Source organism: Streptomyces sp. WG7 (genome assembly GCF_049975785.1).
Lineage (GTDB): Bacteria > Actinomycetota > Actinomycetes > Streptomycetales > Streptomycetaceae > Streptomyces.
In genome coordinates, this window is the sequence record NZ_JBNGGE010000062.1 from 1 (window position 1) to 40,998 (window position 40,998).

The following is a 40,998-nucleotide window of genomic DNA, read 5'->3' on the forward strand; positions in this document are numbered from 1 at the left end:
GGGGGGTAAGGCGCCGGGGGGGGGGGGGGGGGTTTGGGGGTGGGGGGGGGGGGGTGGGTGGGGGGGGGGGGGGGGGGGGGCGTGGGGGCCCCCCCCGCCACCGGTGTTTCGCTGCGGCCTTCCGCGGGTGATTCCGCGAGAGGCCGCCGGCCCGTCCCCCTGTCCGGGGTCACGCGCGGTTCATTTTCCGCTGTCCTCGGCGAGGGTGTGCGCGACGAGCGCGTTGGCGTGGCCGTGGCCCAGGCCGTGCTCGGCCTTGAGCCAGGAGACGAGCTCCATGTGCTTGGTCAGGGGCGAGGACCGGATGAGGTCCTGCCAGTGCGCGATCGGGTGGCCGTACTTCTTCTCGATGGAAGGGAAGTAGCCGGCAGGGCCCTTCACCGGTTCCGTCATGCCGGTGGTCCTCTCTGTCGGTGCCGAGTGATTCCGGGATGTCACCTTCACCGGTACGGACCGGCGAAGAGGCGCGGTGCCGCTACGCCGACCGCTCCGTGGCCCTCAGCCGGACGGTGACCGCGGTGAGCCAGAGGAGGCCGAGACCGGCTCCGGCGGTGAACGCCAGGACGGTGGCGGAGGAGGCCGCGAAGCCGGCGAGGACTCCCACGGGTACCAGGCGACAGGCGACAGCCCACCCGCGGCGGCGCTGGGCGGCGAACGTGCGGGCCAGTACGAGGAAGGCGGCGCACAGCGCCAGGTAGCCCACCATGCCGCTGAGCATGTGCACGGCGCCGTGCCAGCTCAGGGAGGGGGCGCGGGCTTCGGGGGCGTCGGCGGGGAAGCCGGCGCCCGGGTCGGCGGCGAAGGCCCCGGCGAGCAGGAAGGAAGCGCCGAAAGCACCGATCAGCCGTGGCGCCCAGGTGCCGCCGGGCTGACCGTGCAGCGCTCGGCGTATGCCCACCGCGCCGGTGATGACCGCGGCGCCCGTGAGGACGAAGGCGGTGACCTGGATCCAGCCGAGGTCTCCGAGGCTGAGCTGGCTGAGGGCGTGACGGGTGAAGTCGAAGCCCTCGCGGGTGAGGCCCTGCGCCAGGCCCGCGCCCAGGAAGAGCGGGCCTGCCCCGATGGCACCGGCCGGCAGATCGTGCCGCCGGCCGGGCCGGGGCGGACACGGTGATCGGGGTGGTGATCGTCTGGGTCATGGGGTGTCTTCCTCGGTCGGAGAGGCCAAAGCCAGAACTGGACGGTGTGGTACCCGCCGGGACTGGACGGTACAGTACTCATAGAAGAACTGGACTGTCCAGTACTGAGTGTGGGAGGCGGCATGGAAGTGAACGAGCAGGGCCGGTCGGCACGCAAACGCCAGGCGATCATGGAGGCCGCGACCGAGGCGTTCATGGCCAAGGGCTACTCGGGCACGAGCATGGACGACATCGCCAAGATGGCCGCGGTGTCGAAGCAGACCGTCTACAAGCACTTCTCCGACAAGGAGAAGCTTTTCGCCGACATCGTCCTCGCCACCACCGACCGGATCGACGGCATGGTCGACCTGGTGGCCGACATCCCGGCCGACGCCGATGCCCTGGAAGCGAACCTGACCCGCCTCGCCCGCCAGTTCCTGGCCGCCCTCACCCGGCCCCAGGTCCTTCAGCTGAGGCGCCTGGTCATCGCCAACGCCGACGCCTTCCCCGACCTCGGCGCCAGGTGGTACGAGCAGGGCTTCGAACGGGTTCTGGCCACGCTGGCGGCCACCTTCCAGCGCCTGACCGGCCAGGGGCTGCTCCGGTGCGACGAACCGCTCCTGGCCGCCAACCACTTCTCCGGCCTGCTGCTGTGGATCCCCGTGAACAAGGCGATGTTCCACGGCAGCCTCCAGCACACCGAGGCCGATCTCGACCACTGCGCCACCGCCGGCGTCCGCGCGTTCCTCGCCGCCTACCGCTGACGGACGCCCCGACGGCGGACCGCTCGGGCACGTCTGTGGTCAACGTCCTGTGGGCGCTGCTCCGGGAGGGCCGCAGGGCGGTGTCCGTATCCGAAGGGAGATTTCCGGGAGGGCGTGCTCCGGCGGACGCCGCCGGCGGTGCAGTCCGCGCACCCCGGGGACCGGCTTCGAACGGGGAAACGCATGAAGATCCGCGACGCGACAACGGCCGGCCAGTCCGGGGCGCGACCGGACGGGGGACTCAGGCCACGGCCCGCGCTCCCGCGGCGACACGCGGAGCGCCGGGCCGAGAGCACCGGGCCGAGGCCTGAAAGCTGTCCGGGTGCCGTGCGTCGTGGACGAACACGGCGGGGAACACGGTCAGTACGCCGTCTTGGCCATGCGCTGCTGCTCGCGCGCGGAGAGCCGGCTTCCGGACTCGCGGCGGGTCATCCGCTGGAGCAGCCGCGGAGCCAGTACGAGCCCGGCGACGGCCCACAGCGCGAGCACGCCCCCGATGGTCAGGTGCTGCCACGCGCCGGACACCTCGAGTGCCTGGGCGCTGTCGGGCAGCAGGGTGGAACGAAGTCCCTGAGCGATCCAGCGCAGCGGGAAGACGGACACCAGGTTCTGCAGCCACTCGGGCAGTTCGCGCAGCGGGAAGAACGTGCCGGAAGTGATCATCAGGCCCATCATGGGCAGCATGTAGATGCCGAGCGCCTCCCGGGCGGCGGGCAGCAGCGACCCGATGGCCGCCCCGATCGGTACGACGGCCAGGATGCCGAGGGTGACGACCCACAGGAGCGTGAGCCAGCGCTGGGGCGTGTCGGGGAGTCCGGCCCCCAGGAGTGCCCAACCGCCCACCAGCAACAGCGCGATGGACACCGCGATGTTCACGAGGACGAAGAGGGTCTTCCCGGTCAGGTAGACGGTCATCGCGCCCGGTACGCCGCGCAGGCGCAGCAGTGTGCCGTCCTCGCGGTCCCCGAAGAGGAACTGCGGGACGGTCAGCAGGCCGAACATGAAGATGGTGGAGGCCATGCCGCCGGCCAGGGAGAGCTGCGCGGTGGCGTCGTCGCCGTCCCGCGACTGCCAGTAGGAGACGGCGAGGAACAGCAGCGGAGTCGAGAGGTACGAGTAGATGTCCTTGCGGCTGCGCAGTACCTGACGCAGTTCGATGGCGCCGCGGGACAGACCGAGTCGGTAGAGGTTCACGCGGCGGACTCCTCGTGGCGAGCGGCGGACGGTTCGGCGGTGTCCGACCCGTGTTCTCCCGTGGCGCCCTCCGCCGACGCCCCGTCCTCCGCGATCATGCGCAGGTAGGTGTCCTCCAGCGTGGGGCGGCGTACCTCCAGGTCGGGGATCGGCCCCTGGAACTGCTGGTGCAGTTCCCAGACGACCTTCGACGGGTCCGCGGTGAGCCGCCGCTGGGGCAGGCCCTCCGAGTCCGTCCAGAGGACTTCGGAGCGGGTCCTGGCGGCGGCGGAGAGTTCGGCGAGGGTGCCGCAGGCGGTGATGCGGCCGTGCTGCAGGATGCCGATGCGGTCGGCCAGCTGCTGGGCCTCGCTCATGTCGTGGGTGGTGAGCAGCATCGTCGTACCGAGGTTGTCGCGCAGTCCCCGAATGAGGTCGTGGAAGTCGCGGCGTGCTTCGGGGTCGAAACCGGTGGTCGGTTCGTCGAGGAAGAGCAGTTCCGGCCGGCCGACGATGCCCAGGGCGACGTCGAGGCGTCGCCGCTGGCCGCCGGAGAGGGTGCTCACCTGCTGGGTGGTCTGTGCCGTGAGGCCCACCAGCCGGATCAGTTCGGCCGGTTCGAAGGCGCGCGGGTAGAAACGGGCGAAGTGGCCCAGCAGGTCGCCGACCCGCCAGCGGCCGTGGTCGCGGCTGGCCTGGAGGACGATGCCCAGGCGGCCCCGCCACGCGGCGTCCTCGTGCCCGGGGTCGTGCCCCAGGACCTCGGCGTCGCCGCCGGAGCGGGCGCGGTAGCCCTCGAGTATCTCGATCGTGGTGCTCTTTCCCGCGCCGTTGGGGCCGAGCAGGGCGAACAGCTCGCCCCTGCTCACCTCCAGATCGAGCCCGCTCAGCACATCGCGGGTGCCGTAGCGCATCCGCAGCCCGCTGACGCGGATCGCCGGCTGCGGTGCGGAGGCGTGGCCGGCCTCCGGCGCCGTCTCCTGCAAAGTCATCAACTTCCCCCAGGAATTGAAGCGTCGTGGACTGCGCGCCGCAGCCCGGACGTCGTGAACACGGTCGAACGTCGTGACAACGGTCGAACGTCGTGACACGGCCCGGATGACGCGTACCCCGGATGGCGCTTCCAGCCCGAGGGTGGATAACGCCCTGCCGTGTCGGCCTGTTCTTTCCCCGAAAACTAACACTTGCCAGTGTGGAAAGTAAATGCAAGTATTGCAATCAGATGTCGATCCCGATGCCCTGGAGGCCCCGATGCACGACACCCCCGCTCACGGCGCCGTCGGCGGAGGCCTGGCCAACCGGTGGCTGCTGACCCGGGAGCGTGTGGGGGGCCAGCGGTCGTGAAGGGCGAGGAAAGAGCGCAGCCCGCACTGCAACCCGCACTGGACGAGCGCATCCACCACCCCACCCGGCTGACGGTCATGGCGTTTCTCTCCGGGTGTGCCGAGGCCGAGTTCCGTGCCGTGCGGGAGGGATGTCATGTCTCGGACTCGGTGCTGAGCAAGGTGGTCAGCGCTCTGGAGGCCGCCCAGTACATCGAGGTGCGCAAGGGATACGTGGGCAAGCGCCCGCGCACCTGGCTGCGGCTGAGTCCGGAAGGCCGCCGGGCCCTTCTCGCCCACCTCGAGGCGCTGCGCGACCTGGCCTCCCGGGCGGCGGCCCTGGGTGCGGTGGCCGACGAAGACCCCACGGCCGAAACGTAGCTCCAGCGCGGCTGCCGGTCGAAGTACGCCATCGGCAGCCAGGGTCGGTGTGCCGGCGGCCCGGACCGAGGGACGTTGACAGCCCGGCGGGCGGGTGCGTGTAATGAGGGCGGTGCCGCGTGGCGCCGGTCAAAGAGCAGTGGGCCGGCCGGCGATCGGGCGAGCGCCCTTCATGCAAGGGGTACGTGATGAGTTCCTGCTCCGCGCCCTGACGTGACGTAGCGCGTTCGCACGTCGTCGTCCTTCTCTCTCTTCCCACCTTCCGGCACCGTGCCGCGCGCGCACGCGCGCGGCACGCGGCGGTCTGCCGTCATGGAGACACAGATACGTATGCCCACGTCCTTCAATCAGTCCGTCATCGACGAGTTCCGCGCCAACGCCGGGAAGGTCGGCGGCCCCTTCGAGGGCGGTGACCTGCTCCTGCTGACGACCACCGGCGCCCGTTCGGGAGCCTCGCGCACCACCCCGCTCGGGTACGTCCGCCACGGGGACACCCTCCTGGTCGTCGCGTCCAACCTCGGCGCCCCCCGGCACCCCGGCTGGTACCACAACCTGCTCGCCCGCCCCGTGGTCCGGGTGGAGGTCGGTGACCGGTCCTTCGAGGCCCTCGCCGTGCCCGCCGAGGGGGACCGGCGCGACGAACTGTTCGCGCACGTCGTACGGGCGGCGCCCGGGTACGGCGACTACCAGGCGGGGACCGAACGGCTGCTGCCGGTCGTGGTGCTGGAACGGGCCGAGCCCGACGGGTGGGAGGCGCCCCGCGAGATCCGGACGCTCGCCGACAAGCTCATGGAGGTGCACACCTGGCTGCGGAGCCAGCTGCGTCAGGTGCGGGCGGAGGTCGAGGCCCACTTCGCGGCGCGGGCCGCGCGGCAGGGGCCCGGTGCGCCACCGGTCCTCCCGGGGCTCGGGCTGCAGATACGGCAGCGCTGTCTCGCGTTCTGCCAGGCGCTGGAGTTCCACCACGCCAGTGAGGACGGGCACTTGTTCCCGGGGATCGCCCGCCATCACCCCCACCTGGCCGACGTCTTCGGCCGGCTCGGTGACGAGCACCGCACGGTCGCCCGTATCCAGGGTGAGCTGGCGGCGCTGCTGGCCGGCATCACCATCGCCGATCCGCAGCGGTTCCGTGCCGAGCTGGAGGCGATGTCGGCGGAGCTGAACGCGCACCTCGACCACGAGGAGGAGGCGCTGATTCCGCTGCTGGCCGACGTGCCGTGGCCGCCGGCCGGGCCCCCGACCGCGCCCTAGTGGTGCCAGGCCTTGCCGCCCGTGTTGTGGATGAAGCGCTGGAGCACCTTCATGGTGGTCAGGTACTCCTCGTCGGAGACGCCGGCGTGGCGCTCCGTCCACAACTCGCCCTGGAGGGCCGCCGCCTTCTCGTAGAACGCCCTGCCTTCGGGGGTGAGGGTCAGGTGCTTGTCGGAGGTCCGGGCGATCGCGATCCAGCCCTGCGCGATGGCCGCGTCGATCTCCGACTCCATCTCCTCCGGGCCCGTGTCGAGGTAGTTCCGCAGGACGCGGGACACCTCGTCGCGGGTCTTCGGGGCGTCCGCGCGGGCGACCTGGTTGAGGACCCACCACTGGGGCTGGGTCGTGCCGATCTCCGCGAGGGCCGCCCGGGTGCGGGTGACGACGGCCTTGTAGGCCGCCCAGCTCCAGTAGCCGATGGGCTGCTGGATCAGCTCTGCGTCGGTGTGCGAGTACTGCACGGTCACTCCCTCGGTCGGTGGCGGTGGGAGCGACCGTAGAACCTCTATCGGACTTGAGGTCAAGCGAGGGGCGGAGGGGGACAAAGGGTGAATTTCCGCTGCCCGCGTCTACTCGCCGTTCGGGTCGGTATGTATGAGCGCGTCCCCGTCGGCGCCCCGGTCGACGGGTGAGGCTTCGCGACCGGGAAGTGGATTCATGAACCATGCCGAGCCCGTGTTCCGGCGGTCGGTGATCGACGACGATCCCCAGGACGGGTACTTCCTGCGGGCCGTCGACGTGGACGGCGACGGGCGTCCCGATCTCGTCGCCTCCGGCCTCACCCGCGGACAGGTCGTCTGGTACCAGAACCCGTCCTGGACCAAGCGGACCATCGTCTCCCTCGGCGACCGCAAACCGGTCGCCCTGGACGCGGCGGACCTCACCGGCGACGGCCTGCCGGACCTCGTCCTCTGCCACGACTACGGCAACTGCATGTTCGACTGCGGGCCGCGGGACGGCGTGATCTCCTGGCTGCGGAACCCCGGCCCGGACGGCTGGGACGCGCCCTGGACCCGGCGGCACGTCGCCGACCTGGTGGCCTGCCACCGGGTGCGGCTGGGGCGGTTCACGACGGACAGCCGCATCCAGCTGGTCGCCCTTCCGGTCGTCGGGCCGCAGGGCGGGGCGGAAGGGGTCGGTTCCGCCGTCCGCCTCATGCTCTACGACGTGCCGGACGATCCGGCGGCGCACGCCGGCGAGTGGCGGGGGCAGCCGCTCGACACCACCGACTTCACGATCGTGCACGGCGTGGTCGCCGCTCGCTTCCCCGGTACTCCCCACCCGGAACGGGAGTCGTTCCTGCTGGCCACGGGGGAGGGGATCAGCTGGCTGGGCGCCGGTACCGGTCCCGGCCCGGGCGGCGGCTGGCAGGTCAGGAAGATCGGCGACGGCGTGCCGCCGCAGGCGTCCGTGGAGAACCCCGAGCACCGGTTCAGCGGGAGCGGGAACCTCGGTGTCGCCCGGATCGGCGGACGGCCCTGCGCCGTGATCCTCGCCGTCGAGCCGTTCCACGGCAACACCCTCAGCGTCTACGTCAGACCGCCCGGCACGGTCGCGCCCTTCGACACGCCCTGGGAGCGCCGGCAGCTGCGGGTCCTCGACCCGCCGGACGCGACGCACGACGCCGTCGGCCACCACGTGGTCGTGGCGGACTTCGACGGCGACGGGGACGACGAGTTCCTGGTCGGCCTGCGCGGGCCCGCCCCGGCACAGGGCGTCTTCTACTTCAAGTTCGACGCGTCGGGGAACGTGCTCGTCGAGAAGCAGGTGAGCACGGACTCCACGGCACGCATCGCCGTGGCCGACTTCGACGGCGACGGACGGCTGGACTTCGCCACCACCGCCTACGACACGGTGGGCTACTACGAGATCCCGGACCCCAAGGTGTGCCTGTTCACCAACGCCTTCGGGGTGCCCGGGCCGGTCATGGCCCCGCCCGGCGGAGACGGCTGACCGAAGCCCCCCGGCTCCGCCCCCGCCGCATCGGAAACACCCGCTGCCTCGCTCCGGGCAGCCCTCACCAGCAGGAGAACGCAGTGGCACAGAACACCGTCCGGGTCGACGCCCTCGTCGTCGGCTCCGGGCCCGTCGGATGCGCCTTCGCCCGCGAGCTCGTGGCGGCCGGCCGGCACGTCTACATGATCGACGCCGGGGCCCAGCTGTCGGACCGGCCCGGGGAGCACCTCAAGAACGCCTACCTCTACCAGCGCAACCTCAACCTGTTCTCGCCCGTGATCCGCGGCCATCTGAGCCTGCTGTCGATCCCGTCGAGCGACAAGGCCGAGGTGACCCTGGACCCGGCCGCCTTCCGGATCGACCTCAAGAAGTACGACGGCTTCGTACTGAACAACCAGAACCCCGACCAGGACCCGGCCGTCAACCTCGGCGCCGCCGCCGCGACCTACGGCGTGGGCGGCATGGCGACCCACTGGACCTGCGCCACACCCCGGCACCATCCCGTCATCGAGCGTTCGGACCTGCTGACCGGCGACGAGTGGGACTCCCTCTACCGGGACGGCGAACAGCTCCTGCACACCCGTACCGACGCCTACGCCGGCTCGGTACGGCAACGGCTGGTGCGCGGGGCGCTGGCCAAGGAGTACGGGGAGCTCCAGGAGCCCTACCAGGTGCAGAACCTGCCCCTCGCCGTGGAACGCCGCGAGGACAACCCCGAGTTCGTCCACTGGAGCGGCGCGGACACCGTCCTCGGCCCGCTGGCCGACGGCGGCCACGACCGGTTCGAACTGCACCCCGAGCACCTCTGCACCCGCCTGGTGCGCAGCGCCGACGGCAGCCGCGTGGAGTACGCCGAGATCCGCGACCTGCGGCGCTGGCGGACCCTGCGGGTGGAGGCGGAGACCTTCGTGGTGGCGGGCAACGCCTACCTCACCCCGCAGCTGCTGTACGCGTCGCGGATCCGCCCGGAGGCGCTCGGCCGCTACCTGAGCGAACAGCCGATCTCCTTCTGCCAGATCGTGCTGAGCCAGGAACTGGTCGACTCGGTCGCCACCGACCCGCGCTTCGACGACGTCGTGCGCGAGCACCGCGCGTCCGCCCCGCACGACCCCGTGCCCATCCCGCGGAGCGACCCGGAACCCCAGGTGTGGATCCCGGTGTCGGAGGGACGGCCGTGGCACTGCCAGATCCACCGCGACGCCTTCCACTACGGCGACATCGCGCCGAACGTCGACGGCCGGCTCATCGTGGACCTGCGCTGGTTCGGGATCGCCGAGCCCCGGTTCGACAACCGGATCGAGTTCTCGGACCGGCACCAGGACGCGCACGGCATGCCGCAGCCCACCTTCGTCTTCAGCCTCAGCGAGCAGGACCGGGTCAACCAGCACGCGATGATGCGGGACATGCTGCGCGCGGCGAGCACCCTCGGCGGCTTCCTGCCGGGCTCCGAACCGCAGTTCGTCGAGCCCGGCCTCGGACTGCACGTCACCGGCACGACCCGGATGGGCGACGACCCCGAGACCAGCGTCGTGGACACCGACTCCAGGGTGTGGGGCGTCGACAACCTCTACCTGGGCGGCAACAACGTCATCCCGCGCGGCACGGCGAGCAACCCCACGCTGACCAGCGTCGCGCTGGCGCTGAAGGCGGCCCGGCACATCACCGGCCGGACCGGAGGCCGGTCCGCCGGAGGCCGGACCGCGTCCGGCGGGGTCGCGTCCGGTGGGGCCGTGTCCGGTGGGGCCGTGTCCGGTGGGGCCGCGTCCGGTGGGGCCGTGCCGGGCCGGGGCGCCTGATGTTCGCGCCCGGCGCCGTCTCCCTCGGTATCACCCCCACCTGCTGGACCAACGACGACTTCCCCACCATCGGGGCGGACATCCCCTTCGAGCAGTGCGTCAGCGAGATCGCGCTGGCCGGCTTCGAGGGCTGCAGCGTCGGCCACAAGTTCCCCGCCGACCCGCGGGCCCTGTCGCGGGCGCTGGACCTGCGCGGCCTGCGGGTGTCCGAACCCTGGGCGAGCACCTACTTCACCGTCCGCGACATGCGGGAACGCACCCTCGCCGGCTTCCGCGACCAGCTGGACTTCATCCAGGCGGTCGGCGGCGACCGGGTCGTCGTGGCGGAACTCGGCCACGCCGTGCACCAGCAGGCGGTCGCCCTGGCCGCGAACAAGCCGGTCTTCGACGACGCGGCCTGGGACGCGCTGCTGACCGGCCTCGACGAACTGGGACGGATGGCGGCCGACCGCGGCATGCTCCTGTGCTACCACCACCACATGGGCACCGGCGTGCAGTCCCGGGCCGAGGTGGACCGCCTGCTCGCGGGCACCGACCCGGACCTGGTGCACCTGCTGCTGGACACCGGCCACCTCACCCTGGCCGGCGACGACCCGCTCGACCTGGCCCGCGGCCACGCCCGGCGGATCGCCCACGTGCACCTCAAGGACGTACGCGCCGACGTCCTGGAGTACTTCCGGCGCGAGGACCCCAGTTTCCACGACGCCGTACTCGCCGGGATCTTCACCGTGCCCGGTGACGGGACGATCGACTTCGGGCCCGTTCTCCGCGCCCTCGCGGACGCCGGGTACCGGGGGTGGCTCGTCGTCGAGGCCGAACAGGACCCGGCGAAGGCGCACCCGCTGACGTACGCCAAGAAGGCGCGCGAGCACCTGCGCGCCCTCATCGGACGGTGAGCACGCCCGCCACGACCTCCGCGACCGAGGGAGCAGCACTGCCATGAGTTACCGACCGATCGAGGACTACGGCGTGATCGGCGACCTGCGCACCGTGGCCCTGGTGGCCCTCGACGGCTCCCTGGACTTCCTGTGCCTGCCCGACATCGACTCGCCCACGGTGTTCGGCGCGCTGCTCGACGACGCCCGAGGCGGCAGTTTCCGGATCGGCCCGGCCGTCGAGGGCGCCCGCCTCAAGCAGCTCTACCTGCCCGACACCAACATCCTGCTGACCCGGTTCCTGTCCGAGGACGGGGTCGGGGAGGTCGTCGACTTCATGCCGGTCGGCTCGATCCGCCACACGCACGCGGTCGTCCGCCGGGTGAAGGGGGTGCGGGGCACCTTCCGGTTCCGGCTGTGCTGCGCGCCCCGCTTCGACTACGCCAGGCTGCCGCACCGGATCGAGCAGCACCCCGGCGAGGTGTTCTTCGTACCGGAGGGCGGGGCGGAGGGCGGGACGGGAGCCGAGGGCGCGGTGGCCCTGCGCCTGCAGAGCCCGGTGGAACTGCGGGTGGTGGGCGACGACGTGGTCGCCGAGTTCGAGCTGGGGCCGGACGAGACGATGGACTTCGTCCTCGAAGCCGTCCCGCCGGGCGAGCACAGCCCGGCGTCCGGCCCCCGGTGGGCCGAACGGGCGCTCCGGCACACCCACGCCTTCTGGCACGAGTGGCTGAGCAGTTCGACGTACCGGGGCCGCTGGCAGGAGGAGGTGTCCCGCTCGGCGCTGGCGATGAAGCTGCTCACCTCCGTCCGCCACGGTTCGATCGCCGCGGCGGCCACCTTCGGCCTGCCGGAGCTGGTCGGCGGCGAACGCAACTGGGACTACCGCTACACCTGGATCAGGGACGGCTCGTTCACCGCCGCCGCGTTCATCCAGCTCGGCTTCCACGACGAGGCCCGCGCGTTCGTACGGTGGGTGGAGCAGCGCTACCGGGAGAGCACCGAACCGGGGCGGCTGCAGATCATGTACGGCATCGACGGCCGCCACGAACTGACCGAGGAGATCCTGCCGGACCTGAGCGGCTACGAGGGATCGAGCCCGGTCCGTGTCGGCAACGGCGCCTACGACCAGCTCCAGCTCGACATCTACGGCGAACTGCTGCACCTCGTGGACCTGTACGACGAGCACGTGGAAGCGGTCTCCCACGAACTCTGGTCCCGGGTGAGCGACTCGGTGAACTGGGTGACCGACAACTGGCGGCTCGCCGACGAGGGGATCTGGGAGACCCGCGGCGGACGCCAGGAGTTCCTGTACGCCCGGCTGATGTGCTGGGTCGCCCTGGACCGCGGGCTGCGCATCGCCCTGCGGCGCTCCCTGCCCGCGCCCCGCGAACGGTGGTCCGCGGTCCGCGACGAGATCCACGCCGAGATCCACAAGGCGTTCTGGGACGAGGGGCAGGGGGCGTTCGTCCAGCACCGGGGCGCCACCACCCTCGACGCGGCGAGCCTGCTCATGCCGCTCATGGGGTTCATCTCCCCGGTCGACCCCCGGTGGCTGAGCACCCTGCGCGCGATCGAGGACTCCCTGGTGGAGGACTCCCTCGTCTACCGGTACCGCAGCGGGGACGGCTCCTCGGACGGGCTGAGCGGCACCGAGGGCACGTTCTCCATGTGCTCGTACTGGTTCATCCAGTGCCTGACCGAGGCCGGCGAGGTGGACCGCGCGCAGCTGTTCTTCGAGAAGATGCACAGCTACGCCAACCATCTGGGCCTGTACGCCGAGGAGATGGACGGCACCGGACGCAACCTCGGCAACTTCCCCCAGGCGTTCACCCACCTCGGGCTGGTCAGTGCCGCGCTCTGCCTCAACCGGGCGCTGGCGACGCGGGCAGCTCCCGCAGCAGGTCCAGGGTCGCCTCGGTGAAGGTGCCGGAGGAGACGGAGAGCGCCCCGGTCAGCGGGAACTCCAGGAGGACGACCAGGAACAGGTTGACGCCGACGACCAGCGCCACACCGGTGATCATCGAGTAGTGCAGCCAGGGCGACTCCAGCCCGAACAGCAGGCTGAACAGCAGGATCACCGTGCTGGTCAGGCAGACCGCGATCCACATGGGCGTACTCAGGTGCGCCGTGCCGGCCCGGCGGTGCCGGTCGGCGTTGAGCGCCGAGACCGCCACCAGTTCGTCCGTCGCCACCTCCACGTACGCCCGCTGCGGCTCGTTGACGGGGCGCAGCTTCCCCACCGTGTCGAAGAGGTGCCGCATCGCCCGCCGCTCGGCGGGGCTCTGCCTGGTCAGGCCGACGTCCTTCGGCCACCACGCGACGACCGCGCGGTTGTAGGCCACTACCGCTTCGATGACCTCGCGCCGGTCGCCGGGTCCCATGACGGCGCTGCCCCGGCCGACCGCGGCGGCGAGGTACGCCTCCTCGGCGGCGTACTGCCTGACCTCGGCGAAGTTCTCCCACTGGTCGTCGACGGAGAACCCGATCGTGACGGCGTAGACCACTCCGATGACCGCCACCAGGAAGCCCGCGACGTCGTTGTTGGCCTTGGCCCGGGGCGGCGGCACGAGTCTGCGCATCAGCGCCTGCAGCAGGACGGCGACCACCGGGACGCCGCCGAGGATGAGAAGCGCGGCCGCCCACAGCGGCAGTTCGACGATGAGGAAGTGGTACACGGTCACCTCGGCTCTGTTCACCGCGCTCAACGAGCACTCCGGTTCCCGCGCAACGGCCGGGGGCGGGCCGACTCGGCGTCGGCAAAGGCACGGGTGGCGCGGGCGTAGCGTAGGTGGTATGACGACGTACGGATCCTTCCCCGGCACCCGGCCCCGTCGGCTGCGGACCACCCCCGTGATGCGTCGGATGGTCGCCGAGACCCGGCTCCACCCCGCCGACCTCATCCTCCCCGCGTTCGTGCGCGAGGGCGTGCGCGAGCCGGTGCCGATCACGGCGATGCCCGGGGTCGTGCAGCACACCCGGGACACGCTGAAGAAGGCCGCCGCGGAGGCGGTCGAGGCCGGTGTCTCCGGGATCATGCTGTTCGGCGTGCCGGAGGAGGAGAAGAAGGACGCGCTCGGGACGGCCGGTACCGACCCGGACGGGATCCTCCAGGTCGCCCTGCGCGACGTGCGGGCCGAGGTCGGGGACGACCTGCTCGTCATGTCCGACCTGTGCCTCGACGAGTTCACGGACCACGGGCACTGCGGTGTGCTCGACGCCGAGGGGCGTGTGGACAACGACGCCACCCTCGAGCGGTACGCCGAGATGGCGCAGGTGCAGGCCGACGCGGGCGCCCATGTGGTCGGCCCCAGCGGGATGATGGACGGGCAGATCGGCGTCATCCGCGACGCCCTGGACCAGATCGGGCGGGAGGACGTCGCCGTCCTCGCCTACACGGCCAAGTACGCCTCCGCCTTCTACGGGCCCTTCCGGGAGGCCGTCGGGTCCTCGCTGAAGGGGGACCGGAAGACCTACCAGCAGGACGCCGCCAACGTGCGGGAGTCCATGCGGGAGCTGGCCCTGGACCTGGCGGAGGGTGCCGACATGGTGATGGTCAAGCCGGCCGGTCCCTACCTCGACATCCTGGCCAAGGTCGCCGAGGCCGTGGACGTGCCCGTCGCCGCCTACCAGATCTCCGGCGAGTACTCGATGATCGAGGCCGCCGCCGAGAAGGGCTGGATCGACCGGGACCGGGCCATCCTGGAGACGCTCACCGGCATCAAGCGGGCCGGTGCGCGCAACATCCTGACCTACTGGGCGACCGAGGTCGCTCGCACGCTGCGCTGAACGACCTGTGCCGGCCCGCCAGGCAGTGGGCACGTGTCCGAGGCCCTCTTCAGTAGTCGAGCGCGTGGTTCACGCTGGACTGCCAGTAGGTGACCTTCAGGCTGCCGTCGATGTACACGCTGCCGGAGGGCAGCTTGACGGTGGCGATGGAACCGTCCTCGAAGGGGATGGTGAGGCCGCTCACGTCGGTCCCCTTCTCGGCGGTGGAGTCGGCGGACGACAGCTGCACACCGGCGTAACCGGACTCGCCGGGCGCCAGCGTCGTCAGCGCCTGCGGCTTGCTGGACGCGATGACCGGCGGCACCGACTGGGCCCCCTCGAACCGCACCGCCGGGTACGGCGCCAGCGCGCAGGTCTTCGAGCCGGTGTTGGTGGCGGTCAGCAGCATGTGGTTGAGCGGGCGGGGCGCGTTCGCCGCGGTGATCCGCACGTCGGACGCGGAGCACCGTCCGACAGCGTCCGAGTCGGACCCCTTGCCGGCGCTCGCACCAGAACCGGAACCGGAACCGGAACCAGAACCGGATCCGCCGCCGCTGCTGGAGCCGGACGCCTTGTCGTTGCCGGACGAACCGGCGGAACCCGCGGAACCGGCGGATCCGTTCGAGCCCGTGGACCCCTCCTTGCCGGCGTCGCCCTTCGCGTCACCCGAACCGGCCTGGTCGGGCGCCGGCTGCGTGCTCCCGGCCGCGGGGGTGGAAGTGGAGGCGGCCGGGGCGCTCGCGTCGGATCCGTCGCTCTCGCAGGCCGTGAGGGAGAGTGCGGCCAGCGCGACCGTGGTGGCGGCGAACAGGCGGGTACGGGTGATGCGTGCGGACATGACGGGCTCCTTCGAGTGGAGTTGAGGTGAGCCGCTCGACCGTTGACCGGGAGGGGCTGCTTGGATGACCACAGCTTGGGCCCGGGGCCGTCCCGGTCGCCAGTGATGCCTGGAGATGCGGGATACTGGGACGCCGGGAACGGCTCTGACCTGCGGGAACGGTGTCCCTCTGGGATGCCGTACGGGGATACGGAAAGAGGGAGAGACGGGTGGCGGGGGACGACTTCGCAGCACTGCTGCGAGAACTGAAAGAGCGGTCCGGGCTCAGCTACGGGGCCCTGGGCAAGCGGCTGCACATGAGTGCGTCGACCCTCCACCGGTACGTCAGCGGGGAGGTCGTGCCCACCGAGTTCGCCCCGGTCGAACGCCTCGCGCGCGTATGCCGGGCGGCCCCGGAGGAGCTGCTCGAACTCCACCGCCGCTGGATCCGCGCGGACGCCCTGCGCGGCGTGAAGAAGGACGAGAGCGGGGAGAAGAGGCAGGCCGAGGAGACGGAGAAGGGGGAGGAGACGGAGGAGCGGGAGGAGACGGAGGAGCGGGAGAAGACCACCGGCTCCGTCGCGGAGGAGGCCGACGTCTCCTCTATGGCGCACGCCACCGTCCCCGACGCGGCGCAGGGCACACCGCCCTCACCGCCCGCACCGCCCGTACCGCCCGAGACCCCCACGTCGGACGGACGGTCCACGCCCCACGATCCGCCGCCCGCGCTCGACCGGCCCGACCCGCCCCGCCGCCGGATCCCGCGCGCCGCGCTCTACGCCGCGACCGGCGTCGTCGCCGTCAGCGCCGCCGTCGCGCTCGTGGCGAACCTCGTCTCCGGCACGGACGACGACGTCCGTCGCCAACCGGCCGGGGCCGTGGCGCGGTCGTCCTCGGTGGTCTCCGGGAGCGCCTCCGGGACGGCCTCTCCGAGCGGCAGCGCATCCTCGTCCCCGTCCCTCTCCCCGTCGCCGTCCGGGTCCCCCTCCGGGGCCCGCTCCGGGGCTCCGTCCGTCGCTCCGTCGCGTGCGGGCACCGCCTCGCCCAGCCGCGGGGCAGCCGCCGCCGGCCCCGCGCTGGCCGTGCTGACCAACCCGTACCACTGGAGCGTCCCCTGCGAACACTCCTTCCTGGTCGACCGCAGCCCGAAGAACGTGCTGCAGCCGCCCACTCAGCGGGAGGCCGTCGGCTGGGCCACCACGTACGGTGCGGTCTCCGCGAACGAGCAGACGGCCGTCCTCACCGTGCAGGGCACCGGCGCGGAGACGGTGGTCCTCCAGGACCTGCACGTCCGGGTGGTGAGCAGCAAGCCGCCGCTGGACTGGAAGCAGTACACGATGGGCGTCGGCTGCGGCGGCGGGGTGGACCCCAAGGCCTTCGACGTCTCGCTCGACCTGGGCACCCCCGAGGCGGTGCCGATCGGGGGACAGAAGGACTTCCCGTACACCGTCACCGCGGACGACCTCGAGGTGTTCCGGGTCCACGCGCACACCAGCAGCCACGACGTCAGCTGGTACCTGGAGCTGGAGTGGTCCAGCGGCGACCGGCACGGCATCATGCGGGTCGACGACCACGGCAAGCCGTTCCGCACCAGCGCCTCCCGGGACAACTCCTACTACGGCTACCCCCTCGGCGGAGACGCCTGGGAGTTCTTCGAGGGCGACTGAGGCGGTGGGCGGGGCGCGGACGGGGTGCGGGCGGGCACCGGTGCGTCGTCAATTCCGGGCGGGGGCTAGGTTGTTGGCCGACACTCCGGTTCGCCCTCTCGCAGGAGACGCCCATGCCCGGTGAAGCCCTCAGCCAGGACCCCGCGGAGCTGAGAAGGAGGATCGACAGCAGCAAGGCGCACCCGGCCCGCGTCTACGACGTCTTCCTCGGCGGCAAGGACCACTACCCCGCGGACCGCGACGCGGCCGCCGCCGGGCTCGCCGCCAACCCGCGCGGCTACCTCGACGTACGGCACAACCGGGACTTCCTGCGCCGGGCGGTCACCACGCTGGTCGAGGAGCACGGCATCCGCCAGTTCCTCGACATCGGCACCGGCCTGCCGACCGCCGAGAACGTCCACCAGATAGCCCAGCGCACCGCCCCCGAGTCGCGGGTGGTCTACGTCGACAACGACCCGGTCGTCCTCGCCCACGCCCGGGCCCTGCTGACCAGTGGTCCCGAGGGACGTACGGACTACATCGACGCCGATCTGAAGAACCCGGCGCAGATCCTCGAACAGGCGTCGCGGACCCTCGACCTCAGCCGGCCCGTCGCGCTCTGCCTCGTCGCCATCCTGCACTTCGTCGAGGACGAGGATGCGTACCCGATCGTCCGCGGGCTGATGGACGCGCTGCCCGCCGGCAGCCGGCTCGTCCTCAGCCACCTCACCGAGGACCTCAACCCGGAGAACATCCGCGCGGTCCAGCGGACGTACACCGAGCGGGGCTTCACCTTCGTGCTGCGCTCCCGCGAGGACGTCGAGCGCTTCTTCACGGAGACCGGGCTGGAGGTCGCCGAGCCGGGTGTCGTCCCGGTGCACCACTGGCGTCCGGACCACGCGGCCCCGGTGCCCGAGCAGCCCGAGGCGTCCTACCTGGCCGGCCTCGACGACATCGAGAAGGTCCGGTACAAGGACATCAACGACGTCACGGACGCCGACATCAACGTGTACGGCGGGCTGGGCGTCAAGGCCTGACGGCCCGCCATCCGCGCGGTGTCCGGATCGCGGAAAGTCTCTTGTAGACGGCACGTACTTCCCTAGGGTGCGGGCATGACCGTGACTGAGAACGTGGCCGCCCCGCCTGCCTCACCCACCCCGCCGGCCCCATCCGCCCCGTCGGCCCCGCTGCCGCCGCTCGCCGCGCGGGCCCGGTCGATCGGCGGGTCGCCCGTACGGGACATCCTCGCCGTCACCGCCCGCCCCGAGGTGATCAACTTCGCGGGCGGGCTGCCGGCCCCGGAGCTGTTCGACGCGGAGGGCATCGCCGCCGCGTACCGGGACGTCCTCGCCGAGGTGCCCGCGCGGGCGCTCCAGTACTCCACCACCGAGGGCGAGCCCACCCTGCGGGCCGCGCTCGCCGCCCGCACCTCGGCGCGCGGACTGGAGACCGGCCCGGACGACCTCCTCGTCACCACCGGCTCGCAGCAGGCCCTGTCGCTCCTCGCCACCGCCCTGCTCGAACCCGGCGACACCGTCCTCGTCGAGAGCCCCTGCTACCTGGCCGCGCTCCAGGCCTTCGGTTTCGCGGGTGCCCGGGTCGTCGCCGTGCCCGGTGACGAGGACGGGATCGACCCCGGGGCGCTGGAGGAGCTGGTGGTGCGCGAGCGCCCCAAGCTGCTCTACACCGTCCCCACCTTCCAGAACCCGACCGGGCGCACCCTGCCCGCCGCCCGCCGTGCCGCCGTGGCCGAGGTCGCCGGCCGGTGCGGGCTGTGGATCGTCGAGGACGACCCGTACGGCGAGCTGCGCTTCGAGGGCGAGCGGGTGCCGTGGATCGCGTCGTACGACGGCGCCCGGGACCGGACCGTGCTGCTGGGCTCCTTCTCCAAGGTCATGGCACCCGGCCTGCGCCTGGGCTGGCTGCGGGCGCCCGACGGGCTGCGCCGGGCCTGCGCGGTCGCCAAGCAGGCCGCCGACCTGCACACCCCGACCGTCAACCAGCTCGCCGCCGCCCGCTACCTCGCCGACCGCGACCTGGACGCCCACGTCGCGCGCGTCGCCGCGGCCTACGGAGCGCGCCGGGACGCCATGCTCGAGGGCCTGGCGGACGCGCTGCCGGAGGGATCGGTGTGGACGCGCCCCGAGGGCGGCATGTTCCTGTGGGCGCGCCTGCCGGAGCGCTACGACACCACCGCCCTGCTCCCCGAGGTGGTCCGGCACGACGTGGCGTACGTCCCCGGCGCCCCCTTCCACGCAGGCGAGCCCGACCGCGCCACCCTGCGGCTGTGCTTCGTCACGCAGACGCCGGACGAGATCGCGGAGGGGCTGCGGCGGCTCGGGGGAGCGCTGCGGGAGGCACGGCGGCAGGAGCGGCGCGAGGTACGGCGGTAGGCGCCAAGGCGGGTACCGCGGGAGGCCCGGGTCCTCGTCCCGGGACCAGGACCCGCGCCGACGGCACGGCCACCGAGCGGAAGCCGACGGACGAGGACGAGGTCCGGCGCCTGCCCGCGGGGGACTTCGGCATCGGCGTCCCCGGAGGGCCTGGCGCTACTGGGACGAGGGCGGCCGGGTCGTGCCGGCGGGTCCGCCCACGCGGGCCTCGAAGCACTCCCGTTCGCCGTCCGCCGACGCGGGCACGAAGCAGCCGCGGACCGTGCTGCCGGGGTGGGCCACCGTCATTCCGGTGTAGGCGTAGGCCTCTGCCTCGGCCCGGCCTGTGATGCGCACGTCGCGGGTCGGGCCGCCCACCGTGACCTCCACCCGGTCGCCGATCAGGGTCCCCCAGGCCCGGGCCCAGCCGGCGCCGCACTTCTCGCTGTAGCGCAGCTCCACGTGGGCGCCGGTGGCGGTGCGGTGAGTGGTGAGGGTGTCGGGATCGATGCCGCAGATCATGCGCATCGGGTCCCGGCCCTCGCAGGCGGCTCCGTGGCATTGCGGGGCGAGGGAGTACGGGACGGAGGCCGACAGCGGTTCGTCCTGAGCGGTGTCCCGGTCCGGCAGCAGGAGGAGTACCAGCACCACACCACCGACGAGCAGCGTGTACACCGACGCCAGCACCGCCACGAGCCCGTCCCTGCGGCCGCGCGGCCGTCCGGCCCCGGAGGGTGGTGGCGGCGGTTCCCGCGGCCGGGGCGGCGGCTGGGGGTGCGGCTGGGGGTGCGGCTCCTCGGCGGCGGGGGCGAGGACCGCCGCGCGTCCGCTCCACCGCGCATCGGCGATCTCCCACAGGGCCAGCAGCCGCCCTTCCGGTTCGTCGCCCACCCGGCACAGTTCCCGTACGGCCCGAGGAGGAGGCAGGACCTTGCCGTTGAGGTAACGCTCCCAGGAGGACTTGCTGTACGCCGTCCGTTCCGCCAGTGCCGCCAGGCTCAGCCCCGTACGGGCCCTCAGCTCTCGCAGCGCCGTGACCAGCCTGGTGTGTTCCGGGCTCACTTCGGTGCCGCCTCCCGCAGGGCCTTCCAGGTGTGCGGGCCGATGACACCGTCCACGACGAGTCCGTCCCGCGTCTGGATACGCACGACCGCGCGCTGCGTCTTCGGCCCGAAGACACCGTCGATGTCTCCCGGCGTGATCCCCGCCCGACGCAACAGGCACTGCGCCTCGGCCACTTCCGGTCCCACGTGGGTGTACGCCAGGATGGTGTCCGTGGTCCGGCTCAGGCCCGCGTACCAGCGTCCGTCGCTCTGCTCCAGCCGGCAGGTGTAGGCGACCGGCACCAGGGACTCCGACACGGTGGCCGGGGCCGTCACGATGGTGCCCGGGCGGCCCTTCGCGAGCTGGGCGCGGGCTTCGGCGAGCCGCACGGCCAGCAGGAGCGCCGCGGAGACGGACAGCACCAGGGCCACCGCTCCCGCCGTGAACACGACGTGGGAGTAACGCCCGTACGGCTGCCGCTCCGCGGGCGAGTGCGCCGGTGTCTCCGGAGCGGTCTCCGGGGGGTTGTCCAGGGCCTCGGAGCCGGCCACCGGCCCCTCCGCCCAGCGTTCGGCGGCGATCTCGTGCAGCACCAGCAGCCGGGTCGGATCGTCACCGCCGATGCGGGCCACCGCCTCGACGGCCGCCCGGGGCGGCAGCGCCCCGCCGTTCAGGTAGCGCTGCCACGACCTCGCGCTGTAGCCGGTCTTCGCGGCCAGCTGGCGGGTGCTCAGTTCGCTGCGGTCCTTCAGTTTGCGCAATCGCACGATCAACTGGTGGACGTGTGGGTGCAGGGCGGCGGGCAACTCTTTCCAACGCGACATGTTCCCCCCGCTCGCGCCAGGGACCGCTGGTCCGGCCCCGGTGTCCCGTCCTCATTCTGCATCAACCGTCACGGCGCTCACGAGCGTTGATCCCGCTCCTGTACGGAATCAGCCGTCCCCGCCCCCGGTCGTCCCGCCATCCCGACACGGCGGGCAACGTCCCAGCAGGTCAGCGAGTGGGACGTCCCGAGAGGACGACACTTCTGAGCCAACTGTGGCCGGGCGCGCCGCCCGACCCCCAGGCTCGTTGCGGAGCCGGCCGTTGCGGTCGGCTCCGGCCAACGCACGTCAACGGAGGGGAACAGCATGCGCACTCTCACCAGGGCACTCGTCAGTGTCACCGCCGCCGTCGGGATCGCGGCCGGCGGTCTGGCCACCGCGGGCACGGCCATGGCGGCTCCCGCTCAGACCCAGCAGCAGGCGGTGAACGCCGAGGCCGCAGCGCCGCTCGCGGTGGTCAACCTGGGGCTCACCCGGGCGGAGGCCAGGAACGTCCAGCGCTGGCTGGCCAAGCACTGGAACTACAACGACGCGATCGACGGATACCTCGGCACCAACAGCTGGAAGGCGTTCCAGCGCTGCCTGGCCAAGAACTGGGGCTACAACGACAAGATCGACGGAATCGTCGGAACCAACACGGTCAAGGCGGTGCAGCGCCTGCTGAGGGCCAACGGCGACTACACCGGCCCGATCGACGGCATCGCCGGCTCCGGGACCAAGTCGGGCTTCAAGAAGTGGGCCAACAGGCTCTGACGGACCAGCCGTCCCACCAACCCGCCGCGGCCCGTCCTCCCCTCCGGGGGAAGGACGGGCCGCGTGCCGTGCGCCCGGCGCGGGGCGTCAGAGCCGCTCGGGCGTCCGGATGCCCAGCAGCGCCATGCCCTGGTGCAGCGTGCGGGCCGTGACGTCGCACAGGAACAGGCGGTTCTCCACCTGCTCGGGCGTCTCGGCCTTCAGGACCGGGCACTTGTCGTAGAAGGACGTGTACAGCGACGCCACCTGGTACAGGTACGCCGTCAGCTTGTGCGGGGCGTGCTCCCGGGCCGCCTCCGCCACCGTCTCCGCGAACGCGTCCACGTGCAGGCCCAGGGCGCGCTCGGCCTCGGCCAGCTCCAGCTCCGGGTGCGCGGCCGGGCGTACGTCGCCCGCCTTGCGCAGGATCGACCGGATCCGGGCGTAGGCGTACTGGAGGTAGACGGACGTGTCGCCGTTGAGCGAGACCATCTGGTCCAGGTCGAACTTGTAGTCCCGGTTCGCCGACGTCGACAGGTCCGCGTACTTGACCGCGCCGATGCCCACCTGGGTGCCCCGCTCGGCGATCTCCTCCTCGGACAGGTCCTGCGCCTTCTCCCGGACGACGGCGGACGCGCGGTCGATCGCCTCGTCGAGGAGGTCGACCAGCCGGACCGTCTCGCCCGCACGGGTCTTGAACGGCTTGCCGTCCTTGCCGAGGACCGTGCCGAACGCCAGCTGCTCCGCCGTCACGTCCTCGTTCAGCCAGCCGGCCCGGCGGGCGGTCTCGAAGACCATCTTGAAGTGCAGGGACTGGCGGGCGTCGACCACGTAGAGCAGCGTGTCCGCCTTCAGGCTGAAGACGCGGTCGCGGATCGCGGAGAGGTCGGTGGCCGCGTAGCCGTAGCCGCCGTCCGACTTCTGCACGATCAGCGGGACCGGCTTGCCGTCCGGGCCCTTGACGTCCTCGAAGAAGACGCACAGCGCGCCCTCGGAGCGGACGGCGACGCCCGACTCCTCCAGCAGGCGGCAGGTCTCGGCCAGCATGTCGTTGTAGCCGGACTCGCCGACGATGTCGGCGTCGCGGATCTCCATGTCCAGCTTCTCGAAGACGGAGAAGAAGTAGATCTTCGACTCGTCGACGAACTTCTGCCACGCGGCGAGCGTCTTCGGGTCCCCGGCCTGGAGGTCGACCACCCGGCGCCGCGCCCGAGTCTTGAACTCCTCGTCGGAGTCGAAGTGCCTGCGCGCGGCCTTGTACAGGCGGTCGAGGTTCGACATCGCCTCCTCGCCGGAGACCGCGCCGTCCTCGGCGGCCTTGTGGTCCAGCTCGTGCGGGTGCTCGTCCAGGTACTGGATGAGCATGCCGAACTGGGTGCCCCAGTCACCGATGTGGTGCCTGCGCACGACCGTCTCACCGGTGAACTCCAGCAGCTGGACGACGGCGTCGCCGATCACCGCGGAGCGCAGGTGGCCGACGTGCATCTCCTTCGCCACGTTCGGCTGGGCGTAGTCGATCACCGTCGTGCCCGGGTGCGCGGCGTGCGGGACGCCGAGGCGGCCCGTGTCGTCCGCGTACCGCGCGGCGAGGTTCTCGGTGATCGCGCGGTCGCCGATCGTGATGTTCAGGAAGCCGGGCCCGGAGACCTCGACGTCCTTGATCAGGTCGCCGGTGGTGATGTGCGCGACGACCTCGGCGGCCAGCTCCCGCGGGTTCGACTTCGCCTTCTTGGCCAGGGCGAGGATGCCGTTGGCCTGGTAGTCCGCCCGGTCGCTTCGGCGCAGCAGCGGGTCCGCGCCGGCGGCCTCCGGCCGGGTGGCCGTGAGGGCGGACGCGAGGTGCTGCTGGACGGAGTCGCTGAGGGACGTGACCGAGGCCATGGAGTGGTTCGCCGTTCTGCTCGGGGTTCCGGGAGTGAGGCTTTCTGTAGCTACAGAAGCCGAGTATCCCACGCGGTGAAAAGCGGTTTTCGCGGATGCGGGCCGGGCTGGGAGAATGGAGCGGTCAGCCGTGCGACCGTACGGGCTGCCTCAGGAGTAGTTCCAGAGAAGTTCCAGGAAAGAGGACGTGCCGATCGTGGCTCAGAGCACAGAGACCACCGACTGGGTCTCCCGTTTCGCGGACGAGGTCATCGCCGAGTCGGAGCGCCGTGCCCCGGGCAAACCGGTCGTCGTCGCCTCCGGGCTCTCCCCGTCCGGCCCCATCCACCTGGGCAACCTGCGCGAGGTCATGACCCCGCACCTGGTCGCCGACGAGGTGCGCCGCCGGGGCCACGAGGTCCGGCACCTGATCTCCTGGGACGACTACGACCGCTACCGCAAGGTTCCGGCCGGGATCGCCGGCGTGGACGAGACGTGGGCCGAGCACATCGGCAAGCCGCTGACCTCGGTCCCGGCCCCGAAGGGCTCCTCGTACCCGAACTGGGCCGAGCACTTCAAGGCCGCCATGGTCGCCTCGCTCGCCGAGATGGGCGTGGAGTTCGACGGGATCAGCCAGACCGAGCAGTACACCTCCGGTGTCTACCGCGAGCAGATCCTGCACGCCATGAGGCACCGGCGGGACATCGACGCGATCCTCGCCCAGTACCGCACCAAGAAGGCTCCCGCGAAGAAGTCGCAGAAGCCGGTCGACGAGGCCGAGCTGGAGGCCGCCGAGGGCTCCGGCGCCGCGGCCGAGGACGACGGCTCGGGCTCGGCCGCCGGGTACTTCCCGTACAAGCCGTACTGCGGCAACTGCGAGAAGGACCTGACGACGGTCACCGCCTACGACGACGACTCGACCGAGCTGACCTACGCCTGCACCGAGTGCGGCTTCTCCGAGACGGTCCGCCTCGGCGAGTTCAACCGCGGCAAGCTCGTCTGGAAGGTCGACTGGCCGATGCGCTGGGCGTACGAGGGGGTCGTCTTCGAGCCCAGCGGCGTGGACCACTCCTCTCCCGGGTCGTCGTTCCAGGTCGGCGGGCAGATCGTCGGCATCTTCGGCGGCAAGCAGCCGATCGGGCCGATGTACGCCTTCGTCGGCATCAGCGGCATGGCGAAGATGTCCTCCTCCAAGGGCGGGGTGCCCACCCCGGCCGACGCGCTGCAGATCATGGAACCGCAGCTGCTGCGCTGGCTGTACGCCCGCCGCCGGCCCAACCAGTCCTTCAAGATCGCCTTCGACCAGGAGATCCAGCGGCTGTACGACGAGTGGGACCGCCTCGACGCCAAGGTCGCCGACGGCAGCGCGCTGCCCGCCGACGCCGCCGCCCACGCGCGCGCCGTCCGCACGGCCGCCGGCGAGCTGCCGCGGACGCCCAGGCCACTGCCGTACCGGACCCTCGCCTCCGTGGCCGACGTCACCGCCGGACACGAGGACCAGGCGCTGCGCATCCTCAGCGAGCTCGACCCGGCGAACCCGCTGACGGCGCTCGACGAGGCCCGGCCGCGCTACGACAAGGCAGAGGCGTGGATCAACACCCACGTCCCCGCCGACCAGCGCACCATCGTCCGCGACGAGCCCGACGCCGAGCTGCTGAAGTCCCTGGACGAGCAGGGCCGGCAGTCCCTGCGGCTGCTGCTCGACGGGCTCGCCGACCACTGGTCGCTGGACGGGCTCACCCACCACGTCTACGGCGTGCCCAAGGTCCAGGCCGGCTTCCCCGCCGACGCCACGGCCAAGGAACTCCCGCCGGAGATCAAGACCGCCCAGCGGTCGTTCTTCGCGCTGCTCTACCACCTGCTCGTCGGCCGCGACACCGGCCCGCGCCTGCCCACGCTGCTGCTCGCGGTCGGGCAGGAGCGGGTACGGCACCTGCTCGGCGAGTAGACGGCGTCACACGGCAGGGGGCGTCCGGCGTTCGCGGACGGACGAAGGGGGCGCCCGGTGCGAACCGGGTGCCCCCTTCGCCGTACGTACGTCCGTCCGTTCCGTCCCGCCGGTCAGGCGATGTGGTTCTCCTCCAGCTCCGCGTTGAAGCGGTTGGAGTAGCGGGTGACCATGCGCTTGGCATCGGCGTCCGACAGCGAGGTGCCGTACGTCGCCTCGACGTTCTCACCGAACTCGCGCGGGGTCGGGAAACTGTCGTGGATCGACTGCTTGAAGACCTGGTAGTACGCCTCGTCGTCCGGCGCCTGGACACCCGGGACACCGCCGCCCTCACCCAGCTCGCGGGTGCGGTGGGGACCCACCGGGATGGGGAAGCTCCCGGTGTCCTCCGGAGAGGGCTCCGGAGAGGGCTCCTGGACCGGCGGCTCCTCCTCGAACTGCTGCCGGTACTGCTCGGCCTGCCGCTGTTCCGCCTCCCACTGGGCGTACTGGTCCGGGTCGTACGCGGGGTCGTAGTCGCCGTGGTACTCGACGGACTGCGGGTCCCGGGCGTGCAGCCACGGGTTCTGGTCCGGCGCGGGGACCTCGTCCGGTTCGGGGGCCTCGTCGGGTTCGGCGGGCCGGTCCGCTCCGGGGTGCCGGTCCGCTCCGGGTTTCCGGTCCGGTCCGGGGTCCCGGCCCACCGCGGGCTCCTCCCGCGCCGACTCCTCCCGCGCCTGCTCGTCCCGCGCCTGCTCCGGCTCCCGGCCGCCCGGCAGCTCGAGGCGCTGCCCGCCCGCGGGCTCCGCCTTCCGCAGGGCGGGCGGCGTCCCGGCGGCACCGTCGCCCGCGCCCGCGTCCGGCTGCGGCGCCGGCGGGAGCAGGGCCGGCTCGATGCCCGCCGCCGCCAGGCCCGCCGGGGCCGTCTGCGCCAGCGGCACACCGTAGCGGGCCAGGCGCAGCGGCATCAGGGACTCCACGGGGGCCTTGCGGCGCCAGCCGCGGCCGAAGCGGGAACGCAGCCGGGCCTGGTACACCAGGCGCTCCTGCTCCAGCTTGATGACCTGCTCGTAGGAGCGCAGCTCCCACAGCTTCATGCGGCGCCACAGCAGGAAGGTCGGCCCCGGCGAGAGCAGCCAGCGGGTGAGGCGGACGCCCTCCATGTGCTTGTCGGCGGTGATGTCGGCGATCCGGCCGATCGCGTGCCGGGCGGCCTCGACGGACACCACGAACAGGACCGGGATCACTCCGTGCATGCCCACACCCAGCGGGTCGGGCCAGGCCGCCGCGCCGTTGAACGCGATCGTCGCCGCCGTCAGCAGCCAGGCCGTCTGCCGCAGCAGCGGGAAGGGGATGCGGATCCAGGTCAGCAGCAGGTCCAGGGCCAGCAGCACGCAGATGCCCGCGTCGATGCCGATCGGGAAGACGTAGCTGAAGTTCCCGAAGCCCTTCTGCAGCGCGAGTTCACGCACCGCCGCGTACGAACCCGCGAAGCCGATCCCGGCGATGATGACGGCACCGAAGACGACCATGCCGATCAGAACGCGATGCGTCCGTGTCAGCTCCAGTGGTGCGGCCACCCGTACTCCCCTCCCAGTGCCTGTTGTTGCGCGCAACAGAGTGGCACATGTGTGCGGGGGACGGGTGGCCGGTGGGTCGGTACGGCCCGTCAGCCCGTCTTCGACGACGACTTGCGCGTCTTCCCGTCCGCATCCGAGTCGGAGTCCGTGTCCGATCCGGAGCCCGAGCCAGAGCCCGATCCGGAGCCCGAGCCGGACGGCGCCGACGAGCCGCTCGGCGTACCGCCGCCGTTGGCCTTCGTCACCGCGGCCACGGCCTCCTTGGCGGCCTTCTGGGCGTCCTTGGTCAGGTCGTCGGCGTCCGGCGTCTTGTCGCCGGCCAGGCCCGCGCCGTTGAAGTCGACGGTGACGACGACGTTCTCGACGCGTGCGACGACCGTCTGCTGCTTGAAGGTGCCTTCCTTCTTCTTCAGGTCGTAGCGCACGACCGCGGCCTCGTCACCCGTGCCGCTCACCGGCGTGGTCCGCAGGCCCGTCGCGCCCTGCGTGGACTGGGCGTCCTTCAGCTGCTTCGCGTAGTAGTCGCGCGCCAGCTTGTCGCCCTCGCCGCGCGTCAGATCCGACTCGAAGCGCAGCATCGACACGCTCAGCCAGCGGAACTGGGAGCCCTTCACGCCGTTGTCGTCCAGGCTGTCCCAGGAGCAACCGGCGCGTGTCGCGGTGTCGTTGGACGCGCCCTCCTTGCCGGACTTGGCCTTCGGCACCAGGTCGTCCAGCGTCTTCTTCGACAGCACCGAACACGGCTCCGGAAGCTTCCCGTACGCCGCGGGCCGCACCGTCGGGGACGGGCTCGCCGACTTCGACGGGGACGCCTTGGCCGCGGCCTTGCCCTCGCCGTCGTCGGAGCCGGAGTCCGAGGAGCAGCCGGCTGCCACCAGCATCACGGGTACGGCGGCCGCGCCGACAAGGACGCGGGTGAGTCGCTTCGCTCGCTGATCACGCTGGGCTCGTCGCTGCATGGTTCCTTCACTCATGGCACTCGTGGTTCCTGCGGTCGGAACGGGTCCGGGGGGCCACGGTACGCGTTGGGGAAACCGGGCGGTCCGCTCCAGGTGCTTCGCACGCGGACGCCGGCGGGCCCGGGCGGGGCTCAACCGCTCAGTGAATCCGCCAGCCGTGACGCCAGTTTCCGCGCCATGTCCTGCATTTCCTCGCTGTCCGGCACGACTCCGAGCGTCGCCGGCTGCTCCGCGTACTCGATGGTCACCACGACGTTCGACGTGCGGAACGCCACAGTCACCGTGCGCCGCTTCGCCGTCGAACCGGAGCTGCCCAGCTCGTCGTCCACGAACGCCTCGTCACCCAGGTCGTCGAGCAGACGGGGCTGGAGGCCGGTGGGCGTGGCGTCGGCGGACGGGCTCGACGAGGGGGCGCCGGACGACGCGGAGCCGGAAGCCGTGGCGGAGGGCGTGCCGGGTGACGCGGAGCCGGACGGCGACGCGGATCCCGGCGTGGCACCGGACGCGGAACCCGCACCCGACGCCGGCTCAGACTTCGAACCGGCAGCCGGCTTCGACTCCGATCCCGACTCCGACCCTGACTCCGACTCGGATCCTGACTCCGATTCGGATCCTGACTCCGATTCGGACTGCGACTCCGCGTCCGACGCCGACTCGGAGCCCGACGCCGACCCCGGCTCCGAGGTGACCGGTACGGGCAGGTCGGCCGCCTCCACCTGCTTGGCGAAGAGCTGCTCGGCCTCGCTGTCGTCGCTCACCTCGTTGTCGTACGAGACCACCCGCTCGAAGTCGACGAAGAGATGGTTGGTGGCGTCCGCCGACTCCACCTTCCAGCGGCAGCCGACCTTGCGGTCCGTGTCGTAGGCGGGCGTCGCCTCGCCCGCGTACGCCTTCTCCCGCTGCTCCTGGTCCGCGATCTCCTCGATGCCGGGCAGGAGCGCGTCGAGTGACTTGTCGCCGACCGCGCCGCACGGCTCCGGAAGGAAGCGGTACTTGCCGGGCTCGGCCGCCTCGGCCGCGACACCGGGCTGTCCCGGGTTGGAATCGTCCGACGTGGCTCCGTCGTCCGAGCCGCCGGTGCAGCCGGCCAGCAACGCCGCCAGGAGGGCGGCGACGCCGGGTACGTAGGCCTTCCGCTGCACGGTGCGGCTCCTCTCGCCGGTGTGGCTGTGGGTCGGTACTCCAGTGTCCCCGCTCGTTATTCGCTTGCCGCGACGGGGCGCCCCCTGCAGACAATGTGTATCGCACGCGCTGCCGTGAACGCCGGTCGGTTGTCTCTTTGGTCGACCTTGGCGCCGGTTTTGCGCATTGAGACTTCTGTTTGTTTCCGGGGGAATGAGGACGATATGTCGTACGTGGAAATGCCGGGCGCGAAGGTGCCGATCCGGATGTGGACCGACCCGGCGACCGTGGAGGACGTGGCCCTCCAGCAGCTGCGCAACGTCGCGACCCTGCCGTGGATCAAGGGCCTCGCGGTCATGCCGGACGTGCACTACGGCAAGGGGGCGACGGTCGGGTCGGTCATCGCCATGCAGGGGGCGGTGTGCCCGGCGGCGGTCGGGGTCGACATCGGCTGCGGGATGTCGGCCGTGAAGACGTCCCTGACGGCGAACGACCTCCCGGGCGACCTGTCGCGGCTGCGCTCGAAGATCGAGCAGGCGATTCCGGTGGGCCGGGGGATGCACGACAGTCCCGTCGATCCGGGGCGCTTCCACGGGCTGGCGACGGCCGGGTGGGACGACTTCTGGGGGCGGTTCGACGGGGTGGCGGAGGCCGTCAGATTCCGTCATGAGCGGGCCGGAAAGCAGATGGGGACGCTCGGAAGCGGCAACCACTTTGTTGAAGTGTGCACGGATACGACCGGTTCCGTCTGGCTGATGTTGCACTCCGGTTCCCGCAACATCGGCAAGGAACTCGCCGAACACCACATCGGTATCGCCCAGAAGCTCCCGCACAACCAGGGCCTGGTCGACCGCGACCTCGCGGTGTTCGTCGCGGACACCCCGCAGATGGCGGCGTACCGCAACGACTTGTTCTGGGCGCAGGAGTACGCGAAGTACAACCGCACCCTGATGATGGCGCTCCTGAAGGACGTGGTCCGCAAGGAGTTCAAGAAGGCGAAGCCGGCCTTCGAGCCGGAGATCAGCGCGCATCACAACTACGTGGCCGAAGAGCGCTACGACGGGATGGACCTGCTCGTCACCCGCAAGGGCGCGATCCGGGCCGGTTCCGGCGAGTACGGGATCATCCCGGGCTCCATGGGTACGGGCTCGTACATCGTGAAGGGCCTCGGGAACGCCAAGTCCTTCAACTCCGCCTCCCACGGCGCCGGCCGGCGCATGAGCCGGAACGCGGCCAAGCGGCGCTTCTCCACGAAGGACCTGGAGGAGCAGACGCGGGGCGTGGAGTGCCGCAAGGACTCGGGCGTCGTGGACGAGATCCCGGGCGCCTACAAGCCCATCGACCAGGTCATCGACCAGCAGCGCGACCTCGTGGAGGTCGTGGCGAAGCTGAAGCAGGTCGTCTGCGTGAAGGGCTGACCTCCGGGGCGGCGTCCGGCGTCAGCCCTACCGGGTGCGTCTTCGGCGTCAGCTCTTCCGGTGATCCTCGGCGTCAGCTCTTCCGGTGATCCTCGGCGTCAGCCCTCCCGGTGCACCTTCGTGTTCGACGCCTGGGCGCGGGGGCGGACGACCAGGAGGTCGATGTTGACGTGGGCGGGGCGGGTGACCGCCCAGGTGATGGTGTCGGCGACGTCGTCGGCGGTCAGGGGGTCGGCGACGCCCTGGTAGACCTTGGCCGCCTTGTCCCGGTCGCCGCCGAAGCGGGTCAGGGCGAACTCGTCGGTCTTCACCATGCCGGGCGCGATCTCGATGACGCGGACCGGGCGGCCGACGATCTCCAGGCGGAGGGTCTCGGCGAGGACGTGTTCGCCGTGCTTGGCGGCGACGTAGCCCGCGCCGCCCTCGTAGGTGGAGAGGCCGGCGGTCGAGGAGACGACGACGATCGTGCCGTCGCCGCTCGCCTCCAGCCTGGGGAGCAGGGCCTGGGTGAGGTTGAGGGTGCCGATGACGTTCGTCTCGTACATGCGGCGCCAGTCGTCCGGGTCGCCGGTGGCCACCGGGTCGGCGCCGAGCGCGCCGCCCGCGTTGTTGACGAGGACGCCGATCGTCTTGAAGGCGGTGGCGAACTCGTCGACGGCCGCACGGTCGGTGACGTCCAGGGGGTAGGCCGTGGCCTTGTGGCCAGCCGCCTGGATCTCCTCCGCCAGCGCCTCGATGCGGTCCTTGCGGCGGGCGGTGAGGACGACGCGGTAGCCGGCTTCGGCGAGTTGCCGGGCCGTAGCGGCGCCGATGCCGCTGCTCGCACCGGTGACGACGGCGATGCGGGAGGCGGCGGACGGGGCGGCTGCGGTGGCCATGGGCTGCTCCTGTTTGCGTGACGGGTGCGGTGCGGACGGTCGCCGACCAGGGTAGTCAGCCGCCGTTGCGGGGCGCCCACATGATCACGGCCATCCCCGCGAGGCAGACCAGCGCCCCGGTGATGTCCCAGCGGTCGGGGCGGTAGCCGTCCGCGACCACGCCCCACAGGATCGAGCCGGCCACGAAGATCCCGCCGTACGCGGCGAGGATGCGGCCGAAGTGGGCGTCGGGCTGGAAGGTGGCGACGAAGCCGTAGGCGCCGAGGGCGAGGACCCCGCCGAGGGCCCACAGCCAGCCGCGCTGTTCGCGCACGCCCTGCCAGACCAGCCAGGCGCCGCCGATCTCGAAGAGGGCGGCGACGACGAAGAGGGCGGCGGAGCGGAGGACCAGCATGGGGGCAGCTTCGCACGGGGAGGAACGGGGGGCGGAATAACGTCCGGGGGTCCTCCGTTCCACGAGTATAGTTGAACCGTAAACAACTCGGAGGTTGAGCGACCATGCAGTTCGGCATCTTCACCGTCGGCGACGTCACCCCGGACCCGACCACGGGCCGGACGCCGACCGAGCGTGAGCGCATCAAGGCCATGGTCGCCATCGCGCTGAAGGCCGAGGAGGTCGGGCTCGACGTCTTCGCGACCGGCGAGCACCACAACCCGCCCTTCGTGCCCTCGTCGCCGACCACGATGCTCGGCTACATCGCGGCGCGCACCGAGCGGCTGATCCTCTCCACCTCCACCACCCTCATCACCACCAACGACCCGGTGAAGATCGCGGAGGACTTCGCGATGCTCCAGCACCTGGCCGACGGCCGGGTGGACCTGATGATGGGGCGCGGCAACACCGGGCCGGTCTACCCGTGGTTCGGCAAGGACATCCGCGAAGGCATCAACCTCGCGGTCGAGAACTACGCCCTGCTGCACCGTCTGTGGCGCGAGGACGTCGTGAACTGGGAGGGCAGGTTCCGCACGCCGCTCCAGGGCTTCACGTCCACGCCCCGCCCGCTGGACGGTGTCGCGCCGTTCGTCTGGCACGGCTCGATCCGGTCCCCGGAGATCGCCGAGCAGGCCGCGTACTACGGCGACGGCTTCTTCCACAACAACATCTTCTGGCCCGCCGACCACACCAAGCGCATGGTCGAGCTGTACCGGGCCCGCTACGCCCACTACGGGCACGGCACCCCCGAGCAGGCGATCGTCGGCCTCGGCGGCCAGGTGTTCATGCGGAAGAACTCGCAGGACGCGGTGCGCGAGTTCCGGCCGTACTTCGACGTCGCCCCGGTGTACGGGCACGGGCCGTCGCTGGAGGACTTCACCGAGCAGACGCCGCTCACCGTCGGCTCCCCGCAGCAGGTGATCGAGAAGACGCTGGCCTTCCGCGAGTACGCCGGTGACTACCAGCGCCAGCTGTTCCTGATGGACCACGCCGGGCTGCCCCTGAAGACCGTGCTGGAGCAGCTCGACCTGCTCGGTGAGGAGGTCGTGCCGGTGCTGCGCGAGGAGTTCGCCAAGAACCGCCCGGCCGGTGTGCCGGACGCGCCGACCCACGCGTCGCTGCTGGCCGGCGCGCGCAAGGAAGGAGTACGGGCGTGAAGCTCGTCGTCGTCTCCGCGGGACTGGGCGTCCCGTCCTCCACCCGGCTGCTCGCCGACCGGCTGGCCGCCGCCACCGTCGCCGCAGGCGCCCCACCGGCGTCCGCGGAGGTCCAGGTGGTCGAGGTGCGCGATCTCGCCGTGGAGATCGCGCACACCTTCACCAACGGCTTCCCCGGGCGGAACCTGTCCGCCGCCTTCGACGCGGTGGCGGCGGCCGACGGCCTGATCGTCGTCACGCCGGTGTTCTCGGCGTCGTACAGCGGGCTGTTCAAGTCGTTCTTCGACGCGCTGAGCGTGACCGACGCGGACGCCCTCGCCGGAAAGCCCGTGCTGATCGGCGCGACCGGCGGCACGGCCCGGCACTCGCTCGTCCTGGACCACGCGCTGCGACCGCTCTTCGCCCACCTCAAGGCCGTCGTCGTACCGACCGGCGTCTACGCCGCCTCGGAGGACTGGGGAGCCGAGGGGCTGGACGGGCGGATCGAGCGGGCGGCCGGGGAGCTGGCGGCGCTGACGGCCGGGCTGTCGACGGTCGTGAAGCCGGCCGTGGAGCCGGCCGCGGACGCCGACGGGATCGTGCCGTTCGAGGAGCGGCTCGCCGCGCTGCGGCCCGCCGGGTGAGATCTCGGTAAGAACCCCGGCCGTCCGGTCGCAGGGGCCCTGGCCTTGGCAGACTGGGCGCGTGCCCCGGACTGTTCTGCTCGCCGAAGACGACCGCGCCATCCGGCACGCCCTGGAGCGCGCCCTCACCCTGGAGGGCTACCGGGTCACCGCGGTCGCGGACGGCGTCGAGGCGCTGGCGCAGGCCCACCGCGGCCGGCCGGACGTCCTCGTGCTGGACGTGATGATGCCGGGCATCGACGGCCTCCAGGTCTGCCGGGCGCTGCGCGCGGAGGGCGATTCCACGCCGATCCTGATACTGACGGCGCTGGTGGAGACCGCCGAGCGCATCGCGGGCCTGGACGCGGGCGCCGACGACTACGTGGTGAAGCCCTTCGACGTCGAGGAGGTCTTCGCCCGGCTGCGCGCCCTGCTGCGCCGCACGGAAGGCCGCACGGAGGGTCGTATGGACGGCCGCACGGAGAGCCGTGTGGACGGCCGTGCCGACGGCCGTGCGGAGGCGGGGCAGCCGGACGGCACCGCCGGAGCGGACGGCACTGCCGGGGCGGACGGCCCCGCCCGGCCGGGCGGCCCGGCCCCGTCGCGGTCCGGCCCCGTTCCGGAGGAGCCGGACGACGGCCGGTACCTCGCGGCGGCGGGACTGCGCATGGACCCGCGGGCCCGCCGCGCCTGGCGGGACGGGCGTGAGCTGGAACTGACCCGCACCGAGTTCGAGCTGCTGGAACTGCTGGTCCGCAACGCGGGCATCGTGCTCGACCACTCCACCATCTACGACCGCATCTGGGGCTACGACTTCGGGCCCGGCTCCAAGAACCTCGCCGTCTACGTCGGCTACCTGCGCCGCAAACTGGACCGGCCGGGGGCGCCGCAGCTGATCCAGACCGTGCGCGGGGTGGGTTACGTGCTGCGGGAGGACTGAGTGGGCCACTCCCCGCTCGGGCGCCGGCCCCGGCTGCTGTCGCTGCGGACGACGTTCGCGGTGTCGTTCGCGACGGTCACCGCCGTGGTCACGGTCGTCGTCGGGGTGCTGTCGTACAGCGCCGCGGCCCGGCTGGTCCGGGTGGACCAGGAGTCCGTCTTCGACCAGGTCGTGCAGGACCTGCGGGCCGAGGTGCGCCTGCGGAGGCTCTCGCCCCTCGACTTCTCCACGTCCGCGCCGGGCCACGACATCGTGCGCCCGGCCCGCACCGACGTGCAGGTGCTCGGGCCGGACGGTGACATCTTCGACCCGGCCGGCCCGCGGCTGCCGGTCACCGACGCCGACCGGCGGACCGCGGGTGCGGCGACGGCGGGGCGGATGGTCGAGCACGAGGACGTCGGCGTCGGCCACGACGCCTTCCGGGTCGCGACCGTCGCCCTCGGCGGCGGCCGGGGCGCGGTGCAGGTGGCGCAGGAGTTCAGTGACACCGAGGACCTGCTGCGGACGCTGCAACGGCGGACGCTGCTCCTGATGGCGGCGGTGGTGACGGGTGCGGGACTGTTCGGCTGGTGGCTGGCCAGGCGCATCACCCGGCGTCTGGTCGTCCTCACCTCCGCCGCCGAGAACGTCGCGCGAACCCGCCGGCTCGGCATCCAGGTCCCGGTCACCGGCCCCGACGAGGTGGGCCGCCTCGGCCGCGCCTTCGACCTGATGCTGGGCCGCCTCGCCCAGTCGGAGGAGGACCAGCGGCGCCTGGTCCAGGACGCGGGCCACGAGCTGCGTACGCCGCTGACCTCGCTGCGGACCAACATCTCGCTGCTGCGCCGGATCGACGAACTCCCGCCCGCCGCCCGCGAGGAACTGGTCGCCGACCTGGGGCAGGAGGCCCGCGAGCTGACCGACCTGGTCAACGAACTGGTCGAACTGGCGGCCGGCCAGTGGGCCGGCGAGCCCGCGCAGCGGGTCGACGTGGCCCGGATCGCGCACGACGTGGCGGCCCTGGCCCGGCGCCGCACCGGCCGGGAGATCGGCGTACGGGCCTGCGGAGGGACGACGACGCAGGGCCGGCCCGCCATGCTGGCCCGCGCCCTCTCCAACCTGGTCGAGAACGCCGCGAAGTTCGACCCCGAAGGCACCGGCCCCATCGAGGTCGCCGTCGCCGGACCCGCCCTCCCGGGCACGATCCGCGTCGAGGTCCTCGACCGCGGCCCCGGCATCCGTGACGCCGACCTGACCCGTGTCTTCGACCGCTTCTACCGCGCCGCCGACGCCCGCTCCCGGCCCGGCTCGGGCCTCGGCCTGTCCATCGTGCGGGAGGTGGCGCTGGCGCACGGGGGAGCGCCGTTCGCCTACCGGCGGGCCGGGGGAGGGGCGGTGATCGGGTTCACGGTCGTCGGGGCCGTGGAGGACGGGCCGCTCACCGGTGGGCCGCCGGGCGGCTGACCGGGCGGGCGCCGATCCCGTCCGCGACACGGGGGCACGGCGCGGCACGGCATGGGCGGGCGCGGCAGGGCGCGGACCGATACGCCCGCCCGCTCGCGCCCCTCCCTCCCCGCTGTGGGGATCAGCCGTTGTACGGGGCCGCCACGTCCAGGACCCAGGTCACGCCGAAGCGGTCGGTGAGCATGCCGTACAGCGGGGCCCACTGCGAGGGTTCCAGGGGCTGCACCACCGTCGATCCCTCCGCCAGCTTCTGCCAGAGGGTGCTGATCTCGTCCGTGTCGTCACCGCGCACGGAGACGAAGAAGGGGCGGCTGCCCTGGTCCCAGGGCAGGTCGGAGGGCACGTCGTAGGCCATGACGTGGAAGCCGTTGTCGCCCACCACCTCGCCCCACGTCACCCAGTCCGCTTCGTTCTCGTTCCGCGTGTTGCCGGTGTCCTTGTACGTGACGGCGGTGACGCGTCCGCCGAAGACGGACCGGTAGTGGTCCAGCGCCGCCCGGGCGTCGCCCCGGAAGTTCAGATGGGTGGTGGTCGTGACGGCCATGGCCTTCTCCCTGCTCTCGGCGGTTCTGTGCTCTCTCGCGGGTCCTGCTCTCTGGTGGACCCGGGGTTCACCGTTCCAGGGGTAGCGGACAGGTTGTGTCCTGTACCGCGCCCACAATGGTGGGCATGCAGAAGACTTCCTCGCGGTTGCTCGCACTGCTCTCACTGCTTCAGGCGCATCGCGACTGGTCCGGTGACGATCTCGCCGAGCGGCTCGACATCACCCCTCGCACCGTGCGCCGCGACATCGACCGGCTACGGGAGCTGGGCTACCCGATCCTCGCTTTCAAGGGGCCCTCCGGCGGCTACCGCCTGGACGCCGGCTCGCAACTGCCCCCGCTGCTGTTCGACGACGGCCAGGCCGTCGCCCTGGCCCTCGCCCTGCAGTCCGCGGTCACCAGCGGCACGATCGGCGAGGACGCCGCACGGGCGCTGTCCACCGTTCGCCAGGTCATGCCGCCCCGCCTGCGACAGCGCATCGACATGGTGCGGGTCACCGCCGTTCCGTCGCCCGGGTCCGGTGACGCGGCACCGGTCGACACGGCGGTCCTCATGGAGCTGAGCCGCGTCGTCCACGCCCGCGAGGAGCTGCGCTTCGACTACGGGCTCGACGCCACCGGCTCCACCGGTCGGCCCCGCCGCGTACAGCCCCATCACCTCGTCACCCGGCGCGGCCACTGGTACCTGGTCGCCTGGGACCTCGACCGTGCCGACTGGCGCACCTTCCGCGTCGACCGCGTACACCCGCGCACTCCGACCGGCCCGCGTTTCAGCCCGCGCGAGGTCCCCGGTGGCGACGTGGCCGCGTTCGTCACCGGCCACTTCCGCGGAACCGACGGCTCCACCGCCGACTGGCCCTGCATCGGCGAGGTCGTCCTCGACCTCCCCGCGCGGGCCGTGGCCCCCTTCGCGCAGGACGCGGTCGTCGAAGAACTCGGCCCCGACCGCTGCCGCCTCACCCTCGGCTCCTGGTCGTGGACCGGCCTCGCCGCCGCGCTCTGCCGCTTCGACGCCGACGTCGAAGTCGTCGGCCCGCCCCAACTGACCAGCGCGTTCGCCGAACTGGCCGCGCGCTGCGCCAACGCGGCGGGCGCGAGCGAGTTGAATTCCACGAACGTGGAATGAAGAAAATGAAGGTGTGGTCGTTGACCGCTTAAGAAAATCAAAGTACAAACAGGGATGAGCGCGGTCGTCGAATCGAAAGCAGGGAGCCGAGGGTGGACTGGCAGGAGCTGACGGACCTGACGCAAGGGCGGCCGTTCGTGGTCGAGCGGGTCCGCCTCGCCGACAGCGGCGTCGCGATCGAGGGGCAGTTCGAGCCGCCGCAGCTGGCTCAGCTCGGCATCGACGACCAGGTGTTCGTCGCCGCGTTCGTGCGGTCGCACGGTTCGATCAAGGAGATGGAGCGGATCTTCGGGGTGAGCTACCCGACGGTCAAGTCCCGGCTGAAGCGGATCGCCGAGCACCTCGACTTCGTCGACACCGACCCGGCGCCGACCGGTGCCGCCGACGTCGTCGACCGCCTGCGCCGGGGGGAGATCAGCGCCCAGGAGGCGCTGGCCGAGCTGGAGCGGTCCCGGTGATCCCCCAGCTGGTGACGGTGTGCTGGCGCCGCCCGGGCAGCCGTCGGCGGCGGTTGTACGTCCCCGTCCTGCCGGTGCTGCTGGTGCTGTCACCGCTGCTGCTGCTCGCCGTGGCGGCCGGACTGGTCGCCTGCCTCGCCACCCGGGTGAGCCCGGTGGGCGCGCTGCGCGGCGCCGGGCAGCTGCTGTGGGCGCTGCCCGGCACCCGGATCGAGATCGAGCAGGGCCGGACGGCCGTGCTGGTAAGCGTCGGATGAGTCGGAGGGATGGGGAGATCATGAACGAGCAGCGCCGCCAGGTCCTGGAGATGCTGGCCGAGGGCAGAATCACCGCGGACGAGGCCGAGCGGCTCATCGACGCCCTCGAGCGAGACCGGCCCGAGGCGCCGCCGGGAGCCTCGCCCCGCCCGAAGCCCCGGGCCAAGTACCTGCGCGTGGTGGTGGACGCGGTGGACGAACCCGGCGGTGACGGGCCGAGCCGGGTCGACATCCGCGTCCCGATGCAACTGCTGCGAGCCGGGGTCCGGCTCACGAGCCTGGTCCCTCCGAAGGCGCTCGCCAAGGCCAACGCGGAACTGAACAGGTCCGGGGTGCCGATCGACCTCACCGCACTCAAGCCGCAGCAGATGGAGGACCTCGTCGACCAGCTCGACGAGGTCGCCATCGACGTCGACGACTCCGGCACCAAGGTGCGGGTCTTCTGTGAGTGACGCCGCCACGGCGGGGTGGCCGGGGTGCCGCTGAGCGCCTGCACCACCGGCCGGCCCGCTTGGTGCCATACGGCGCCACCTGGTGCCAAGCGGTGCCATTTCACGGCACCGAAGAGTGTCCCAATGTGCCGATGTCGTCGTCGTTCATCCAATGTGTGGTGCGTTTTCGCAGGTCGGAGGAGTTTGCTCGGCGTTCCGCCGGGTTCAGTGCCACGCATGCTTGCATGTGGCGCCACTGTGGTGCCATGATGGCGTCATGGACCTCACCCCGTATGTCGACACTCTCCGCCGTGAACTCGCGGTGGCCGCCGAAGCCGGCGGGGAAGACGCCCGTGTGCTGGCCGAGAGGCTCACCGCTCCGCTGGAGTCGGCGACCCGGCTGACCATGCTCAACGTGCTCTCCGCCGCGATGGACGAGATCACCCGCGAACTCGCCCCCGGCTCGGTCGACGTACGGCTGCGCGGGCTCGACCCGGACTTCGTGGTGACGCCGCCACCCACCGACGACCGTGCCCCCGCCGAGCCGACCGCCCCCGTGGAACCGCCCAGGGCCCCGGCCTCGGTCCCGGCCGAAGGTGACGAGGGCGGCACAGCCCGCGTCAACCTGCGCCTGCCGGCCCACCTCAAGGCGCGCGCGGAGGAGGCCGCGAGCCGCGAGGGCCTGTCGGTCAACGCGTGGCTGGTGCGTGCCGTGTCGGCCGCGGTCGACGGCGGCACCCGGCCGCAGGCGGCGGAGAAGACCCGGACGCTCGGACAGAGCTTCACGGGCTGGGTGCGCTAGCCGCGCCCGGCTCACGCCGCGCCCGGCTCACGCCGCGCCCGGCTCACGCCGCGCCACCTCACCGAGCGCCGGCTCACCCGCTCACCCGCACACCAGCTCACCCGCACCACTTCACCGACACCACGTCCCCTCAGCCGGGACGTCCTGAAGACCCAAGAGGACGGGACAGCCATGCCTTCTTTCGACACTCCCGAAGCGATCTCGGCCACGGCGCGCGTGGAGGCCGGTTCCATCCAGTTCGCCGCGGGCGACCGCGTCGAAACCGTCGTCGAGGTGCGGCCCCGCGTCCCCGGGAAGGACCTGGACGTGCGGACGGCCGACCAGACCGAGGTGACGTACGCGAACGGCGAACTGACCGTCAGGACGCCCAAGTCCGGCCTGTTCGGGCGCACCGGCGTCGTCGACGTGACGGTCGAACTGCCCGCGGGCTCGCGCGTCGACCTGACCGGTGCCTGGACCCAGGTGCTCGGCGAGGGCCGGCTCGGCGAAGTCCACGTGAAGGTTTCGTCCGGCGACGTCCGCCTCGATGCGACCGGCCCTCTGAAGCTGACCGCGTCGCACGGCTCGATCACCGTGGACCGGGTCGAGGGCGCGGCCGAGATCACCACCAGTTCGGGCAGCCTGCGCGTCGGCCTGCTCGACGGCCCCGCCGTCCTGAAGAACTCGCACGGCACCACGACCGTCGGCGCCGCGACCGGCGAGCTGCGGGTGAGCGGAGCCAACGGTGACATCGACATCGCCCGCGCCGAGGACTCGGTCACCGCCACCACCGCCCACGGAACCCTGCGCGTGGGCGACGCGGTCCGCGGCACCGTCCAGTTGGAGACCAGTTACGGCGCCATCGAGGTCGGTGTCCGTGAGGGCACGGCCGCCTGGCTCGACGTCCATGCGGGCTCCGGCCAGGTACGCAACTCGCTCACCGCGTCCGAGACACCGCACGAGGGCGACGACACGGTCAAGGTCCGCGCCCGCACCCGGCACGGCAACATCGACGTCCGGCGCGCCAAGGCCTGAGCCCCGCCCCGCGGACCCGCCCACTCACCCCGATCACCTCGCCCCTCGAAAGGGAGGACTCCATGCCTTCATCTGTCATGTCCACGTCCAGCAAGGGGGGCGGTCAGGCGCCCCCGGCCGCCGTCTCCGCCGTCGGGCTGCGCAAGTCGTACGGCGACAAGACCGTCCTCGACGGCGTCGACCTGCACATCCCGGCCGGTTCCGTGTTCG

41 protein-coding genes and 1 pseudogene are annotated in these 40,998 nt (G+C 71.9%); 26 read left to right on the forward strand and 16 right to left on the reverse strand.

Features of this window, described 5'->3' with window-relative positions; translation table 11 throughout:
- Window positions 1-180 precede the first annotated feature (180 nt).
- Window positions 181-393, reverse strand: coding sequence for a DUF4287 domain-containing protein (locus tag ACP4J0_RS34750; protein ID WP_426602881.1), 213 nt, complete (start codon window positions 391-393; stop codon window positions 181-183).
- A gap of 82 nt (window positions 394-475) precedes the next feature.
- A complete protein-coding gene (locus ACP4J0_RS34755) occupies window positions 476-1,042 on the reverse strand; it encodes a DUF998 domain-containing protein (protein WP_426602953.1) in 567 nt (188 codons plus the stop codon).
- Here ACP4J0_RS34755 and ACP4J0_RS34760 point away from each other — a divergent pair.
- Window positions 986-1,114, forward strand: coding sequence for a hypothetical protein (locus ACP4J0_RS34760; protein ID WP_426602883.1), 129 nt, complete (start codon window positions 986-988; stop codon window positions 1,112-1,114). The two genes, ACP4J0_RS34755 and ACP4J0_RS34760, sit on opposite strands and share 57 nt — an antisense overlap.
- Window positions 1,115-1,261: 147 nt before the next feature.
- Window positions 1,262-1,882, forward strand: coding sequence for a TetR/AcrR family transcriptional regulator (locus ACP4J0_RS34765; protein WP_426602885.1), 621 nt, complete (start codon window positions 1,262-1,264; stop codon window positions 1,880-1,882).
- A 360-nt stretch (window positions 1,883-2,242) separates the two neighbouring features.
- Here ACP4J0_RS34765 and ACP4J0_RS34770 read toward each other — a convergent pair whose 3' ends face one another.
- Together ACP4J0_RS34770 and ACP4J0_RS34775 are read right to left on the reverse strand one after the other, a co-directional pair.
- The gene (locus tag ACP4J0_RS34770) at window positions 2,243-3,076 is read right to left on the reverse strand and encodes an ABC transporter permease (protein WP_426602887.1); all 834 of its coding nucleotides are present in this window, start codon (window positions 3,074-3,076) and stop codon (window positions 2,243-2,245) included.
- Complete coding sequence (locus ACP4J0_RS34775) at window positions 3,073-4,047, reverse strand: ABC transporter ATP-binding protein (RefSeq protein WP_426602888.1); 975 nt, start codon at window positions 4,045-4,047, stop codon at window positions 3,073-3,075. The genes ACP4J0_RS34770 and ACP4J0_RS34775 overlap by 4 nt, the downstream gene beginning before the upstream one ends.
- Window positions 4,048-4,395: 348 nt before the next feature.
- Between ACP4J0_RS34775 and ACP4J0_RS34780 the strand changes: the two genes are divergently transcribed.
- On the forward strand, window positions 4,396-4,758 hold the full coding sequence (locus ACP4J0_RS34780; protein ID WP_426602889.1) for a transcriptional regulator: 363 nt from the start codon (window positions 4,396-4,398) through the stop codon (window positions 4,756-4,758).
- A 330-nt stretch (window positions 4,759-5,088) separates the two neighbouring features.
- Complete coding sequence (locus ACP4J0_RS34785) at window positions 5,089-6,009, forward strand: nitroreductase/quinone reductase family protein (protein ID WP_426602891.1); 921 nt, start codon at window positions 5,089-5,091, stop codon at window positions 6,007-6,009.
- Here the strand turns inward: ACP4J0_RS34785 and ACP4J0_RS34790 are convergent.
- Entirely contained in the window at window positions 6,006-6,470 is a 465-nt protein-coding gene (locus ACP4J0_RS34790; RefSeq protein ID WP_426602893.1) for a MarR family winged helix-turn-helix transcriptional regulator, read from the reverse strand. The two genes, ACP4J0_RS34785 and ACP4J0_RS34790, sit on opposite strands and share 4 nt — an antisense overlap.
- 196 nt (window positions 6,471-6,666) lie before the next feature.
- On the opposite strand from ACP4J0_RS34790, the gene ACP4J0_RS34795 reads away from it, so the two are divergent.
- From ACP4J0_RS34795 to ACP4J0_RS34810, 4 genes are all read left to right on the forward strand, one after another.
- Window positions 6,667-7,962: an FG-GAP repeat domain-containing protein gene (locus ACP4J0_RS34795; protein WP_426602895.1), complete on the forward strand. Its 1,296-nt coding sequence runs from the start codon at window positions 6,667-6,669 to the stop codon at window positions 7,960-7,962.
- A gap of 83 nt (window positions 7,963-8,045) precedes the next feature.
- The gene (locus tag ACP4J0_RS34800) at window positions 8,046-9,761 is read left to right on the forward strand and encodes a pyranose oxidase (RefSeq protein WP_426602896.1); all 1,716 of its coding nucleotides are present in this window, start codon (window positions 8,046-8,048) and stop codon (window positions 9,759-9,761) included.
- Window positions 9,761-10,657, forward strand: a complete 897-nt coding sequence (gene iolE / locus ACP4J0_RS34805) for a myo-inosose-2 dehydratase (RefSeq protein ID WP_426602898.1) — start codon at window positions 9,761-9,763, stop codon at window positions 10,655-10,657. Before ACP4J0_RS34800 ends, iolE begins: the two co-directional genes overlap by 1 nt.
- Window positions 10,658-10,700: 43 nt before the next feature.
- Entirely contained in the window at window positions 10,701-12,560 is a 1,860-nt protein-coding gene (locus ACP4J0_RS34810; RefSeq protein ID WP_426602900.1) for a glycoside hydrolase family 15 protein, read from the forward strand.
- On the opposite strand, the gene ACP4J0_RS34815 is transcribed toward ACP4J0_RS34810, so the two are convergent.
- Window positions 12,502-13,344: a hypothetical protein gene (locus ACP4J0_RS34815; protein ID WP_426602902.1), complete on the reverse strand. Its 843-nt coding sequence runs from the start codon at window positions 13,342-13,344 to the stop codon at window positions 12,502-12,504. The two genes, ACP4J0_RS34810 and ACP4J0_RS34815, sit on opposite strands and share 59 nt — an antisense overlap.
- Window positions 13,345-13,432: 88 nt before the next feature.
- On the opposite strand from ACP4J0_RS34815, the gene hemB reads away from it, so the two are divergent.
- Complete coding sequence (gene hemB / locus ACP4J0_RS34820; protein WP_426602904.1) at window positions 13,433-14,425, forward strand: porphobilinogen synthase; 993 nt, start codon at window positions 13,433-13,435, stop codon at window positions 14,423-14,425.
- Between the two features lie 49 nt (window positions 14,426-14,474).
- Here the strand turns inward: hemB and ACP4J0_RS34825 are convergent, their stop codons facing one another.
- Window positions 14,475-15,242: a DUF4232 domain-containing protein gene (locus ACP4J0_RS34825; protein WP_426602905.1), complete on the reverse strand. Its 768-nt coding sequence runs from the start codon at window positions 15,240-15,242 to the stop codon at window positions 14,475-14,477.
- A gap of 209 nt (window positions 15,243-15,451) precedes the next feature.
- On the opposite strand from ACP4J0_RS34825, the gene ACP4J0_RS34830 reads away from it, so the two are divergent.
- The 3 genes from ACP4J0_RS34830 (at window position 15,452) to ACP4J0_RS34840 (ending at window position 19,260) form a co-directional block, all read left to right on the forward strand.
- Window positions 15,452-16,888, forward strand: a complete 1,437-nt coding sequence (locus ACP4J0_RS34830) for a helix-turn-helix domain-containing protein (protein WP_426602907.1) — start codon at window positions 15,452-15,454, stop codon at window positions 16,886-16,888.
- Window positions 16,889-17,001: 113 nt separating this feature from the next.
- Window positions 17,002-17,904, forward strand: a complete 903-nt coding sequence (locus ACP4J0_RS34835; RefSeq protein WP_426602909.1) for an SAM-dependent methyltransferase — start codon at window positions 17,002-17,004, stop codon at window positions 17,902-17,904.
- Window positions 17,905-17,979: 75 nt separating this feature from the next.
- Window positions 17,980-19,260: a PLP-dependent aminotransferase family protein gene (locus ACP4J0_RS34840; RefSeq protein ID WP_426602911.1), complete on the forward strand. Its 1,281-nt coding sequence runs from the start codon at window positions 17,980-17,982 to the stop codon at window positions 19,258-19,260.
- 156 nt (window positions 19,261-19,416) lie between these two features.
- Here ACP4J0_RS34840 and ACP4J0_RS34845 read toward each other — a convergent pair whose 3' ends face one another.
- Window positions 19,417-20,301, reverse strand: coding sequence for a DUF2690 domain-containing protein (locus ACP4J0_RS34845; protein ID WP_426602913.1), 885 nt, complete (start codon window positions 20,299-20,301; stop codon window positions 19,417-19,419).
- Complete coding sequence (locus ACP4J0_RS34850) at window positions 20,298-21,107, reverse strand: peptidoglycan-binding protein (protein WP_426602915.1); 810 nt, start codon at window positions 21,105-21,107, stop codon at window positions 20,298-20,300. The genes ACP4J0_RS34845 and ACP4J0_RS34850 overlap by 4 nt, the downstream gene beginning before the upstream one ends.
- Before the next feature lie 306 nt (window positions 21,108-21,413).
- On the opposite strand from ACP4J0_RS34850, the gene ACP4J0_RS34855 reads away from it, so the two are divergent.
- A complete protein-coding gene (locus tag ACP4J0_RS34855) occupies window positions 21,414-21,860 on the forward strand; it encodes a peptidoglycan-binding domain-containing protein (RefSeq protein WP_426602917.1) in 447 nt (148 codons plus the stop codon).
- 87 nt (window positions 21,861-21,947) lie between these two features.
- On the opposite strand, the gene argS is transcribed toward ACP4J0_RS34855, so the two are convergent.
- Complete coding sequence (gene argS / locus ACP4J0_RS34860) at window positions 21,948-23,720, reverse strand: arginine--tRNA ligase (RefSeq protein ID WP_426602919.1); 1,773 nt, start codon at window positions 23,718-23,720, stop codon at window positions 21,948-21,950.
- 187 nt (window positions 23,721-23,907) lie between these two features.
- Here argS and lysS point away from each other — a divergent pair, with 187 nt between their 5' ends.
- The gene (gene lysS / locus ACP4J0_RS34865; protein ID WP_426602920.1) at window positions 23,908-25,647 is read left to right on the forward strand and encodes a lysine--tRNA ligase; all 1,740 of its coding nucleotides are present in this window, start codon (window positions 23,908-23,910) and stop codon (window positions 25,645-25,647) included.
- A 113-nt stretch (window positions 25,648-25,760) separates the two neighbouring features.
- Here the strand turns inward: lysS and ACP4J0_RS34870 are convergent, their stop codons facing one another.
- The 3 genes from ACP4J0_RS34870 to ACP4J0_RS34880 all read right to left on the reverse strand — a co-directional run bounded on the left by ACP4J0_RS34870 (window position 25,761) and on the right by ACP4J0_RS34880 (window position 29,307).
- Window positions 25,761-27,206: a DUF2637 domain-containing protein gene (locus ACP4J0_RS34870; RefSeq protein ID WP_426602922.1), complete on the reverse strand. Its 1,446-nt coding sequence runs from the start codon at window positions 27,204-27,206 to the stop codon at window positions 25,761-25,763.
- A gap of 89 nt (window positions 27,207-27,295) precedes the next feature.
- Complete coding sequence (locus tag ACP4J0_RS34875; RefSeq protein ID WP_426602924.1) at window positions 27,296-28,180, reverse strand: DUF3558 family protein; 885 nt, start codon at window positions 28,178-28,180, stop codon at window positions 27,296-27,298.
- Window positions 28,181-28,296: 116 nt separating this feature from the next.
- Window positions 28,297-29,307, reverse strand: a complete 1,011-nt coding sequence (locus tag ACP4J0_RS34880; protein ID WP_426602926.1) for a DUF3558 domain-containing protein — start codon at window positions 29,305-29,307, stop codon at window positions 28,297-28,299.
- 204 nt (window positions 29,308-29,511) lie between these two features.
- Here ACP4J0_RS34880 and ACP4J0_RS34885 point away from each other — a divergent pair, with 204 nt between their 5' ends.
- Complete coding sequence (locus ACP4J0_RS34885) at window positions 29,512-30,705, forward strand: RtcB family protein (RefSeq protein ID WP_426602928.1); 1,194 nt, start codon at window positions 29,512-29,514, stop codon at window positions 30,703-30,705.
- Between the two features lie 98 nt (window positions 30,706-30,803).
- Here ACP4J0_RS34885 and ACP4J0_RS34890 read toward each other — a convergent pair whose 3' ends face one another.
- Together ACP4J0_RS34890 and ACP4J0_RS34895 are read right to left on the reverse strand one after the other, a co-directional pair.
- Window positions 30,804-31,583 (reverse strand): SDR family NAD(P)-dependent oxidoreductase, encoded by a 780-nt coding sequence (locus ACP4J0_RS34890; protein ID WP_426602930.1) that lies wholly within the window; start codon window positions 31,581-31,583, stop codon window positions 30,804-30,806.
- A gap of 55 nt (window positions 31,584-31,638) precedes the next feature.
- On the reverse strand, window positions 31,639-31,977 hold the full coding sequence (locus ACP4J0_RS34895) for a YnfA family protein (protein ID WP_426602932.1): 339 nt from the start codon (window positions 31,975-31,977) through the stop codon (window positions 31,639-31,641).
- A gap of 104 nt (window positions 31,978-32,081) precedes the next feature.
- Between ACP4J0_RS34895 and ACP4J0_RS34900 the strand changes: the two genes are divergently transcribed.
- The 4 genes from ACP4J0_RS34900 to ACP4J0_RS34915 all read left to right on the forward strand — a co-directional run bounded on the left by ACP4J0_RS34900 (window position 32,082) and on the right by ACP4J0_RS34915 (window position 36,158).
- Window positions 32,082-33,173: an LLM class flavin-dependent oxidoreductase gene (locus ACP4J0_RS34900; RefSeq protein WP_426602934.1), complete on the forward strand. Its 1,092-nt coding sequence runs from the start codon at window positions 32,082-32,084 to the stop codon at window positions 33,171-33,173.
- Window positions 33,170-33,796, forward strand: coding sequence for a CE1759 family FMN reductase (locus ACP4J0_RS34905; RefSeq protein ID WP_426602936.1), 627 nt, complete (start codon window positions 33,170-33,172; stop codon window positions 33,794-33,796). The genes ACP4J0_RS34900 and ACP4J0_RS34905 overlap by 4 nt, the downstream gene beginning before the upstream one ends.
- Before the next feature lie 61 nt (window positions 33,797-33,857).
- The gene (locus ACP4J0_RS34910; RefSeq protein WP_426602938.1) at window positions 33,858-34,715 is read left to right on the forward strand and encodes a response regulator; all 858 of its coding nucleotides are present in this window, start codon (window positions 33,858-33,860) and stop codon (window positions 34,713-34,715) included.
- Complete coding sequence (locus ACP4J0_RS34915) at window positions 34,716-36,158, forward strand: HAMP domain-containing sensor histidine kinase (RefSeq protein WP_426602940.1); 1,443 nt, start codon at window positions 34,716-34,718, stop codon at window positions 36,156-36,158.
- Between the two features lie 121 nt (window positions 36,159-36,279).
- On the opposite strand, the gene ACP4J0_RS34920 is transcribed toward ACP4J0_RS34915, so the two are convergent.
- Window positions 36,280-36,702, reverse strand: a complete 423-nt coding sequence (locus ACP4J0_RS34920) for a VOC family protein (RefSeq protein ID WP_426524856.1) — start codon at window positions 36,700-36,702, stop codon at window positions 36,280-36,282.
- 125 nt (window positions 36,703-36,827) lie between these two features.
- Here ACP4J0_RS34920 and ACP4J0_RS34925 point away from each other — a divergent pair, with 125 nt between their 5' ends.
- From ACP4J0_RS34925 to ACP4J0_RS34955, 7 genes and pseudogenes are all read left to right on the forward strand, one after another.
- Window positions 36,828-37,826: a helix-turn-helix transcriptional regulator gene (locus tag ACP4J0_RS34925; protein ID WP_426602942.1), complete on the forward strand. Its 999-nt coding sequence runs from the start codon at window positions 36,828-36,830 to the stop codon at window positions 37,824-37,826.
- 92 nt (window positions 37,827-37,918) lie between these two features.
- The gene (locus tag ACP4J0_RS34930; protein ID WP_426602944.1) at window positions 37,919-38,284 is read left to right on the forward strand and encodes a DUF2089 domain-containing protein; all 366 of its coding nucleotides are present in this window, start codon (window positions 37,919-37,921) and stop codon (window positions 38,282-38,284) included.
- Window positions 38,281-38,541, forward strand: coding sequence for a hypothetical protein (locus ACP4J0_RS34935; RefSeq protein WP_426602946.1), 261 nt, complete (start codon window positions 38,281-38,283; stop codon window positions 38,539-38,541). The genes ACP4J0_RS34930 and ACP4J0_RS34935 overlap by 4 nt, the downstream gene beginning before the upstream one ends.
- Window positions 38,542-38,561: 20 nt before the next feature.
- Window positions 38,562-38,993: an SHOCT-like domain-containing protein gene (locus ACP4J0_RS34940; RefSeq protein WP_426602948.1), complete on the forward strand. Its 432-nt coding sequence runs from the start codon at window positions 38,562-38,564 to the stop codon at window positions 38,991-38,993.
- Between the two features lie 256 nt (window positions 38,994-39,249).
- Window positions 39,250-39,774 carry a toxin-antitoxin system HicB family antitoxin gene (locus ACP4J0_RS34945; protein WP_426602950.1) on the forward strand — a complete coding sequence of 175 codons (525 nt, stop codon included), beginning with the start codon at window positions 39,250-39,252 and terminating at the stop codon, window positions 39,772-39,774.
- Between the two features lie 171 nt (window positions 39,775-39,945).
- Window positions 39,946-40,788, forward strand: a complete 843-nt coding sequence (locus tag ACP4J0_RS34950) for a DUF4097 family beta strand repeat-containing protein (protein ID WP_426602951.1) — start codon at window positions 39,946-39,948, stop codon at window positions 40,786-40,788.
- Window positions 40,789-40,865: 77 nt separating this feature from the next.
- Window positions 40,866-40,998, forward strand: a pseudogene (locus tag ACP4J0_RS34955) (ABC transporter); the annotation flags it as partial.

Coding starts and splice junctions, on each gene's coding strand:
- ACP4J0_RS34750 (WP_426602881.1), bottom strand. CDS start 393: ATGACGGAACCGGTGAAGGGCCCTGCCGGCTACTTCCCTTCCATCGAG.
- ACP4J0_RS34765 (WP_426602885.1), top strand. CDS start 1,262: ATGGAAGTGAACGAGCAGGGCCGGTCGGCACGCAAACGCCAGGCGATC.
- ACP4J0_RS34775 (WP_426602888.1), bottom strand. CDS start 4,047: ATGACTTTGCAGGAGACGGCGCCGGAGGCCGGCCACGCCTCCGCACCG.
- ACP4J0_RS34785 (WP_426602891.1), top strand. CDS start 5,089: ATGCCCACGTCCTTCAATCAGTCCGTCATCGACGAGTTCCGCGCCAAC.
- ACP4J0_RS34795 (WP_426602895.1), top strand. CDS start 6,667: ATGAACCATGCCGAGCCCGTGTTCCGGCGGTCGGTGATCGACGACGAT.
- iolE (WP_426602898.1), top strand. CDS start 9,761: ATGTTCGCGCCCGGCGCCGTCTCCCTCGGTATCACCCCCACCTGCTGG.
- ACP4J0_RS34810 (WP_426602900.1), top strand. CDS start 10,701: ATGAGTTACCGACCGATCGAGGACTACGGCGTGATCGGCGACCTGCGC.
- hemB (WP_426602904.1), top strand. CDS start 13,433: ATGACGACGTACGGATCCTTCCCCGGCACCCGGCCCCGTCGGCTGCGG.
- ACP4J0_RS34825 (WP_426602905.1), bottom strand. CDS start 15,242: ATGTCCGCACGCATCACCCGTACCCGCCTGTTCGCCGCCACCACGGTC.
- ACP4J0_RS34835 (WP_426602909.1), top strand. CDS start 17,002: ATGCCCGGTGAAGCCCTCAGCCAGGACCCCGCGGAGCTGAGAAGGAGG.
- ACP4J0_RS34840 (WP_426602911.1), top strand. CDS start 17,980: ATGACCGTGACTGAGAACGTGGCCGCCCCGCCTGCCTCACCCACCCCG.
- ACP4J0_RS34850 (WP_426602915.1), bottom strand. CDS start 21,107: ATGTCGCGTTGGAAAGAGTTGCCCGCCGCCCTGCACCCACACGTCCAC.
- ACP4J0_RS34855 (WP_426602917.1), top strand. CDS start 21,414: ATGCGCACTCTCACCAGGGCACTCGTCAGTGTCACCGCCGCCGTCGGG.
- argS (WP_426602919.1), bottom strand. CDS start 23,720: ATGGCCTCGGTCACGTCCCTCAGCGACTCCGTCCAGCAGCACCTCGCG.
- ACP4J0_RS34875 (WP_426602924.1), bottom strand. CDS start 28,180: ATGAGTGAAGGAACCATGCAGCGACGAGCCCAGCGTGATCAGCGAGCG.
- ACP4J0_RS34885 (WP_426602928.1), top strand. CDS start 29,512: ATGTCGTACGTGGAAATGCCGGGCGCGAAGGTGCCGATCCGGATGTGG.
- ACP4J0_RS34890 (WP_426602930.1), bottom strand. CDS start 31,583: ATGGCCACCGCAGCCGCCCCGTCCGCCGCCTCCCGCATCGCCGTCGTC.
- ACP4J0_RS34895 (WP_426602932.1), bottom strand. CDS start 31,977: ATGCTGGTCCTCCGCTCCGCCGCCCTCTTCGTCGTCGCCGCCCTCTTC.
- ACP4J0_RS34900 (WP_426602934.1), top strand. CDS start 32,082: ATGCAGTTCGGCATCTTCACCGTCGGCGACGTCACCCCGGACCCGACC.
- ACP4J0_RS34920 (WP_426524856.1), bottom strand. CDS start 36,702: ATGGCCGTCACGACCACCACCCATCTGAACTTCCGGGGCGACGCCCGG.
- ACP4J0_RS34925 (WP_426602942.1), top strand. CDS start 36,828: ATGCAGAAGACTTCCTCGCGGTTGCTCGCACTGCTCTCACTGCTTCAG.
- ACP4J0_RS34940 (WP_426602948.1), top strand. CDS start 38,562: ATGAACGAGCAGCGCCGCCAGGTCCTGGAGATGCTGGCCGAGGGCAGA.
- ACP4J0_RS34945 (WP_426602950.1), top strand. CDS start 39,250: ATGGACCTCACCCCGTATGTCGACACTCTCCGCCGTGAACTCGCGGTG.
- ACP4J0_RS34950 (WP_426602951.1), top strand. CDS start 39,946: ATGCCTTCTTTCGACACTCCCGAAGCGATCTCGGCCACGGCGCGCGTG.